This window comes from Bacillota bacterium (assembly GCA_012727955.1).
GTDB lineage: Bacteria > Bacillota > Limnochordia > DTU087 > JAAYGB01 > JAAYGB01.
On sequence record JAAYGB010000008.1, the window covers coordinates 1 to 57,671 of the forward strand.

The 57,671-nt window shown below is 53.3% G+C and carries 56 protein-coding genes and 1 pseudogene (1 of these 57 running past the window's edge); 4 read left to right on the top strand and 53 right to left on the bottom strand.

Annotated elements, in window-relative coordinates:
* From GX030_02000 to GX030_02025, 6 genes are all read right to left on the bottom strand, one after another.
* The coding region (locus GX030_02000; protein NLV91152.1) for a stage V sporulation protein D at positions 1 to 930 on the bottom strand (930 nt) is incomplete at its 3' end.
* Positions 931 to 954: 24 nt separating this feature from the next.
* Positions 955 to 1,425: a hypothetical protein gene (locus tag GX030_02005; GenBank protein NLV91153.1), complete on the bottom strand. Its 471-nt coding sequence runs from the start codon at positions 1,423 to 1,425 to the stop codon at positions 955 to 957.
* Positions 1,426 to 1,454: 29 nt separating this feature from the next.
* Entirely contained in the window at positions 1,455 to 2,393 is a 939-nt protein-coding gene (gene rsmH, locus GX030_02010) for a 16S rRNA (cytosine(1402)-N(4))-methyltransferase RsmH (protein ID NLV91154.1), read from the bottom strand.
* A 33-nt stretch (positions 2,394 to 2,426) separates the two neighbouring features.
* Positions 2,427 to 2,858, bottom strand: coding sequence for a division/cell wall cluster transcriptional repressor MraZ (mraZ, locus tag GX030_02015; protein ID NLV91155.1), 432 nt, complete (start codon positions 2,856 to 2,858; stop codon positions 2,427 to 2,429).
* Positions 2,859 to 3,061: 203 nt separating this feature from the next.
* Complete coding sequence (locus GX030_02020; protein NLV91156.1) at positions 3,062 to 3,931, bottom strand: Nif3-like dinuclear metal center hexameric protein; 870 nt, start codon at positions 3,929 to 3,931, stop codon at positions 3,062 to 3,064.
* A gap of 118 nt (positions 3,932 to 4,049) precedes the next feature.
* On the bottom strand, positions 4,050 to 5,927 hold the full coding sequence (locus GX030_02025) for an FAD-dependent oxidoreductase (protein ID NLV91157.1): 1,878 nt from the start codon (positions 5,925 to 5,927) through the stop codon (positions 4,050 to 4,052).
* A gap of 306 nt (positions 5,928 to 6,233) precedes the next feature.
* Here GX030_02025 and GX030_02030 point away from each other — a divergent pair, with 306 nt between their 5' ends.
* The 4 genes from GX030_02030 to GX030_02045 are packed head-to-tail and all read left to right on the top strand — an operon-like array spanning position 6,234 to position 9,318.
* The gene (locus GX030_02030; GenBank protein NLV91158.1) at positions 6,234 to 7,295 is read left to right on the top strand and encodes an FAD:protein FMN transferase; all 1,062 of its coding nucleotides are present in this window, start codon (positions 6,234 to 6,236) and stop codon (positions 7,293 to 7,295) included.
* A gap of 36 nt (positions 7,296 to 7,331) precedes the next feature.
* Positions 7,332 to 7,715: a NusG domain II-containing protein gene (locus GX030_02035; GenBank protein NLV91159.1), complete on the top strand. Its 384-nt coding sequence runs from the start codon at positions 7,332 to 7,334 to the stop codon at positions 7,713 to 7,715.
* A 19-nt stretch (positions 7,716 to 7,734) separates the two neighbouring features.
* A complete protein-coding gene (locus GX030_02040; protein NLV91160.1) occupies positions 7,735 to 8,286 on the top strand; it encodes a Gx transporter family protein in 552 nt (183 codons plus the stop codon).
* Positions 8,287 to 8,298: 12 nt separating this feature from the next.
* Positions 8,299 to 9,318 carry a polyprenyl synthetase family protein gene (locus GX030_02045; GenBank protein ID NLV91161.1) on the top strand — a complete coding sequence of 340 codons (1,020 nt, stop codon included), beginning with the start codon at positions 8,299 to 8,301 and terminating at the stop codon, positions 9,316 to 9,318.
* Between the two features lie 55 nt (positions 9,319 to 9,373).
* Here GX030_02045 and GX030_02050 read toward each other — a convergent pair whose 3' ends face one another.
* From GX030_02050 to fliG, 47 genes and pseudogenes are all read right to left on the bottom strand, one after another.
* Positions 9,374 to 10,471: a DUF3866 family protein gene (locus tag GX030_02050; protein NLV91162.1), complete on the bottom strand. Its 1,098-nt coding sequence runs from the start codon at positions 10,469 to 10,471 to the stop codon at positions 9,374 to 9,376.
* A gap of 119 nt (positions 10,472 to 10,590) precedes the next feature.
* On the bottom strand, positions 10,591 to 12,714 hold the full coding sequence (pnp, locus tag GX030_02055; protein NLV91163.1) for a polyribonucleotide nucleotidyltransferase: 2,124 nt from the start codon (positions 12,712 to 12,714) through the stop codon (positions 10,591 to 10,593).
* A 214-nt stretch (positions 12,715 to 12,928) separates the two neighbouring features.
* Positions 12,929 to 13,198 (bottom strand): 30S ribosomal protein S15, encoded by a 270-nt coding sequence (gene rpsO / locus GX030_02060; GenBank protein NLV91164.1) that lies wholly within the window; start codon positions 13,196 to 13,198, stop codon positions 12,929 to 12,931.
* Between the two features lie 149 nt (positions 13,199 to 13,347).
* Positions 13,348 to 14,337 carry a bifunctional riboflavin kinase/FAD synthetase gene (locus tag GX030_02065; protein ID NLV91165.1) on the bottom strand — a complete coding sequence of 330 codons (990 nt, stop codon included), beginning with the start codon at positions 14,335 to 14,337 and terminating at the stop codon, positions 13,348 to 13,350.
* 61 nt (positions 14,338 to 14,398) lie between these two features.
* The gene (gene truB / locus GX030_02070) at positions 14,399 to 15,403 is read right to left on the bottom strand and encodes a tRNA pseudouridine(55) synthase TruB (GenBank protein NLV91166.1); all 1,005 of its coding nucleotides are present in this window, start codon (positions 15,401 to 15,403) and stop codon (positions 14,399 to 14,401) included.
* Positions 15,404 to 15,419: 16 nt separating this feature from the next.
* Positions 15,420 to 16,430, bottom strand: coding sequence for a bifunctional oligoribonuclease/PAP phosphatase NrnA (locus GX030_02075; GenBank protein NLV91167.1), 1,011 nt, complete (start codon positions 16,428 to 16,430; stop codon positions 15,420 to 15,422).
* Positions 16,417 to 16,815 (bottom strand): 30S ribosome-binding factor RbfA, encoded by a 399-nt coding sequence (gene rbfA / locus GX030_02080; protein NLV91168.1) that lies wholly within the window; start codon positions 16,813 to 16,815, stop codon positions 16,417 to 16,419. The genes GX030_02075 and rbfA overlap by 14 nt, the downstream gene beginning before the upstream one ends.
* A gap of 158 nt (positions 16,816 to 16,973) precedes the next feature.
* A complete protein-coding gene (gene infB, locus GX030_02085; protein ID NLV91169.1) occupies positions 16,974 to 19,091 on the bottom strand; it encodes a translation initiation factor IF-2 in 2,118 nt (705 codons plus the stop codon).
* A 149-nt stretch (positions 19,092 to 19,240) separates the two neighbouring features.
* Entirely contained in the window at positions 19,241 to 19,537 is a 297-nt protein-coding gene (locus GX030_02090) for a 50S ribosomal protein L7ae (GenBank protein ID NLV91170.1), read from the bottom strand.
* Positions 19,534 to 19,803, bottom strand: coding sequence for a YlxR family protein (locus GX030_02095; GenBank protein ID NLV91171.1), 270 nt, complete (start codon positions 19,801 to 19,803; stop codon positions 19,534 to 19,536). The genes GX030_02090 and GX030_02095 overlap by 4 nt, the downstream gene beginning before the upstream one ends.
* 6 nt (positions 19,804 to 19,809) lie before the next feature.
* Positions 19,810 to 21,315: a transcription termination/antitermination protein NusA gene (gene nusA, locus GX030_02100; GenBank protein ID NLV91172.1), complete on the bottom strand. Its 1,506-nt coding sequence runs from the start codon at positions 21,313 to 21,315 to the stop codon at positions 19,810 to 19,812.
* Positions 21,316 to 21,355: 40 nt separating this feature from the next.
* Positions 21,356 to 21,820 (bottom strand): ribosome maturation factor RimP, encoded by a 465-nt coding sequence (gene rimP, locus GX030_02105; protein ID NLV91173.1) that lies wholly within the window; start codon positions 21,818 to 21,820, stop codon positions 21,356 to 21,358.
* Between the two features lie 209 nt (positions 21,821 to 22,029).
* Complete coding sequence (locus GX030_02110; protein ID NLV91174.1) at positions 22,030 to 25,569, bottom strand: PolC-type DNA polymerase III; 3,540 nt, start codon at positions 25,567 to 25,569, stop codon at positions 22,030 to 22,032.
* 37 nt (positions 25,570 to 25,606) lie between these two features.
* The gene (locus tag GX030_02115) at positions 25,607 to 26,236 is read right to left on the bottom strand and encodes a glycosyltransferase family 2 protein (GenBank protein NLV91175.1); all 630 of its coding nucleotides are present in this window, start codon (positions 26,234 to 26,236) and stop codon (positions 25,607 to 25,609) included.
* A gap of 19 nt (positions 26,237 to 26,255) precedes the next feature.
* On the bottom strand, positions 26,256 to 27,971 hold the full coding sequence (locus GX030_02120) for a proline--tRNA ligase (protein ID NLV91176.1): 1,716 nt from the start codon (positions 27,969 to 27,971) through the stop codon (positions 26,256 to 26,258).
* 58 nt (positions 27,972 to 28,029) lie between these two features.
* On the bottom strand, positions 28,030 to 29,094 hold the full coding sequence (gene ispG, locus GX030_02125) for a flavodoxin-dependent (E)-4-hydroxy-3-methylbut-2-enyl-diphosphate synthase (GenBank protein ID NLV91177.1): 1,065 nt from the start codon (positions 29,092 to 29,094) through the stop codon (positions 28,030 to 28,032).
* Positions 29,095 to 29,127: 33 nt separating this feature from the next.
* Entirely contained in the window at positions 29,128 to 30,153 is a 1,026-nt protein-coding gene (rseP, locus tag GX030_02130) for an RIP metalloprotease RseP (GenBank protein NLV91178.1), read from the bottom strand.
* Positions 30,150 to 31,301: a 1-deoxy-D-xylulose-5-phosphate reductoisomerase gene (locus GX030_02135; GenBank protein NLV91179.1), complete on the bottom strand. Its 1,152-nt coding sequence runs from the start codon at positions 31,299 to 31,301 to the stop codon at positions 30,150 to 30,152. Before GX030_02135 ends, rseP begins: the two co-directional genes overlap by 4 nt.
* A 47-nt stretch (positions 31,302 to 31,348) precedes the next feature.
* Positions 31,349 to 32,392: a sporulation integral membrane protein YtvI gene (ytvI, locus tag GX030_02140; protein ID NLV91180.1), complete on the bottom strand. Its 1,044-nt coding sequence runs from the start codon at positions 32,390 to 32,392 to the stop codon at positions 31,349 to 31,351.
* A 22-nt stretch (positions 32,393 to 32,414) separates the two neighbouring features.
* Positions 32,415 to 33,203: a phosphatidate cytidylyltransferase gene (locus GX030_02145; GenBank protein ID NLV91181.1), complete on the bottom strand. Its 789-nt coding sequence runs from the start codon at positions 33,201 to 33,203 to the stop codon at positions 32,415 to 32,417.
* A gap of 36 nt (positions 33,204 to 33,239) precedes the next feature.
* Positions 33,240 to 34,043, bottom strand: a complete 804-nt coding sequence (locus tag GX030_02150) for an isoprenyl transferase (protein NLV91182.1) — start codon at positions 34,041 to 34,043, stop codon at positions 33,240 to 33,242.
* Between the two features lie 84 nt (positions 34,044 to 34,127).
* Positions 34,128 to 34,358, bottom strand: coding sequence for a hypothetical protein (locus tag GX030_02155; protein ID NLV91183.1), 231 nt, complete (start codon positions 34,356 to 34,358; stop codon positions 34,128 to 34,130).
* A gap of 3 nt (positions 34,359 to 34,361) precedes the next feature.
* Positions 34,362 to 34,940: a ribosome recycling factor gene (gene frr / locus GX030_02160; GenBank protein NLV91184.1), complete on the bottom strand. Its 579-nt coding sequence runs from the start codon at positions 34,938 to 34,940 to the stop codon at positions 34,362 to 34,364.
* Positions 34,924 to 36,717: pseudogene (locus tag GX030_02165) on the bottom strand (UMP kinase). Before GX030_02165 ends, frr begins: the two are co-directional and overlap by 17 nt.
* Before the next feature lie 96 nt (positions 36,718 to 36,813).
* A complete protein-coding gene (gene rpsB, locus GX030_02170) occupies positions 36,814 to 37,590 on the bottom strand; it encodes a 30S ribosomal protein S2 (protein ID NLV91185.1) in 777 nt (258 codons plus the stop codon).
* A gap of 252 nt (positions 37,591 to 37,842) precedes the next feature.
* Complete coding sequence (locus GX030_02175; protein NLV91186.1) at positions 37,843 to 38,631, bottom strand: FliA/WhiG family RNA polymerase sigma factor; 789 nt, start codon at positions 38,629 to 38,631, stop codon at positions 37,843 to 37,845.
* Between the two features lie 69 nt (positions 38,632 to 38,700).
* A complete protein-coding gene (locus GX030_02180) occupies positions 38,701 to 39,600 on the bottom strand; it encodes a MinD/ParA family protein (protein NLV91187.1) in 900 nt (299 codons plus the stop codon).
* Positions 39,597 to 40,835, bottom strand: coding sequence for a flagellar biosynthesis protein FlhF (gene flhF / locus GX030_02185; GenBank protein ID NLV91188.1), 1,239 nt, complete (start codon positions 40,833 to 40,835; stop codon positions 39,597 to 39,599). The genes GX030_02180 and flhF overlap by 4 nt, the downstream gene beginning before the upstream one ends.
* On the bottom strand, positions 40,825 to 42,921 hold the full coding sequence (gene flhA / locus GX030_02190) for a flagellar biosynthesis protein FlhA (GenBank protein NLV91189.1): 2,097 nt from the start codon (positions 42,919 to 42,921) through the stop codon (positions 40,825 to 40,827). The genes flhF and flhA overlap by 11 nt, the downstream gene beginning before the upstream one ends.
* 44 nt (positions 42,922 to 42,965) lie before the next feature.
* Complete coding sequence (flhB, locus tag GX030_02195; GenBank protein NLV91190.1) at positions 42,966 to 44,111, bottom strand: flagellar biosynthesis protein FlhB; 1,146 nt, start codon at positions 44,109 to 44,111, stop codon at positions 42,966 to 42,968.
* On the bottom strand, positions 44,080 to 44,793 hold the full coding sequence (fliR, locus tag GX030_02200; protein ID NLV91191.1) for a flagellar biosynthetic protein FliR: 714 nt from the start codon (positions 44,791 to 44,793) through the stop codon (positions 44,080 to 44,082). Before fliR ends, flhB begins: the two co-directional genes overlap by 32 nt.
* Positions 44,794 to 44,907: 114 nt before the next feature.
* A complete protein-coding gene (gene fliQ / locus GX030_02205) occupies positions 44,908 to 45,177 on the bottom strand; it encodes a flagellar biosynthesis protein FliQ (GenBank protein NLV91192.1) in 270 nt (89 codons plus the stop codon).
* Between the two features lie 11 nt (positions 45,178 to 45,188).
* Positions 45,189 to 45,941, bottom strand: coding sequence for a flagellar type III secretion system pore protein FliP (gene fliP, locus GX030_02210; protein ID NLV91193.1), 753 nt, complete (start codon positions 45,939 to 45,941; stop codon positions 45,189 to 45,191).
* 7 nt (positions 45,942 to 45,948) lie between these two features.
* The gene (locus GX030_02215; GenBank protein ID NLV91194.1) at positions 45,949 to 46,353 is read right to left on the bottom strand and encodes a flagellar biosynthetic protein FliO; all 405 of its coding nucleotides are present in this window, start codon (positions 46,351 to 46,353) and stop codon (positions 45,949 to 45,951) included.
* Positions 46,343 to 47,338, bottom strand: coding sequence for a hypothetical protein (locus GX030_02220; protein NLV91195.1), 996 nt, complete (start codon positions 47,336 to 47,338; stop codon positions 46,343 to 46,345). The genes GX030_02215 and GX030_02220 overlap by 11 nt, the downstream gene beginning before the upstream one ends.
* 33 nt (positions 47,339 to 47,371) lie before the next feature.
* Positions 47,372 to 47,839 carry a hypothetical protein gene (locus GX030_02225; GenBank protein NLV91196.1) on the bottom strand — a complete coding sequence of 156 codons (468 nt, stop codon included), beginning with the start codon at positions 47,837 to 47,839 and terminating at the stop codon, positions 47,372 to 47,374.
* 56 nt (positions 47,840 to 47,895) lie between these two features.
* Entirely contained in the window at positions 47,896 to 48,675 is a 780-nt protein-coding gene (locus GX030_02230; GenBank protein ID NLV91197.1) for a flagellar motor protein MotB, read from the bottom strand.
* On the bottom strand, positions 48,668 to 49,468 hold the full coding sequence (locus tag GX030_02235; GenBank protein NLV91198.1) for a motility protein A: 801 nt from the start codon (positions 49,466 to 49,468) through the stop codon (positions 48,668 to 48,670). The genes GX030_02230 and GX030_02235 overlap by 8 nt, the downstream gene beginning before the upstream one ends.
* Before the next feature lie 69 nt (positions 49,469 to 49,537).
* Positions 49,538 to 51,106, bottom strand: a complete 1,569-nt coding sequence (locus GX030_02240) for a flagellar hook protein FlgE (GenBank protein NLV91199.1) — start codon at positions 51,104 to 51,106, stop codon at positions 49,538 to 49,540.
* Between the two features lie 93 nt (positions 51,107 to 51,199).
* On the bottom strand, positions 51,200 to 51,622 hold the full coding sequence (locus GX030_02245; GenBank protein NLV91200.1) for a flagellar protein: 423 nt from the start codon (positions 51,620 to 51,622) through the stop codon (positions 51,200 to 51,202).
* Positions 51,623 to 51,640: 18 nt separating this feature from the next.
* Positions 51,641 to 52,075, bottom strand: a complete 435-nt coding sequence (locus tag GX030_02250; GenBank protein NLV91201.1) for a hypothetical protein — start codon at positions 52,073 to 52,075, stop codon at positions 51,641 to 51,643.
* A 36-nt stretch (positions 52,076 to 52,111) separates the two neighbouring features.
* A complete protein-coding gene (locus GX030_02255; protein NLV91202.1) occupies positions 52,112 to 53,926 on the bottom strand; it encodes a hypothetical protein in 1,815 nt (604 codons plus the stop codon).
* A gap of 52 nt (positions 53,927 to 53,978) precedes the next feature.
* A complete protein-coding gene (locus tag GX030_02260; protein ID NLV91203.1) occupies positions 53,979 to 54,548 on the bottom strand; it encodes a hypothetical protein in 570 nt (189 codons plus the stop codon).
* Positions 54,545 to 54,994, bottom strand: a complete 450-nt coding sequence (gene fliJ, locus GX030_02265; protein NLV91204.1) for a flagellar export protein FliJ — start codon at positions 54,992 to 54,994, stop codon at positions 54,545 to 54,547. Before fliJ ends, GX030_02260 begins: the two co-directional genes overlap by 4 nt.
* A gap of 11 nt (positions 54,995 to 55,005) precedes the next feature.
* Positions 55,006 to 56,349, bottom strand: coding sequence for a flagellar protein export ATPase FliI (fliI, locus tag GX030_02270; protein ID NLV91205.1), 1,344 nt, complete (start codon positions 56,347 to 56,349; stop codon positions 55,006 to 55,008).
* Positions 56,339 to 57,154, bottom strand: coding sequence for a hypothetical protein (locus GX030_02275; protein ID NLV91206.1), 816 nt, complete (start codon positions 57,152 to 57,154; stop codon positions 56,339 to 56,341). Before GX030_02275 ends, fliI begins: the two co-directional genes overlap by 11 nt.
* Positions 57,138 to 57,671, bottom strand: the 3' portion of a protein-coding gene (gene fliG / locus GX030_02280; GenBank protein ID NLV91207.1) for a flagellar motor switch protein FliG. The gene runs 477 nt beyond the window's last position; the window shows 534 of its 1,011 coding nt (coding positions 478–1,011); its start codon lies off the right edge, out of view; the stop codon is at positions 57,138 to 57,140. Before fliG ends, GX030_02275 begins: the two co-directional genes overlap by 17 nt.

Sequence of the window (57,671 nt, forward strand, 5' to 3'; positions counted from 1 at the left end):
GTTTAAAGTGACCACGCCGGCGTCCAGGGCCGAGGATCCCGTCACTATCTTAAAGGTAGAGCCCGGCTCATACATGTCCGCGATGGCGAAGTTTCGCCTATTGGTGGCGGGATAATCCTGGTAATTGTTGGGGTCAAATTTAGGGTATAGGGCCCAAGCCAAAATCTCACCGGTCTTGGGATCCATGGCGATAAAGGCCCCCCGCTCGGAGCCGGTCCTTTGTACAGCCCTTTCAATCTCCCGCTCCGCTATGTATTGAATCACATGATCGATGGTCAATACCAGATCGTACCCGTCCTGGGGAGGGATGAACTGATGAATCCCATCGGGGATCTCTCGACCCCTGGCATCCCGCTCCGCTTGGACCCGGCCCGGTGTACCCCGCAGATATTCGTCATAGAAAAACTCCAAACCCTCTAGACCCTGATTGTCAATTCCTGCTATTCCCAGGACATGGGCCGCCAGCTCACCGTGAGGATAATACCGCTGCGGTCGCTCCACCAAACCAATACCCGGCAGTCGCAGGTTGCGGACCTGGCGAGCAGTCTGAGGATCCAGCTTCCGCTGGATCCAGACGGTAGCCTGCTTTCTCGTCAGCCTGGACAAGATCTCCTCCTGAGATAGATCCAATACTTGCGCTAGCTTGGCTGCCGTTCCCTCGGGATCCTTGATCTCTGAGGGAGTGGCATAGACCGCATCAGCGCTCACACTCACTGCCAGCTTCTGATAGTTCCGATCATAAATTACACCCCGTTTAGCATCAACTGGAACGGGGCGTAGGCGTTGTGACAGTGCTTTTTCTCGATACCAGGAATTACGAACGATTTGTAGATAGGCCAGGCGCAGTCCCAGTAATGTAAATCCTACCATCAAGATGAGAAAAAGGGCCGCAATGCGTCGGCGAATTTCAGTCATGGCAAACCTAGCCAACTACAATTCCCCCTTAGGTGACGGTTACTTACCCTCGATCCTACCGGCCTCCGCCTGGCCCAAAGCCGGAATCAGTCGGGCCAATACCCTTGTCGCCGCGGCTACATACCGATTTGGCTCTGTAACAGTGATATCGTGGGCCAAGAAGGAGTTACCACCAGAGACAGTCGGCAGCTCCGGAGCGAGGACGATTGTCTGGACCTCTGCCGGCTCGATCATGCCAAGATCCTTCTTCGCCAGGTGCTCAATCCGAGTTAAGGATTCCAACTGAGCCACCTGCAACTGCAGATGTTCATTGATCAGCAGTTCTTGATGCAGAACCTGCCTCGCTTCTTCTAGCTGATATTGTACTGCCGTATAGGAAATGGATTGACCAATTCCGGCAATAATCACCAACACGGCAACGCAGCCAAACAACAGTCCCGATAGCATCGGATAGGACCCTCGCGCCCTGGTTTTCCGTCCCAAATCACGCTGCTTTGTTGCCCCTACCATCCTATTCAACCCCTTCATATTGTAGAACGTTATAGCCTTTCTGCTACCCGAAGTTTTGCACTCCGAGCTCTGGGATTGGTCGCTAACTCCTCTTGGCCTGCGGTAATTGGCTTTCTGGTTATCAGTCGAACTTTTGGTACATTTCCGCAAGTACAGACCGGCAAATCCTTGGGACAGACACAGCCCTTAGCTGATTCCTGTAAACTCTGCTTGACGATTCGATCTTCAAGGGAATGGAAACTGATGACACAAATTCTCCCGCCGGGCTTGAGATGATCAATGGCGCTGATTATCGCAGGCTTAATTCCCTCTAGTTCACCATTGACCTCGATTCTAATGGCTTGAAAGGTGCGGCGAGCCGGATGAGGCCCCAGCCGCCTGGCAGATGCAGGAACCGCTGCCTTGATAATGTCCACCAGTTGCCCAGTCGTGGTGATGGGGCCGGTTTGTCGTCGAGCAACGATAAACTCAGCGATCCTCTTGGCCCAGCGCTCCTCGCCGTACTCCCCGATGATCCGGGCTAGCTCCCTTTCTGAATACCCATTCACCACATCGTAGGCCGACAAAGAGGCCTGAGGATTCATGCGCATGTCCAAAGCAGCATCTTGATGATAACTAAATCCCCGGTCTTTCATGTCCAGCTGATGGGAAGAGACTCCCAAATCAAAGAGAAATCCATCGACACCGTCAATTTGGTGGGCAGCAAGCACCTTGTCTAATTCGGTATAGTTGCTGTGAACCAAGACAAATCGTCCCGGCCCCTTCTGAAGTCGTCGCTGGGCCGCTTCCAGGGCCGCCGGATCTCGATCGATGCCAATCAGCAGTCCCCCATCGCCGGCCTTGGCAAGAATCCCTTGGGCGTGTCCACCACCGCCTACGGTGCAGTCAACGTAAGTCCCCCCGGGCTTGATCGCTAGACCTGTGATTACTTCATCGAATAGAACAGGTATGTGATGAAACTCTGACATCTAATCACCGCCGGTTGATATCCTTTTGCCGCCCTAGATCCCCAACTCCTCAATTGACTCAGCTATATCTTCGTAGGAATCTTCGGCTTCCTGTATATACCCTTCCCAAAGGGCACGACTCCATAGCTCGACCCGATTGGATACCCCGATGGCGACAACTTCCTTCTCCAGTCTTGCATACTCCCGTAGGTTTGGTGGTATGGTGATCCGTCCTTGTTTGTCCACGTCGCATTCCACGGCACCGGAAAACAAAAACCGGACGAAGCGGCGGGCTTCCTTCTTAGTTAGGGGCAGTTCCTTCAGTCTCGCCTCCAGGACTTCCCACTCCGAGCGTGGGTACATGAACAGACAATTATCAAGACCTCGGGTCACGACAAAGCCCTCCCCTAGACCCTCTCGAAACTTCGCGGGGACAATTAGCCGGCCCTTAGCATCCAATGTATGTTGGTATTCGCCCATAAACATAGAGGTCGGCTCCTTTGGTGACACCTAACAACCACTTCAGTGAAAAAGCTCCCCACTTTCCCCCACTTCCCACCACTATACTCGTGTATTTCGGGCCAAGCATCCCATTTCCTTCCTAATTAGACGAAATTTCTTACAATCCACATAAGAAAAAAGCACCCCGCAGGGTGCTTCTTGATCCTATCTAATCCCTTGTTAGAGTCTTACCCCTGTGCAAAGGGGTCCCCTTCGCTGGCAATGTCCACGGTCAGGGAAACTGCCGCCGCGGTTGCTGCCTGGCTGATTACCTCGGCCAGCCAGTTGGCAGCCAATTTCTCGGTGCCAAAGTGTCCCAGATCCCATACTTCAAGGCCGAGATCCTGAGCCAACAGAGCATCGTGATAGTCCACATCCCCAGTGATATACAAATCTGCTGTCTGGGCAGCTGCAATCAAACTGCCGCCACTTCCCCCACACACTGCCACCCTGCGGGGACCCCCGGATTGGCGCTGGCCCCGGATGATCCTAACTTCCCCGATATCCAAGGCCTCCTTCACGTAGGCTAAGTACTCATCCCAACTGAAATGTCCCACCAGTTCACCGAGCCGACCCAACCCCGGTTGCGGGCTCTGGCCCTCCACCACCAAACCAGGAACAGCTTCGGTGGGGACTAAGGGCCTTGCATCGGTTAATTTGAGCACCTGGGCCAAGCGATGATTCAATCCGTAGGGGGCTCGGTCATAGTTGGTGTGACAGCTGTATACTGCGATCTGCCTGTGGCAGAGCTTCTGGATCAGCCTACCTAAGGGCTGGGAAGCATCGATCCTGGTGAGTGGACGAAAAATCAAAGGATGATGCGCAACGATACAATCACTCCCTTGGGTTAGTGCCTGGTCCGCAACCTCCTCGGTCACCGTCAGGCAGGTCATTACCCTGTTCACCCGTTGCTGTGGATCTCCAATCTGTAAACCGACGTTGTCCCAGGATTCGGCCAGAGATACTGGAGCAACTACTTCAATCCACTCCATAATGTCCTTGAGAGTTACCATGTTTTCACCCCTCTTACAGATACCGTTGGTAATCCTATCTACCACTTGGCCCCCTTTACCCTTGGTCCTTCCTGCTTTCTTCGTCGATATCCTGTCTAGAAGAAAAAAATCGAGTGGAAGGATGGTAACATCCCCTCCACTCGATTAATTACAATTCCTTGAGCTAAGCGGCTATATTCCGATCCTTAAACAAGAACAGCTTAAACCACTTATTGCGTACAAAGTAGCGCCATTGCCGCATCAGATAGGGCATCAGATAGTAGTCAACACCCCAAACTCGCCCAGCACCAGCCATCGTGGCAAAGCTGGCCACAATATACCAATAATCCCACAGACCGGTACTCAACAGGAAGTTGATGTTCATTCCAATGCTCACAACGGAGGCCAAGAAGGTAAAGGTTCCCGTAATAAAGGCAATGCCGAGCCCAATTTCCGTCACAACCACCAGCCATTGAAAGACCATCGCATTGGGAACAATGAAATTCTCGATGATCCAAGCGTACCAATTTGGGGTGTGCTGACCAATCAGGTTCATCAACGTAGCTCCACCTTCCCCAACGATGGAGGCACTAGCTGCGGTGTCCACTGCCGCACTGGCGCTAGAGACTACGTTGGCGACTCCATTTGCTACTTCAGAAACGGTGGCTGAAGTGGAGCCCACGGCATCAACGGCTCGCTGCGCCGTCAACGCTACCCGCTCTAACCATCCGTCCTGAAACTTGCTGATCCCCGCTTCCAGCCACAGGTACCCCATATAGATCCGTAAGGGCACTAGGAAAAATACCGGCCGACGAATCTGTAAGTGCCCCTCGATGAAGTTGCGCCGGGGACGAGGCCGCATAAACTCATGCCGCAAGTAATCGATACAGGTTTCAAATCCACCGATTTCGAAGAGATAATGCAGATTGACCAAATGCTTGATGATAATCGCTAACAATCCCGTCAGTTTGATCCCCATCAAGTCGGCAACTCCGTACCATCGACCGATGGACACCATCACTCCATGGAGCTTAGGAGTACACTTACGCTTCTGCTGCTGCTTAAGCTCAGCGATAATGTTATCGGCGGCAGCCTGACCGGTTTGCATTGCTGCCTCAACTAAAGCCGGCAGCGTCATCCCATCGGCAGTGGTAAAGGCAGCATTATCACCGATGGCGTAGACATTGTCATAGCTGGTCTGCAGGTACTCGTTAACTTCAACCCGTCCCCGCTTGGCAACGGGCAGCCCACTTTCGGCCACCACCTGATTGGATTGAACTCCACCGGTCCAGATCATGCTCTCGGTAGGAATCAAATCGGTACCGTTTATTTCAACGGCTTCCGCTGTTACCTTAGTGATCCGGCACTCGGTAAGTACTTCAACGTTCAACTTCTCCGTCAAGTAGGCCTCAGCCTTGGTAATCAAGTCATCGGACAACACCGGCAGGATCTTAGGTAAAGCCTCAATGACCACCAAGCGGACATCGGAGCGGCGAATACCGTACTGGCTGCAAAGCTCGTCCTTCCACCGGGCCAGCTCCCCCACCATCTCAATTCCGGTGAAACCGCCTCCACCGATGACGAAGGTCAAGAGCTGACGCCGCTTGACGGGATCCTGCTCATCCCTAGCCTGCAAGAACTTTTGGTGAATGTGTTCCTTAATACGAACCGCGTCCTGATAGGACCAGAGAGTCAATCCGTACTCTTCCATACCCTCGATTCCAAAGTAGGCGGGTTCACTACCAAAACCTAGAATTAGATAATCATACTGATAAGTCCGATGTGCCGAAGACACTTCTTGCTTATCGTAATCAATATTAATGATGCGATCTCGCACCAACTTAACCCTGGTATACTGGAATATCCGTTCTAAGGGAATCAGAACAGCTTCTTCCTCAACCCGATTTCCTGCAACTTCGTGTAACTCTGTCAACAGGGTGTGATAATCGTTTTGATCGATGAGGGTGATCTCTACATCTTTGTGCCGCTTCAGCTTCTTGTGCAACCGTAACGCAGCAACGACACCCCCGTATCCAGCCCCCAAGACGAGAACTCTCTTCATGCTTGCCTGCCTCCTCGCAGAGTGTTCGCGCGGAAATCTGCCAAACTTAACCGGTGCTCCCAATAACGGTCCCTTCCAATAAGCACTAGTTATCCAGGGATAGATATTGAGAACACAGTCACAGTTGCTTTACCCATTATATCTCACAATTACTCTGTACCACAAGTATTTCTAGAAATTAGTCAGGAAAATTCTGGCTCCCCCTGATACCTCCAGCTACCTTTGATTTTGCTACATTCCGTGTTACAATGGCAATGTTGCGTACTCCTAGTTTTTCACCAAAGGACAGAGGTGAGGGGTTTGTCATTGTCGTATTTAGCAGTAGTCAACTTTTTCCGTTCCCACAAAAGACATTTGCTAATCTTAACAGTGCTCGTGGGATTGTTAGTAACGTCGGGGTGCAGGGAAAAACCCGCTCCTGAACCGGTAACCAGAACCCGAATATTGATGGATACTTTGGTGGAGGTCCGCTTATTCGAAGATAACGATAAAATCATGGATGCGGTCTTCGATCGAATCAGTGAAATTGAGTCTCTCATGAGCCGAACTTTGGCCTCCAGTGAGATTTCCCTCATTAATCATCGTGCTGGCGATCAACCGGTGTCCGTTAGCTCCGACACCTTCACTGTGGTTACCCAGGCCTTGGAATACGCCCGCCTCACAAAGGGCGCCTTTGATCCCACGGTGGGACCCTTGGTTGAGGCTTGGGGCATTTCCTCCGATCATCCCAGGGTGCCCTCCGAGGAAGAGTTGAGCCATTTGATCAGCCTAATAGATTACCAGCGCATCGAAACCGATGAACAGACACAATCGGTCTTTTTGCAAGAACGGGATATGGCGATAGACTTAGGTGGTATTGCTAAGGGATACGCGGCCGATGAGGCGGTGAAGGTACTGCGAGCCCAGGGTATCGATAGTGCTTATGTCAACCTCGGCGGCAATGTCTGGGTCGTGGGAGCCAAGCCCGATGGAAGCCCTTGGCGTATCGGAGTTCGTAATCCCTTCGATGAAAGCGGCGCCACCTTTGTAGGAGTCCTCTCACTCGTTGATACTTCAGTGGTAACTTCGGGAACCTATGAAAGGTACTTTATTTCCGATGGGGTGAAATATCATCACATCCTGGATCCAAAGACGGGATACCCCGCAGAGGGCAACCTAGCCAGTGTAACCATTGTTTCCCAGAACTCAATGGCTGCCGATGGACTCTCTACAAGTATTTTCATTCTTGGCAAGGAACAGGGACAAGCTTTAGTGGAGACGCTGCCGGGTATCGAGGCCGTATTAGTGGACAACGACAGTAAGGTTTGGGTGTCATCGGGACTACGGGATCGTTTTGAAGTTATGGAAGGCTTTACTTTGGAGCACTAATACAATTTGCAGTCCGCAAGTGAGGATTTGATCATCGTGAAAAAGGGAGACCTGTTTTTACTGGTGGCTCTATTGGGGGCAATTCTAGTCAGCGGATTGTACCTGCGGTATCGCCAAGCCCCACAGGGAGATATCATTGCCGTCATCAGCGTCGACAACCAACCGATACAACGGATCAATCTCTCTCGGGTACAAGAGCCCTATACCCTTCCCATTCGGCCGGATTCATCTCGCTACAATCTGCTGGCGATAGAACCAGGGCGAATTCGGGTGCTGGAGGCCAATTGTCCCAATCAGATCGACGTAAGGCAAGGCTGGATCTCCGATTCCACCCGAAGTATCGTCTGTGTTCCCAATCGTTTGGTCGTTAGAATCGAGTCCAGTGATAACTCCCTGGGGATTGACGGGGTAGTTCAATAGAACAGGAAGGTTTGTTTGCATCGTGAAGACGAAAAAACTTGTTACCATCAGCCTGTTAGTCGCTTTAGGCTTGGTTCTGCATCTTGTGGAACGACTACTTCCCATCCCCCAGTTAGCTCCGGGGGTAAAACTGGGTTTAGCAAATATCGTGACCTTATTCTCTATCTACACTCTGCCGCTACCGGATACGATTCTGGTGGTCTTGTTGCGAACGCTTCTCAGTTCATTACTAGGCGGTGGAGTTAGCTCAATGCTATTTAGTCTAGCCGGGGGGTTCTCCGCTTTAGCGGTAATGTGGATCACCTCAAGGGCTAGAAACTGGTTTAGCCTGCCGGCTGTCAGTGTGCTGGGAGCTCTCGCCCACAATATTGGCCAGTTATTTGTCGCCTCAATAATCGTCGGCAATTTCGCCTTTTATTCCTACCTGCCGGTCCTAATTGCTTCCGGCGCAGTAACGGGAGTGTTCGTTGGCTTAGTCACTAGACTGCTTCTAGATAGTTGGAAGCGTACGGGACTTGCCGCGGCTGCCAACTATGATTCGGCCGCTCACAAGTTACAAGGAAGTAAATGAGGAGGTGGGCAATTGAGCTTCTGGGACCACAACCCGAGCCTTGCAAAACATTTGGCAGCGGTGGATGAAAAACTGCAGTCTGCTGCCAACTGCAAAGAGAAGCTGATTCAGGAGGCCGTTACCGAACTGATCAACGCTCCGGGAAAAAGGATCCGTTCCGCGGTGACCCTGCTTTCCGCGTCCTTTGGAACCTTTGATGAGTCCACCATCTCCGTTGCTGCCGCCATTGAGTTGTTGCACATGGCTACCCTAGTTCACGACGATATTATCGATGAAGTAAAGTTGCGGCGAGGGGTACCAACCACCCAATCTCGCTTCGGCAAAGACTGCGCGGTCTACACTGGAGATTGGCTGTTTGTAAAATCCTTCCAACTCCTGTGTGAGGCCAAGGCAACGGAGCATCTGGAGCCGTTGGCCAGAGCAATGCAGCGGATCTGTGAAGGTGAGGTCAATCAGTATTCCAATCGGTATATTCCCCGTCCTTCCGTTCTGGCTTACCTACGTAGGATTCGAGGCAAGACAGCAATCCTGTTTGCCCTGGCTGCCGCGGTAGGAGCCAAACAGGCCCAGTGTCAGGAAAAGGAAGTCCGCCTGTTAGCCCGCTACGGCCTATATCTGGGCATGGCCTTTCAGATTCAAGATGATATCCTCGATCTGGTGTCTACCGAGGAGAAGATGGGCAAACCCGTAGGAAATGATATTAAGGAAGGTGTTTACACCCTTCCTATCATTTATACCTTGATGAATTCTCAGTACAGTGAAAAGCTGAAGGACCTCTTGGCCCAGGAAACCACCCAAGAAACCCTCGAAGGGATAACGGATTTAGTAATCAAAGCCAAGGGAATTGAGCAGGCCAGAAAACTGCTGCAAAAATACTTGACCAAGGCCATGGACATGTTACAGCAATTGCCGCCCAACTCCAATAGGGAAACGCTACAGCTTCTCTTGGAGGTTCCCTTTCAGTCCACTGATCCTCTTCAGGCCTGGCAGAAGTCACCGAAAAAGCGAAGGTTTTCCACCAGAACCGCCTAAGTTCTTGGCCACCCTTTCCGGTGGCTTTTCTTTTTCTAATCCTTCAGCAGTAAGCTCATACCGGTACCGATGCTTCACTTAGTACCTCCACCGCCACCACTGCCGCGGCAGCGGCACCGGCAAAAAATACCGGGTCCTCATCCAAGCCCCGCCCCATGGTACTGAAGGTAAGCTCGGACTGACGCAGCCGTACCATGGGCTCAGTAACGTCCACCCAGTGCAAGCGATGCAGTCGGTCTAGGTCAGCCTCCGCGACTTGGGCCTTTAGTTGGGTCAGCTGCGGTTCCGGCAGTTGTGGCAGGGCGAGCTCACACCGGTGGTGGGTAAGGCGACCGAGGGCGGTCAAAGTGTGATGACTCATCCCTCGATGTCGCTCTCGGGGATCGGCCCAACTCATCCGAGGGATGGCAATGGGACGCCCCTCCAGAAGAGAAACAGCATCGATAATTGCCGCCTGCTCCAAAGCCGTAGTCCCCAGCAATGTTCCTGTCCCTACGACACCCGGTCCCATCAAAACCACAGCAACATCGGCCTTTGCCACATATTTAGCCGCAATGAGAGCCGAGAAAACATTGATGGCCTCATAGTCTCCTCCCCAGGCATGCCCGTAGGTAATGGTTGCAGCCAAGTCTCCCCTTTCCTGTAGCTCCCTAACGGTCCGACTAAAGGCCAGGGGCAAAGCAGCACCATCGGTCATGATGTAGGCAATCCTTGTCTTTGGTGCGCCGCCCTTAATCACCGTTACCACCGGGGCCAGCATACTGTGCAGGGTTCCCACCACTACCGGCATATCCTCCAGGGTGCGCCAGGTGGTAAACTCGTGATGGTGGGGACTGTCCTCTTCCTCGACACTGAGCACCGGTAGCTGACAGGGAGTATATCGCAGTTTCATGATGTGGCCCGGCCGATCCGGCACCGGGTCCGGCGATGAATCAACTGCCATCACAAAATGATAGCCCCCGGTCCCCAGTCCCAGATCAACGGCCGTTGTATTGAGAATAACTTCCATCCCCGGTTGCCCATCGCCAACCAATTCCCGATACCCCAGGGCCTTCGCCTCTTCCCCTTGCCCCTCGATGCTGACCTGAGCTTCCCAAACCTCTGGCGAAATCCAGGTTACAGACTTAATTACTCCCCTGCGCCGATGGATCACAGACCGTCACCCCCGTCGATATTTACCTCAATCACCATTATTGTTAGCGGTTACAAACAGAAAAAACCCACTTAGGTAAACCTAGATACCTAGCGGGTCGTTTTCAGCTTTAGCTACTGCTATCTTTTTACGGGGCCTGGTCCATCATCGGGGCCCAGAGTATCCTTGTGGGACAAGTTAATTCGCCCCTGTCGATCGATCTCAATAACTTTGACCATCAATCGATCTCCTACGGAAACTACATCTTCAACTTTGCCGATACGCTTGCGGCTCAACTTGGAGATGTGCACCAGTCCCTCTTTACCGGGCAGAACCTCCACGAAGGCGCCGAAGTCCATAATCCGCTTGACTTCACCTAAGTAGGTCTCTCCCACCGCAACGTCCTTGACCAAGGTTTCAACTATCTCCCTTGCCCGATAACCCGATTCCATATCGGTGGAAGCGATGTAGACTCTGCCATCGTCCTCGATGTCGATGGAAACTCCGGTCTCATCGATAATCTTGCGGATGGTCTTGCCGCCGGAGCCAATCACATCCCGGATCTTCTCAACGGGAATCTCCAAGGTGATAATGCGAGGCGCCCAAGGCGACAGCTCACTGCGGGGCTTGTCGATGACCTCGGCCATCTTGTCGAGAATAAAGAGTCTTCCCGCTCGAGCCTGCTCTAAAGCTCGGCCTAGGATCTCTCGTCCCACTCCGCTGATCTTCATATCCATTTGCAGAGCGGTGATTCCATCCCGGGTGCCCGCGACCTTGAAGTCCATATCCCCAAGATGGTCCTCCATCCCTTGAATGTCGGTGAGGATGGTGATGTTGTCACCCTTTTTCACCAATCCCATGGCAATTCCCGCCACCGGTTTGCGAATCGGGACTCCGGCATCCATCAAAGCCAAGGTACTACCGCAGACACTGGCCTGAGAACTGGAGCCGTTGGATTCCAACACCTCAGAGACCAGGCGAATGGTATAGGGAAACTCCTCCGGCGGTGGAATAACCGGCAGTAAAGCCCGCTCAGCCAAAGCACCATGACCGATTTCCCGTCTGCCAGGGGACCGCATTGGGCGAGTTTCGCCGACACTGTAGGGTGGGAAATTGTAGTGGTGAATATAGCGTTTATGATCCTCATCACCAAGGTCATCCAGTACCTGGGCATCGGACTTGACTCCTAGGGCACAGGCCGTCAGAACCTGAGTCTGTCCCCGAGTAAAGAGTCCCGATCCATGGGCACGGGGCAACAGCCCAACTTCGCAGGTAATTGGTCTGATCTCATCAAGACCACGACCATCGGGACGCCTGTGGTCCACGGTAATCATCCGCCGGACTTCTTCCTTGACGATGTCATCGAGGATGGAAGCTAAGTCACCGGCCTTCTCAGCGGCAGTTTCTTCACCAAACTCTGCAACAAAACGAGCCGCTATCTCTTCCTTGGCTGCGTCAATGGCATCCTGCCGGGTCAGCTTGTCGGCCTCGTCGACAGCGGCGGCCAATTTGTCGGCGCCATTGCTTTGCACCCACTGGGCTACCGCGGGATCGGGCTGATGCAAGGTAACTTCCAGCTTCTCCTTGCCAACCTCCGCCATCATCTGTTCCTGCCAAGCTACAATCTCCTTGATCACCTCATGGCCATACATGATGGCATCAAGCATAACCTCTTCCGATACTTCATCGGCTCCTGCTTCCACCATCATGATCGCATCCTTGGTTCCGGCCACCACTAGGTTAAGGTCTGATTCTGCCAGTTCCTCGGAGGAGGGATTAATCACAAACTCACCCTTGAGGCGACCAATTCGCACACCACCGATGGGCCCCTCAAAGGGAATATCGGAAATACTCAGGGCCGCAGAGGCTCCGATCATTGCCGCAATATCCGCGGGATTCTCGTTATCCACGGACATGACGGTACAGACTACCTGAACATCATTACGAAAGCCCTCGGGAAATAGTGGACGCAACGGGCGATCGATCATGCGAGCCGCGAGAACGGCACCCTCACTGGGTCTTCCTTCTCTACGGGCCCAGCCACCGGGAATCCGCCCAATGGCATACATTCGCTCCTCATAGTCCACTAGGAGTGGGAAGAAGTCAATTCCCTCCCGAGGCTGACTGGACATGGTGGCGGTAACTAAAACCACCGTCTCACCATATCTCACCATGACCGCACCGTTGGCTTGTCCAGCCACTCGACCGGTTTCGACGGTGATTGGGCGCCCTCCTAACTCCATTGAAAACTCTTTCAACTCCATTTGTTAACCTCCCATGTTCTTGTCCTACCTGTTGGAATGACTCTCAAGTTAAACTGCTGGTCCCTTGATGGTCATCCTATCAGATCCTACATCCTTATTCTATCCCTAGATTGTAGAAAAAAGTTAGCTTTGGAAGACAGGATTCAGGGCTACATCGTGAAAAAGGCAGGGTTTACTTAGACCCTGCCTCACTCAAGCCATGATAGAATTTCCGTTATCGTCTAATGCCTAACTTGTCGCAAATAGCCCGATAGCGTTCGACATCCTTCTTCCGCAGATAGTTAAGTAACCCGCGGCGGCGTCCGATCATCTTAAGCATACCTCTTCTGGAGTGGTAGTCCTTCTTGTGAACCTTAAGATGCTCCGTCAAGTCAGCAATCCGACGAGTCAAAATCGCAATCTGCACTTCAGGCGATCCGGTATCGGATTCATGAATCTGATTTTCTACGATGATTTCCTGCTTGATATCCTTTTGTAGAGTCATTCCTGTCACCTCCAAGTCTAAATCGCCACTGGCCCAGATCCTCGTCGAGGCTACGCAAGACCGAGCCAGAGGTTCAGCGGGGAGTCGATAATACCTCCCTCGAAGAATATATCATGAACTGGAACAATGTGCAAGACTAAAGGCGCTCCTTACCGATATTCCTCCAGGAGCACTCTAGCTGTGGCCTTGTCCTGCTCCACCTGCTTCACCAGATCAGCTACGGCTTCGAAGCGGTAGATTGGCCTTAAGTACTGGATAAACTCCAGACGCAAGTTGCGGCCATAGAGGTCTCCGCTGAAATCCAATAGGTGTACTTCAACGGTCCGCTGTTTCTCATCAAAGGTGGGATTGTGGCTGATGGACAACACTCCCGTGAACCACTGATCCCTCCCGTTCAATCCTTGGACTTCAGCTCCGCCCCCGCCTAAATATCCCTCGGGTAGATACACCTTGACGGCGTAGACTCCATCGGCAGGCACAATTTTGTGAGCATCAACCTGGATGTTGGCAGTGGGAAAGCCTAGTTTTCTGCCCCGTTGTTTCCCGGGAACCACGATCCCCTGCAGGGAATACTCCCGCTGCAGCAACTTAGCAGCTGCTTCTACATTCCCCTCCTCCTGGAGGAGGCGACGGATCTTGGTACTGGACACGCGAGCCCCCTCCCGTTCCACGGGAGCCACTACCAAAACAGAAAAACCGAACTTCTTGCCCAGTTGCTTCATCAACGCCATATCACCGCTGGCCCGATGACCAAAGCGATAGTCGTGCCCGGCGACAACTTCTTTGACCTGCAATCGCTGGACTAGGATCTCCTCAACAAACTCTTCCGGAGACATCGAGGCAAATTCCTGATTGAATCCAACGGTCACTACTCGATTAACCCCCGAAGCCAACAACAAGTCGATCCTTTCCGGTAACGTGGTCAGCAATTGGGGCGGCTCCTCTTTGGATATCACCACCAGGGGATGTTGGTCCAAGGTCAGTACCATACTGGTACCACCGTGACTTTGCGCCCGTTCCTGCACCAGATCCAAGATCACCTGATGGCCCAAGTGAACACCATCAAAAAAACCTAAGGCCACTACTGGATAGGGCAAACCTTGTTCGATGGAATCTACCGTTCTGTAACCATTCTCCACAGTGCTCTCTCCCTGCCGCAGTGCTACTGGCGACTACTCAATCCCGAACCGGGCTCCTGGGTTAGATCAACACCTTTACAGGCTGAAGCCTAACCTTCTCCTCATCCCTTGTCGCAACTTGAGCAATACAGACTTCTCTTCCAGCTCCATTTTTCACAAACACCTTCGTCCCCAGGGCAAATTCCTGACTCTGTTCCACCTGTACATCGACAGCTCCCCCATGGCCCAGGCGCCGGGACTGCCGGTCATCGACAGTCAACAAGGGCATCCCTGGCAAGCCAAATTCAATGGGAAGAGCATACTCCAGAGCTCCTTCTGCGGATCCGGCCTTATCCACTATCTCTTCCCATTCCTCTAAGGTCTTGGCGTGATGCAGCAAGAAGGGGCCAGACCGAGTCCGCAGCAAGAAGGACATATAGGCGCCGCAACCCAAGGCCTTGCCCAGGTCATGGCACAGAGTCCGAACATAGGTTCCCCGGGAACACCAGACCTCAAACATGATCCTTCCGCCACTACCTTCGGGCACGGGATCGATTCTATTGGCGGGGGTAAACTCCCCCACTATATCGGCCAGAGGAACCTCCAGGAACATCATCTGTGGTCGCACTTCCACTAGCCTCAGGCAGTGGATGGTGGCCCGTCGGGGCCGACGGGGAACTTCCTGACCCTTTCGGGCTAACTCATACAATCGACGACCCTTGTATTTAACGGCGGATACCATCGGAGGAATCTGCTCGATGGGTCCCGTCATAGCAGCAAGAGCTTGCTCGATGACGGCTAGCGATGGGCAACCGGACTTCACCTCGAGGATCTTGCCTGCCTGATCCTGCGTATCGGTAACGATCCCTAAGGTACATTCTGCTTTATAGGCCTTGGTTTCCCCTTCCATGTACTCCAAGACCTTAGTCGCTGGGCCCACGGCCAGTACCAGCACCCCGGCGGCTCCAGGATCCAAGGTCCCGGTGTGACCGATCCTGCGAATCCCAAATAACCGTCGAGCCCAATTAACAACATCGTGGGACGACATTCCCGGAGGTTTGTTGACACATACAAACCCACCCCCCATGGGTCACCCACCTTTCCTAATCCATGAACTGGTCGATGGCAGCTAACACCCGATCTCTTGTCTCGTCTAGATTAGCCGTCACCGTACAGCCCGCGGCCTTCCGATGTCCTCCTCCTCCAAGGCTGGCTGCCACCTGACTGACATCAACCTCGGCCTTAGAACGCAAACTGACCTTGCACACTCCGGGGGCTATTTCCCGAATCAAAGCGGCCACTTCAACCCCCTGGATCATCCGGGCATAGCGTACGATCCGCTCCGACTCCATTTGAATCTCCTTCATCTTGGTGACCAGTTCCAAGGGAATTTCGATCCAGGCCACCCTCCCATCATCGGAGCGATGCAGTCGCTGCAGGACGCGACACAACATCCCGGGAAACTCAAAAGGAACGGTTTCAAAGAGTTGTTGATGAATTTCTTCGCTGTTGGCGCCAACCTCCAGCAATTGGGCAGCAAAGCGATGGGTCTCAGGGGTGGTGTTACCGTAGGCGAAGGATCCGGTGTCGCCAATCAGACCGGCCAGAAGACATTGAGCACTTTCTCCCGTCAGAGGAACCTGCAGCTGTGCCAACAGCTGTCCAATCAGCTCCGCGGTAGCCGCAGCTTGGGGAACAAGGACTTTGTGGTCCACCTGGGCTTCATTACTAACGTGATGATCAATGTTTACCACCACGATATCGCCCAATTCCTCCGGAAGAATCCCGCCGGTGCGTTCCGGCTCGCAATCCACCACGACTAGAGTATCGAACCGGCGATCATCGCCCAATAGATTCTTCTGACCCCGTCCCAGGGTTAGAATTTCGTCGGCCCCCGACAGAAACCTAAGGTAGTGGGGGACCTCATCGGCCATCACCACTACAGGTTGCTTGTCCAGGGACAGCAACCCATGCCACACAGCAAGGCAAGAGCCGATACTGTCGGGATCGGGGTCGATATGGGAGGTGATCGCTATCCGCTGCCCACGACGCAAGGCGGTAACTACGGCATCCCATTGGGCCCTTTGTTCGTGGTCCCCGCTATGCCTGTTCATCTTCAGCCTCATCCTCAGTGGTAGTCGTCCCATCGACCTCGTCCTCTGTCCGAATCGTCCGCAGCAACTCATTGATGCGAGCCCCATACTCTAGGGAACTATCAAAGACAAACATTATCTCCGGTGTATGATGCAAGCGGACTCTCTTACCGATCTCCGTTCGCACATGCCCCTTAGCATGGTTGAGAGCCTTCATGGTAGCCTCCTTGGCTTCATCGGTCCCATAGACGCTGACATAGGCCTTAACATGCCGAAGGTCACTGGAGACCTCTACATCGGTGACGGTGGTGAATCCAATGCGAGGATCCTTGAGTTTTTGGATGATATCCCCAAGTTCCCCCTTGATTGCCTCGCGTACTCGTTCAACTCGTTGTTGTCTGGCCATCTGACATCCTCCCTTGTGCGGTCATAGCAGCGAGAATCCCTTGACTTTACAGAGACTGAACCGGGCAGTAGCCCGGTTCCAGAGCCGAACTTCAATCCAATTGTCTAAAACCGCACTACAGCGGCGGGACCATGCCCGCAGCCCAGCTTCCTGTGGTCCTATAGTTTGCGAGCTACAGGCTCCATGACAAAGGCTTCAATGATGTCGCCTTCTTTAATGTCATTAAATCGCTCAATGCCAATACCACATTCGTAGTTGGTAGCTACTTCTCGCACGTCGTCCTTGAATCTGCGCAAGGAAGAAATCCGTCCCTCATGAATCACAATATTATCTCGCAATACCCTGACCTCGGCGTTGCGAGCGATTTTCCCGTCGATCACATAACTTCCCGCAACGGTTCCAACTCCAGGCACTCTAAAGGTCTGTCTCACCTCAGCCTGGCCTAGGATTACTTCCTTGTAGTCCGGCTCAAGCATGCCCTCCAAGGCGGCCTTGACGTCTTCGATAGCATCATAGATTACACGGTACAACCGAATATCCACTTCTTCCCGTTCTGCAGCCTTGCGGGCTGAAGCGTCGGGACGGACATTGAACCCGATAATCACCGCGTTGGAAGCAGCAGCAAAGTTAACGTCGGTTTCCGACACAGCTCCGACGCCACCGTGAATCACGTTGATCCTAACTTCTTCATTGGACAATTTCTGCAGCGACTGACTCATCGCCTCTACAGAGCCTTGAACGTCGGCCTTGATGATCACGTTTAGCTCCTTGATCTTACCTGCGCTGATCTGGCTAAACAGCTCATCCAAGGTTACAGGGCCGGTCTTCCTCAGTTCAACTTCTCGTATCTCTGCGGCCCGAGCTTCTGCTACCTGGCGGGCAGTCTTTTCGTCTTCGACGACCACCATCACATCGCCGGCCTGGGGAACATCATTAAAGCCAAGAATCTCTACCGGTGTAGAAGGACCAGCCTCTTCCACCCTCTGACCCAGATGGTTCATCATCGCCCTGACCCGACCATAGACTTCCCCGGACACGATGGAATCTCCCACACGTACGGTACCCTTTCTGACTAGTACTGTAGCCACAGGCCCCCGGCCCCGATCCAATTCCGCCTCGATGACATTTCCTCGTCCCGGCCGGTTAGGATTGGCCTTCAGCTCACGCATTTCGGCCACCAGGAGGATCATCTCCAGCAGTTCATCGAGATTCTCTCGCCGCAGAGCGGAAATATTGACACAAATAGTGTCGCCGCCCCACTCTTCGGGGATCAAGCCATGCTCTGTCAATTCCTGTTTCACCCGGTCGGGATTAGCATTTTCCCGATCACACTTATTGACAGCCACGATAATGGGAACGTCGGCTGCCTTGGCATGGTTAATGGCCTCCACCGTTTGCGGCATGACCCCATCATCCGCGGCTACAACTAAGACAGCAATATCCGTGACCTGCGCTCCCCGGGACCGCATAGCGGTAAAGGCCTCATGTCCCGGGGTATCCAAGAAGGTGATCTTGCGACCATCGATCTCGACCTGGTAAGCACCGATGTGCTGGGTAATCCCCCCGGCCTCCTGAGCCGCCACTTTGGTTTCTCGAATGGCATCTAGCAAAGTGGTTTTACCATGGTCAACGTGACCCATGATGGTAACCACGGGCGGCCGTTCCCGCAGATCCTCCTCGGCGTCTTCAATGTCCTCCATCGGATCAACCGCGGGCGGCGCAGACTCTTTCACAGAAATTCCAAACTTATCTGCCAGCAGCACAGCGGTGTCTCGATCCACATTCTGATTCACCGTAGCCATAATTCCCTCTTGCATCAAGGCTTTAATCAGCTGTGCTGCGGGAATACCAAATAGAGCCGACAGATCTCTGACCGTTGCCGGCATCGAGATCTCGACCTCTTTCTTAGTGTCGGATTGAGATCGCGAGTCTCGCCGCTGATCCTGAGCCCCGGACCTGCGATCCTGATGACGCTTGCTCCGGCCTTTGGTCTTCTTCGAACCGCGATGGTTACTGCGCTTGCTTTCATCATCGGGCCTTGAGCTGGCCTTAATCTTTTCTCGAGTCGGTATGGAATCCGCCAGCTCATCATCTAACATCGGATCCTCCGCTTCAACTGCGAAGTGATCCTTGATCATTTCTGCAATATCCTCTTCCACGGTGCTCATATGATTCTTAACATCGGCACCAAGCTCTTCCAAAAACTCTACTAGTTCTTTACTTTGAATCCCAATTTCCCGGGCTAGTTCATAGACTCTGACTTTCGACAAAAACATCACTCCTAGCTATTCTCCCCTAACCCATGACTAAACAACCTCTCCTCGAATTACGTAGTTTTTTTGATCTAACCCTCCAAAACCGTTATTCCCATCACCATCTAACTCCCAAAGGGTCAACGGGAAAGTTTCGTTATACGTATTGTTGGTTAGCTGGAAAGGGCTCGTTCCAACTGCTGAGCAAACTGCCGATCGGTCACTCCAACCACAGCCAAGGCAGACCTGCCTACCATCTGTCCCAGCTCATCCATGGTGGAAAACCGAACCAGGGGCAAAGTAAACTCGGTGGCCAAATACTCAAATTCCCCCACCGTCCCCTGAGCCGCATCCTCGGCCACAATCAACAGATGCACTCTGCCGGCAACAACTGCCTTCTTAACCGCTGTCCGGCCCATCACAATTCTCCCGGCAGCTCTAGCAAATCCCAACAGTGCCTGGGGCTTCATACCAATCCCCCAAACTCATCTCGCAGGATGCTTAGCTCCTCATCGCTTACGGAGCAGCGTAATGCCTTACCTAAGCCCTTCTTGGCGACGGCAGCATCGAAGCACTCCAGGTTACGGCACAGGTATGCCCCTCTGCCGTTTTTCTTTCCCGTGGTGTCCAGCTCAATGGACCCTTCGGTGGTCCTGACAATTCGAACTAGGTCCCTCTTATCCTGAACCGTGCGACATCCAATACAGGTTCGCTGTGGTTGCCTGCGAGGTCTCATCTACCACTACTCCTCCTCGTCATCTTCAAAGAAAGCCTTCAGCGATGACAAATCATGGAGCACCGTACCCTTGTTCTCCTCCTTGGCCGCCTTCCTATCCTTGTCGGCCTTTTCCTGCTGCTTGCGGGCAGCCTGTTCCTGTTGTGCTTTCAGCAATCTCAACTTGAAGGCTTCAATTCGATCTAAGCCGCTGTAATCGATCTCCTCAAGCCTTTGACTGACCGGAGGCTCCTCGTCTTCAGGCTCTTCGGTGTCTGGCTCTACAGTTTCTATCTCCTCTACGTCATCTATATCTTCAGTTTCCGGCTCCCGAACCTTCTCCCCAACCTCTTCCCAACTATCTTCCACGGCCGGGGATTCTGCCTCAACTGCCTCTTCTTCTGTCGCTTCCCACTGGGCATCGGAACCCGCTGCCACCGGCTCCTCGTCCTCTTCTTCGGGGACTGCCCTTTGGAAAGCCTCTTCCGCAATGATCTGCGCCATCTGCTCTTCGCTCTTAATGTCGATTCTCCATCCAGTCAGTCGAGCAGCCAAGCGGGCGTTTTGCCCCTCCTTACCGATAGAAAGCGATAGCTGATTGTCGGGAACCACCACTCGAGCGCTCTTGCCTTCTTCATCGACAATAACCCGATTTACCCGAGCGGGACTAAGGGCATTGGCAACGTATTCTTCAGGATTGTCGCTATAAGCAATAATATCTACCTTTTCGCCCTTGAGTTCTTTGACCACTGCCTGGACCCGAACGCCCCGGGGGCCAACACAAGCTCCCACGGGGTCAACGTTTTCCGAATGGGACATCACGGAGATCTTCGATCTGACTCCCGCTTCTCGGGCGACTCCCATAATCTCCACGACACCGGAGTAGATCTCCGGCACCTCCAACTCGAACAAGCGAGCCAGAAGCATGGGATGGGTTCGGGAGATAATCACCTGGGGTCCCTTAGTGTGTTCCTTGACATCCACAATGTACAGCTTCAGCCTAGTTCCTGGGGAATAATCATCACCGGGCATTTGATCACCGGGAGGAAGCACAGCCTCGACCTTGCCCAGTTCAACCATCACATTGCGATGCTCTCTGCGGGAGACCACGCCCGTTACGATATCTCCAACCCGATTGGAGTACTCCTCATACACCAAAGCTCTTTCCGCTTCGCGGATCCGCTGAATTACAACCTGCTTTGCAGTCTGTGCCGCGATCCGGCCAAAATCACGGGGGGTAACCTCCACCTCCACGGAGTCATCCAACTCAAGACTGGGATCTATATCCCTGGCATCCTCGAGACTAATCTCTTCAGCCCGGTTTTCCACGGTCTCGACCACTCGCTTATACGCATACACCTTAATGTTGCCAGTCCGCTCATCGATGCTGACACTGACATTCTGGCCATTGGCCCCATAATCTCTCTTATAAGCGGACACGATGGCAAACTCAATGGCCTCCAATAGGATGTCCTTGGATATACCCCTCTCTTTTTCTAACTCCTCGAGAGCACCCACCAACTCTAAGTTCATTTTTTTCAGCTGCCCCTCCCAAAGTGCCTTGGTGTTCTGATCAAAATTCCACGGCCAAACGTGCCGAAGCCACTTGTTCCTTTGGAACTTCAAGGATTCCCGTGTCTGTCTCAAGCTGAATCTTGCCGTCAACTAGCCTCAATAGCTTACCCTGCCATTGCTTGCGCCCCTGATAGGGAGCATAGGTAGCCACAGCAACCAGCTTCCCAGCGAATCGGACAAAATCCCCGTCGGACTTGAGCGGGCGCTCCAGTCCTGGAGAAGACACCTCTAACAGATAAGAACCAGGAATCGGATCCACTACATCCAGTTCCTCACCCAGCTTGCGGCTGACGGCCTCACAATCTTCGATGTCGATTCCTTCGGGTTTGTCGATAAACACCCGCAGTACCCAATCTTGTCCTTCCTTGACATATTCAACATCAACCAACTCTAGCGTTGGAAACTGTGATATCACAGCGCTGGCAATTTCTGTGACCTGTTCCTGTATCTCCCGTTTTCCCATTAGAAGTCTCCTCCCATTTTCCTGAATAGCTGTTAATACCAGTCTCTTGCTAGTGTTGGTCATCCCCAACCGCCTTATGCCCCAGAGGAAAACCGGCTGACAAGACGAAAGAGTGGGAAATACCCACTCTCCGCGGCAAAAACTGCAATTTCTTCAAGAACAGTATAACACTTTGACTGATTATTGGCAAGGATGCCAGCATGGGCTAGCTAGAAGAGAGAGATCTGCGCGCTTTCGGGCAAGCCATCCAGGGCGCCGCTATCCCGCAAAGCCTCAACCACCGGTTTGGTAACTCCGCTGCGAGCCTGCAGATCCTCCACCGAGGTGAACTCACCCTCTGCCGCTGCTTTGGCCAAGGCCGCCGCAGCGTTCACGCCTACTCCTGCCAGCCCACCCAAGGGCAGCAGCAGGCCGTCCCCCTTAATTAGGAAGCGATAGGGATCGGACTGATATAAATCCACAGGGAAAAACTTCACATTCCGCATCTTCGCCTCAACCAAAACCTCACAGACCGTCATCGTGTTCTTCTCCTTGGCCGTGGCATCATTTCCCTTGCTTTGAATCTTGTTGATCATCTGGCGCAGTTCTTCCACAGACCGCAAGGCTAAACTGGCATCAAAGTCAGCCCGGACGGTAAAGTAAGTGGCATAGTAGGCCAAGGGATGATGCACCTTAAAATAGGCAATCCGAAAGGCCATGATTACATAGGCCACCGCGTGGGCCTTGGGAAACAGGTAACTGATCTTTTCACAGGAATCAATATACCAACTTGGAGTATTCACCTGGCGCATCAGTACCTTGTCTTCTTCCTTCAACCCTCTACCCTTTCGCACCTGTTCCATAATCCGGAAGGCATGGCCTGGCTCCATCCCCAGCTGAATTAGGTAATTCATGATATCATCTCGGGTGGCGATGGCTTCCCGGGCTGTGCAAATCCCTGAGGCAATTAACTCCTGAGCGTTATTGGTCCACACATTGGTTCCATGGGAAAAACCACTGATCCGAACCAATTCACCAAAGGTGGTAGGCCGAATCTCCTCCAGCATCCGGCGAACAAACCCCGTACCGAATTCTGGAATGCCCAAGCTGCCTACGGAGGTACCGATGTCCTCTGGGCTCACCTGCAGACTCTCGGTGTTGGAGAATAAAGCCATCGTCTTGGGATCATCCAGGGGAATCTTTCTGACATCAACCCCCGTCAAATCCTGTAACATGCGCAAGGACGTGGGATCATCGTGCCCGAGAATGTCCAATTTTACCAGCTGATCCTGAATAGCATTGTAATCAAAGTGGGTGGTTATCACTCCACTGCTGGGGTCATTGGCCGGATACTGAATCGGTGTGAATTCAAAGATATCACGGTCACTGGGAACCACCATCATCCCTCCGGGATGCTGCCCGGTAGTCCGCCGCACTCCGGTGCATCCCTGAACTAGGCGCTCCACCTCCGCGGACCGAATCCTTTGGCCTTTGCTCTCAAAGTACTTGCGAACAAAGCCGTAGGCGGTCTTGTCAGCCAAGGTCCCGATGGTCCCTGCCCGATATACGTATTCCCGCCCAAACAACTCCTCGCAGTATTTGTGCACCGTCGGTTGATACTCACCGGAGAAGTTCAGGTCAATGTCGGGAACCTTGTCCCCGTGAAAGCCCAAGAATACTTCAAAGGGAATATTAAATCCATCCTTGTTCAGGGGCTGTCCACAGCGGGGACAATCCCTATCCGGCAGATCGGGGCCCGTCGCCCAGGAGCCATCGGTGATGAACTCCGAGAATTTACACTCAGGACATACATAGTGGGGTGGGAGGGGATTCACCTCGGTGATCTGACACATCGTTGCCACCAGCGAAGAACCCACGGAACCCCGAGACCCAACGAGATACCCATCGCTCAAGGATTTCTTCACTAACTTGTGGGCGATGTAATACAGAACCGCAAATCCATGGCCCAAGATCGATGAAAGCTCCTTGTCCAAGCGCTTAGCCACAATCTCCGGCAATTCCTCGCCGTAGATTTGCCGCGCCTGGCTATAGGTCATCTCCTTGACCTTTTCTTCAGCGCCCTCCAGCACCGGGGCATGCAGTCCGTCGGGGACCGGCTGCATTTCCTCAATCTGATCGGAAATCTGGCGGGGAGCATCGACCACTACCCACTTTGCCCTGTCTTCTCCAAGATAAGAAAACTCATCAAGCATCTCTTCGGTAGTACGGAAGTATAATTCCGGCTGGTTGTCCGCGTCGGAGTACCCTTGTCCTGCCATCAAGATGCGGCGATAAACTTCATCCTGGGGTTCCAGAAAGTGAACATCACCGGTGGCAACTACGGGTTTTCCCAGCTTTTGACCCAACTCCACGATGCGCCGATTCAGATTCTTTAGATCCTCTCGGCTCTCCACGGCAGTTCCGATGAGAAACTGGTTGTTGGACAGCGGCTGGATTTCTAGGTAATCATAGAAGGACGCAATCTGGGAAAGTTTGGTCTCATCAGCATTGTCCAGCAAGGCCCGAAACAATTCCCCAGACTCACAAGCCGAACCAATAATCAATCCTTCCCGATGCTTGATAATCTCTTCTCTTGGCAGCTTAGGACGACGATAGAAATACTGTAGATGAGACAGAGAAACCAACCGATAGAGGTTCTTCAGTCCCGTGTAATTCTTCGCCAAGATAACAATATGATAAGATCGCGCCTTAGGGTCATCGCCATCGATGAGATAACCCTCCAGACCGTAGATCACCTTGATCCCATGCTTCTTCCCCGCGGCCCAGGCATCGGGATAGGCCTGCACAACTCCATGATCGGTAATAGCAATGGCTGGATGCCCCCACGAGGCTGCGATCTTAATCGCTTCAGCTACGTTTACCGTGGCATCCATCGCACTCATCTTGGTGTGTAGATGTAACTCGACTCGCTTTTCCGGCGCCCCGTCAACCCGCACCGGCTTGTCAACCTCAACGATATCTCGAGCTAATACCGTCAGCTCTTGACTAAAGCGATCTAGCTGCACACCGCCCCTCACCTTCACCCACATCCCACTGCGAAGGGCATCGGCCAGCTGCGAATCCTCGGAAAAGACCTTAACCTCGATGGAATCCTGCCAATCCGAGACAATGAAGGAGATAATGTACCGGCCGGCTCTCGTCTCCCTGACATCGATTTTGATGACTTCGCCTTGAATAACGATGCTTCTTTCCTCATCATCAATGGTGGCGATGGAGACCGGGGTGTCGGCAATCCCTCGTCCCAGCAAGGCCGAACCTTTCCGAGGCTTGCCTTTACTGGCCTGGCCATTACTGGCGGTGGAAGCAGCCTGCCCATTTCGGAGGTGATCAGCATGGCTGACCACAAGATTCATGTAATCGTCCTCATCGACAGTTAGGTACGGGGATTGAGGCTCTGGGCTAATTGACTGCGATTGCGCCTGCTTCTGATCGGAGGTAGTGTCTTGATCTGAATCAATCACGACATCGACCTGAGGTGCCACTTCCGGGGCAAAACCCTCTCGCCGGCATATCTCTGCGACTCTTTCCCGGAACCAAACTACCAGTTGTCGGTGACCGGAATCTGCTATCGCCCTATCCCCCGATAAGTATACCCGCAGGGTCTGAGTCTTGGTACAGACCTCAACCCGTTCTACCGCCAGCTGAGCTAACTCTGCAGGGATAGCACCGGCGTCCTGGTTCTTCAAGGCCAAACTGCCGACGGTTCTGCACTCTGCAGAAGGCTCAATTGTGTATAGTGCCATTACCATCTAACTCCTGTACAATGCAATTCCTTATCACCGGTAGCTATGGCCTAAGGGAGCGCATGATTTCCCAATACATGCGGAGACGCTGGGCACTGCCCTGAACAAACCCCAGCTTCTCTTCCTTAATGACATGACTGACATCTAACAACCCAACACGTTTTTGCGGCAGGTTGTGCCGCTTCACATAACGTGAAATAGCTACTTCAACGCCGTATCCTGCATCTTCTAGATTCTCACAGTTGTCCATGATTTCCCGGATCATTGCCCTTTGTCCCGACAGAGACGGTGTCACCTTTTGGGCCAAATCCGTTAGCCAACGCCCATCGGTAAATACCCCATAGGTCATGGCAACTTCCTGCTTCAGAACGGGTTCCAATAGTGCAATTACATGCTCTGGCTTCAGGCCAATCAGGTCAGCATCGAAGTACACCAATACCTCTGCATCGGTACTACGTGCTCCCTTGAGCATCGCATAGGCCTTACCGCGATTTTCCGGGAGGTCGATCACTCTTACACCGGGAATCGAGGCTGCAATTTCCGAAGTCCGATCGGTGGATCCGTCATTCACCAAGATGACTTCATCGATCTCAGGAACAGTCACCAGCACTTCGAGAACCTTCGCAACGGTACTCTCTTCGTTATAGGCCGGTACAATAGCCGCAGCCCGCATCTAACCTCTCCCTCCTCACCTATCTCGCAGTATGTACTATTTCGGAAACCTTATCAATCACCGCCGAGAGCTCAACTAGCTCCGCCTTCTCCTCCCAACGCAGCTTGAATTCAACTTTTCCATCCTTAACACTCCGGCCAACTACAATTCTGATGGGAATGCCGATCAGGTCAGCATCCTTGAACTTGACGCCAGGCCGCTCATCGCGATCATCTAAAATCACTTCTATGCCCAGCTCTTGCATTCTTTGATACAATTCTTCCGCGGTGGTTTTCTGCTCAGCGTCCTTCCAGTTGACAGGAACCACAATCACATGATAGGGCGCAATGCTGACGGGCCAGATGATGCCATCATCATCGTGGTGTTTCTCGATCACCGCAGCCAGCGTTCGGCTGACCCCGATTCCGTAACAGCCCATCACCAGCGGCTGTTCCTTTCCAGATTCATCGAGATAGGTGGCATTCATCGCTTGACTGTACTTGGTTCCCAGCTTGAACACCTGGCCAACCTCTATTCCCGGAGCCACCGACAGCGGTGCATTACACTTGGGGCAGGGATCTCCGGCGGTAACCATCCGAATATCGGCAACTTCCACCTGAGGAAAATCTCTCCAGGGCTCAACACCAACATAGTGCTGGTCAAGGCTGTTGGCACCACAGACAGCATCCCGCAGCTCCATCACCTCGCGGTCCACGATTACCGGGATCTCCTCTGGGAGATTGATGGGGCCACCGAATCCTACTGGAGCACCGGTCACCTGTTCCACAACACTGCTATCGGCCAGCTCAACCTCTAACACTTCTAGGTGACGGGCTAGCTTCACCTCGTTAACCTCGTGATCCCCTCGGACAACAGCCATCACCGGCCGATCGCCAGCGATGTAAACCAGGGCCTTGATCAGGTGGGTGACAGGTACCGACAAGAAATCCGCTACCTCGGTGATAGTCCTTTTCTCGGGAGTATCCACCACCCGAGGACTGCCCTCCTCCACCACTACCTTAGGCCCAGGGGTAAAGGCACTGATCGCCTTCTCCACGTTGGCAGCATAGCCACAGTTGTCACAATGGGCGATATCGGCTTCACCGACATCGTCGCAGATTACCATAAACTCGTGGGTATCTGTTCCCCCAATGGCGCCGGAATCCGCCTCCACCGGTCGGGCATCCAAACCACAACGAGCAAAGATCCGCTGATACGCCTCATACATGGTCCGGTAGCTGCAATCTAAGCCGTCATAGTCCCGGTCGAAGGAATAGGCATCCTTCATGACAAATTCCCGCCCCCGCAGCAGGCCGAACCGAGGACGAATCTCATCACGGTACTTATTTTGAATTTGATACATCACCACCGGCAGTTGTCGGTAGGAGTTAATCTCGGAGCGGACCAGGTCCGTGATCACTTCCTCGTGGGTCGGACCCAAGGCAAAGTAACGACCATGGCGATCGACTACCTTCATCATTTCATCACCGTAATCAAACCAGCGTCCCGTCTCATGCCATAGCTCCGCAGGCTGAATCACCGGAAGCATCAACTCCTGGGCGCCAGTCTTGTCCATCTCCTCTCGGATGATGTCCATTATCTTGCGCAATGTCCGGTATCCCAAAGGTAAGTAGGTATAAATGCCGGCGGATATTCTGCGCACCAATCCCGCCCGCAATAGTAGTTGATGACTTACTATCTCCGCTTCTGCAGGAACCTCCCGCAGGGTCGGAGCATACAGCTGGCTCATTCTCATGTTATCACCCCAAAACCGGTCTCTCGAAAGCTTGTCCTTATTGCATTCAAACCTATAATTACTTGCCTGCCCTCTCTGCAGCAATTTGCTCGACCTCTGCCACCAGGGCCTCAACCAATTCTGCCTCGGGAACCTTGCGCACCACTTGCCCCTTCCTAAACAGAAGGGCAACTCCGTCACCGCCGGCAATGCCGACATCGGCCTCCCGGGCTTCACCAGGCCCGTTGACAACACAACCCATCACTGCTACTGTCATCGGCACCGACAAACCGCCAATCCTTTCCTGCACCTCTTCCGCCACCGCGGCCAGATCAATCTGGCACCGGGCGCAAGTGGGACAGGAAATCAGCTCGAGGCCTTGGTGGCGCAGCTGCAGTGCCCTCAGGATTTCCTCCGCCAGGATGACCTCCTGTACGGGATCACCGGTGAGGGAAACTCTAATGGTATCTCCCACCCCTGCGGCCAAGATGGCACCGATGCCCACTGCCGACTTCACAGTGCCTGATCGGACCGTTCCCGCCTCCGTCACCCCGATATGCAAGGGGTAGTTCACTTTGCTGGCCATCAGCTGGTAGGCAGCAATGGTCAGCGGGACACTGGAGGCCTTGAGCGAGATCACAATATCGGCGAAATTGAGATCTTCTAATATCTTCACATGGCGTAGGGCAGCCTCCACCATGCCTTCTGGGGTTCTGCCATATCTCTGCAGAATGTCCCTGGGCAGTGATCCGCCGTTGACGCCGATCCGGATAGGGATATTGCGCTCAGCAGCGGCTTTGACCACCGCTTCCACTCTGTCTCTGCTGCCAATATTGCCGGGGTTAATCCGCAGTTTGTGAACCCCGGCCTCTATCGCACCTAGAGCCAAGCGATAATCAAAATGAATATCGGCCACCACCGGAATCGGAGACTGGGCGACAATCGCCGGCAGGGCTTCCACTGCCGCTGCATGGGGAACAGCCAGCCGAATAATCTCACACCCCGCCTCAGCCAGAGCCTTGATTTGCTGCAGGGTGGCGGCGATGTCCTCGGTCCTGGTATTGGTCATCGACTGAATTGACACCGGCGCGCCGCCACCGATAGGCACATCCTTCACCTTAACCTGTCTTGTCTGTTGCCTCAACCACACCAGCAAAACCCCTCACCAAGTATAGTTCTAAAACAAACGGCGCAGATCCTGGGCCGTTGCAAATAAAACCAAGGCTAACAACAACACCAAGCCAATCATCTGAGCGGTGCCCTTATGCTCAGCGGGTATGGGTTTACCCCGCAGGGCCTCCCAGATAAAGAGCGTAATCCAACCCCCGTCGAGGACGGGAATCGGCAACAGATTGAACAGCCCGAGATTAATGCTGAGGACCGCGGTCAAGAAAAGGACATAGGCGCCTCCCATCTGGGCCGACTGACCGACGACCTGGACAATGCCGATGGGCCCGGAAAGTTCTGCCTCTACTCGTCCGGTAATCATACCAACGAGGGCCATCACCAGATCCCGAGTCATCTGCCAGGTGCGCAGGGTTCCCACCCTGACTGAGTCCCACAGTCCCAACCGAGGCTTCTCCCATACCGAGATACCTAAGCGCACGACATCATCGCCGGGGTCTCGCTGAGGAGTCACCTGTAGTGTCTGCCGTTGGCCCTGCCGTTCGATGAGCAGATCCAAAGGAACACCTTCCTTACTTCTCACCACCTGATTTAGCTCGGTGATGCTGGTGATTTCTGTTCCGTCTACTTGGAGGATGACATCTCCGGGCAGTAATCCCCCCTGATGGGCCGGAGAGTTGGGAACCACTCCTTGGACTGTAGGAGGGATGACGACAAAGGCAAAGTAGCCGCTGAGCAGCAGAATTGCCAAGAGAAAATTCATCGCGGGGCCGGCGGCGATCATTGCCACCCGCTGCCATAGGGGTCGGTTGAGGAAACTTCGGTCATCGGTCTCGCTGACCTCGTCCTCGGGATCATCCGGTTCATCTAGGCCCGCCACCCTGTTAAATCCCCCTAAGGGCAGTATTCGTAGGGAATACACCGTCTCACCCCAACGGCGTTTGAACAAAGCAGGACCAATTCCCAAGGCAAACTCATGTACCTTGACCCCCACAGCCTTTGTGACAAGGAAATGACCCAACTCATGGAAAAATATCAACGGTCCCAGCACTAAGACAAAGGTCAGAATTAGACTCATCTACACCATCCTTTGACAATCTGATGAGCATGACTTCGAGCCCAGGCATCGCAAGCAAGGACTCCCTCCAATTCAGTCAAGGGCTGCACCTCATGGGACTGCATTACTTCCTCGACGACGCTAGCGATTGCCGTAAAGGGGAGCATCCCCTGCAGGAAAGCCTCGACGGCTACCTCGTTGGCGGCATTTAGCACTGCCGGCAGGCTGCCACCCACCTCAATGGCTTGGTAGGCGAGGGCCAAACAGGGAAAACGCTCAAAATCCGGAGGAAGGAATTCTAACCTGCTGGCTGAAAAGAGGTCTAACCCTTCCGTCGGAGCAGGCATCCGCTCTGGATAAGTTAGTGCATATTGTATCGGAATTTTCATGTCAGTGGGTCCCAGTTGGGCAATAACCGATCCATCAACATATTCTACCATAGAATGAACGATACTTTGGGGATGAACAACTACCTGGATCCGATCACTGCCTACTTGGAACAGGTGCACTGCTTCAATTACTTCTAGCCCCTTGTTCATCATGGTAGCTGAATCGATGGTAATTTTCCCCCCCATCTGCCAAGTAGGATGGGCTAACGCCATCTGGGGGGTTACCTGCTCCATCTCCTGCAGGGAAAATCCGCGAAAGGGTCCTCCAGAAGCAGTCAGATAAATGCGCTTGAGATTCTCGGACTTTTCTCCGTTGAGACACTGGAAAATGGCACTGTGCTCACTGTCTACAGGTAAGATCCTTACTCCCTGCTGCTCTGCCATCTTCATCACCAAGGGACCGGCAGCAACCAAGGTCTCCTTGTTTGATAGGGCAATATCCTTCCCTGCCTTAATAGCCCTGACCGTGGGGCTCACTCCCGCTGCCCCAACAATAGCCACGGCCACCAGATCACAATCTACCCTTTCCACCAGCTCTTCAATTCCCCGTTGTCCCGCCAACACCTGAAGGTCCCGCTGCCTTTGAGCCAGCTCCTTAGCCCGCTCTTCGTCAGCCACCGCAACGGTTTTCACCCCGAATTTGACTGCCTGCTCTGCTAACAGCTCAATATTGCTCCCAGCGGCCAACCCCGTTACCTGCCAGTCGGGCAATTGGGATATGACCTCCAGGGTCTGACGTCCAATGGAACCAGTCGAACCCAGCAACACTAGTTTCCGCAAATTTTACCACTCCATTCAGGGGATCTATTCCACCGAATCCTTGCTGATTACTGCTCCAGTCGCGGCTGAATCAAGACCACGAAAAAGGCCTTGAGAACCACCATTGTCAAGGGTCCGAGGATAAACCCGGTAACCCCCAGGAATTGGGTTCCAAGGTAAATAGCAACCAGGGATGTCAAGGGATGGAGCCCGACATTTGAGGCGACAATATGTGGCTCCGACAGCTGCCGCACCAACAAAATAATTGCCAACACCGCCAATACCGCCAGCCCCTGCTCTGCTCGACCGATTCCGGTGTAATAAAGAGCTAAAGGCAAAAAGACTGCTCCGGGACCAATCATCGGCATCACATCAAAGAGTCCCGACAAGAACCCTAGAATCCATGGATAGGGCACCTTCAACACTAACAATCCGGTTATGGCCAGGGTAGATGTTATGGTAACTAAGATTATCTGCGAACGGAGAAATCCCAAGATGCCGGTAGAGATCTCTGACTTGACTCGATTGGCATCGGATTTCCATTGATTGGGAAGGAGACTTAAGAAGAATTGAAAAAAGCCCAACTTGTCTCGACTAATAAAAAACGTAGCCACACTGGCAATCGTCAACGTCAAGAAAAAGCGAGGCACGGCCTTTACTATATCCAAGAACACAAGGGCAGCATCCTCAACGATACTGGCCAGACGGCTAAGGGTGTTCTGTCCGATTTTAGCCAAGGGCTCCGGTAAAGCATCAAGGCTGTGGTAGATGGACCGGACTCGATCCCACCACTTGGTCCAGTAATAACTCAAGTTTTCGCTATAGCTCGGTAATCTTTGGAGTAAGTCGGTCAGCTCAGCGGAAATGTTAATCACCAGCAGAGAGAAAAAGCACACCACTATGACCAGGACGACGAGCAGGACAATAATAACGGCACTACCTCGGGAAATAGGTAAATGCTGGTCCAAGTAATCAACCGCGGGATCGATGAGAGAGGCCAGCAATAACGCAACAACAAAGGGTGTCAGGTAAGGAAGTAAGTACTTAACTAGGAGGGCGGTTACCAGGATTAACCCCAACATCACTAAACCTAGTCGCTGTACCTGTGCCAATCGGTCACCCCCAGGACCCGACCTATCCTTGCATCATAGAAACTATGTAAAACATCACCGGGACCACAAAGACTAAGCTATCGAAGCGATCCAAAACGCCTCCATGGCCAGGAAAGATCCGCCCGGAATCCTTAACCTTGGCTTGCCGCTTCATCGCCGATTCCGTCAGATCCCCCACTTGGCCAACCACGGAGATCACAATCCCTAACCACCAAACATGACCCAATGCCAACCCTAACGCCGACCCCAGAAGGACAGCCAACAGGGCGCTGAACACAATACCACCGACGGCACCCTCAATGCTCTTGTTAGGGCTAATCTTTGGCGCCAGTTTTGTCCGACCCCAAAGGGAGCCAACTACATAGGCTCCAATATCCGACGCCCAGGTACAACCCACGGAAAGCAGCAGCCAACCTAAGCCCTGTTCCAGATTGCGCAGCAAAATTACGTGGGAGGGCAGCACTCCCCAATACATCCAAGCCAATAGCAAAAAAGCCACTGGCTGTACTCCTTGCCCCCGGGGCTGCAGACAGAAGTATACCAAGGCCAGAAGGGTCAAGACCGTCAGGGCTAGTGCCCGAGCCTCCCCTCCAATATATGCAGCGGCGATAATTAGTAGCCCTCCCAGGGCAAACCACAGGGTACCGGGAACCTCGCCGTCAAAGACACCGCCTAACATTCGTCGCAGCTCCAACAACCCCAAGACAACGATGGCAGACACTCCCAGGGCTAAGGGCCAGGAGCCCTGTAGGATTACCCACACACCTAAGGGAATTCCGATAACCACAGTCAGTAAACGCTGCCAGAACATCGACTCATCCTCCCCACAACCTAGCCCTGCTGGCTATCAACCTAATCCACCGAAACGCCGCTCTCGCCTCACGTAACAATCAATAGCCTGCCGCAGGGCTGCCCCGTCAAAATCTGGCCAAAACAGATCGGTAACAACGAGTTCAGAGTAGGCCGATTGCCACAATAGAAAATTGCTCAATCGCATTTCACCACCGGTGCGAATCACCAGGTCTGGATCGGGTATCTCAGCGGTATACAAGAAACTAGCAAACCCTTCCTCGGTCAACTCATCGGGGTTTAGCTCACCAGCTAGAACCTTCTGGCAGACCCTACGGCAGGCCTCGACGATTTCACTCCGCCCGCCATAATTGAGAGCAATCTGCAACCGCAAACCGTCGTTGCCCTCCGTCCGCTTAACGGCCTGGGCCACTGCTTCCTGCAGGGACTCTGGCAAGGGAGTCAGATCCCCGAGGACCCGAATCTTCACGTCATTTCCCACCAATTCGTCAATCTCAGTTCGCAGACCCTCAGATAATAAATAGAATAGAAAGTCTATTTCCGACTGCGGTCGACGCCAGTTCTCTGTGGAAAAGGCATACACCGTCAAATAGGCAATGCCCAAATTGTGAGCCTCCCGCACCGTCTTCTTTAGAGCCTCTACCCCTGCCCTGTGTCCATTGGATCTAACCAATCCCCTAGCCGTCGCCCACCTGCCATTTCCGTCCATAATGATGGCGACATGCTGTGGCAGTTGCTTCTTATCCCACTGTCTGCATGCCGGAGCATCGCCGGTGGAAGCCGTCAACTGCACAGTGTTAGCTTTAGACGAAATACCAGTCAATTTCTTCCACCAAGCCATCCCTCTAGCCTTCCTTCCCTAACTTAATTGCCCCCTCATGTGGCATGCAAGCCTCACCAACATGAGGGGGCAGAAACTCCCCATTCAAATGAACTCACGAGCCCACGTCAACTTGAGGATGTCTCCTGAGCTTTGCTCCACTCTGATCACGCGCTTACCGGCTGCAGTTCCCCTTCGAGTCGTGGGACATGATTCCGTTGTCGTCCACCGATATCCCCGGGCCTGCAAATAGGCCTCAACAACCTCCAGAGGTTGTCCAAGGAACCGGTCGTCTTCTCGACTTTGTTCATTCCTGTGCTGATCTCCAGGAGTCAAACCCTAAACCTCCATGATTTCAGCTTCTTTGCTGGCTAAGAGCTCGTCAATCTGCGCGATATACTTGTCCGTTAACTCCTGAACTTCCTTTTCCCAACGGCGTTCATCGTCTTCCGACAACTCAGAGTCCTTAGCCAGTTTCTTTAGCTGCTCGTTGGCATCTCGTCGGACGTTACGAACGGCAATGCGCTTTTCTTCAGCGTTCTTACGGACCACCCGCACCAAGTCCTTGCGGCGCTCTTCTGTCAATGTCGGAATCGCAATTCGAATCACATTGCCGTCGTTGTTGGGAGTTAAACCGAGGTCTGAGGCCAAAATCGCCTTCTCAATCGCCTTGATGGAACTCTTGTCATAGGGCTGAATCACAAGCAGCCGTGGCTCCGGCGTCGAAATGTTAGCCAGCTGATTCAACGGGGTGTCAGTCCCGTAATATTCTACAGTCACCCGGTCCAGGAGTGCAGGGCTGGCGCGCCCAGTTCGAATCGATGCGAAGTCTCTCCTCGTGGCAGAAATCACCGCCTGCATCTTTCCTTCTGCTTCTTTGTAAACACTTTCGGCTGGCAACTTATCTCCCTCCCACATAGCTCCCTATTTTCTGACCCATGACGGCCTTAACAATATTCTGTGGCTTACCAAAATCGAAAACGATAATAGGGATGCGATTGTCCATACATAGGGATGTAGCCGTAGAATCCATAACCCCCAGACCCTGGGAAATTACATCGAGGTAATCTAGGTGGTCATACTTCACCGCATTGGGATTGACATTGGGATCCATGTCGTAAATCCCATCGACGCCCCGCTTGGCCATCAAAATCACATCAGCCTCGATTTCAGCAGCCCGCAGAGCAGCAGTCGTATCGGTGGAGAAATATGGATTCCCCGTTCCGGAGGCAAAAATCACGACCCGACCCTTTTCCAAGTGTCGCATGGCTCGACGGCGAATATAGGGTTCAGCGATCTGACGCATCTCAATCGCGGTCATCACTCGAGTCTCCAGACCCATGGATTCCAAGGCATCTTGAAAGGCCAGAGAATTGATCACGGTAGCTAACATTCCCATGTAGTCCGCTGTGGTCCGATCCATGCCCTTAGCGCTACCGGTGGCTCCTCGCCAGATGTTCCCACCGCCGACGACAATAGCCACTTCAACTCCTAGTTCCACTACAGCCATAATCTCTTTACAAATCGAGTTGACTACCGGCAGATCAATTCCAAATCCCTGTTCGCCAGCCAGAGCCTCACCACTTAGCTTCAGTACGATTCGGCGATATCTCGGCTTTTCCATCCCCATCTCCCCTATTAGTTTCTTCGTCGGAATTCCACTTCCTGCTAATTGTCCCCTCAGAGACTTTCGCAAAAAAAGAGAACACCGAAGTGTTCTCTACTTATTCAGTTCGGCCATCACTTCAGCAGCAAAATCATCGCTTCTCTTCTCGAGACCGGCACCCTTTTCGTAGCGGACAAACTGGGTTACCTGCAAGTTGACGCCAACTTCCTTCGATACTTTCTCAACATATTGGCCAACGGTCAGATCAGAATCCTTGACAAACTCTTGCTCCACCAAACAGGCTTCGGAGAAGAACTTGCCCAATCGCCCCTCAACGATGCGATCGATGATTTGCTCCGGCTTGCCTTCATTGAGGGCAGCGTTTCTGTAGATCTCCCGCTCTCTAGCGAGAACATCTTCAGTAACATCCTCGCGGCTGACAAACTCCGGACGCATCGCAGCTACCTGCATTCCCAGATCCCGAGCCAATGCTACCACCGGCTCAACATCGGTTAACGCCTGCTCGGCACGAACCTCCACCAATACTCCCACGCGGCCACCTAGGTGGATGTAGGACCCGACTACGCCGTTGTCACCCTCTGGAATCTCAAAACGAGAGAAACGACGAATCGACATGTTCTCTCCAATTGCAGCAATTTTCTCCTTCAGTACATGACCCACGGTCTTCTCGGGATCATCGATGTAGGGCTGCTCCAGGAGCGCTGCGGACGCATCAGCACCTTCAGGCAGCTCATCGGTGGTGACACAAAGGGGATTCTTCTCTACCACTTGACGAGCCACAGACTTAACGAAGTCCTGGAACTCTTGGGTCTTGGCAACGAAGTCAGTTTCACAGTTGACCTCAACCAAGGAGCCGGCCCGATGCTCAGCATCCACATATGTATCGACTAAGCCCTCAGCTGCAATCCTATGAGCCTTCTTGGCAGCAGCGGCCAAACCCTTCTCCCGCAACAGAGCAACAGCAGCCTCCATATCTCCGTTAGTCTCTGCCAATGCCCTCTTGCAGTCCATAATTCCGGCGCCGGTCTGCTCCCGCAAATCTTTAACCATCTTAGCCGTAACAGCCATCGGCATTACCTCCCTGCTCAAATAAAGGGAGAGAAAGGCTCCCCTTCCCTCCCTTTCCCATTCAACTACCCAATGTTACATCGCCTATGCCTTTACTTACTCCTCTTCGCCTTCGTCCTGGGCGTCGGTCTCGACCTCCAAGGCCACTTCCTCGACATCGGACCTGTCTTGATCAGCCGGAACATCCTGCTGACCTTCCTTACCCTCCAGCACGGCATCGGCGATGATACCGGTCAGAAGGCGAATAGCGCGAATTGCATCGTCGTTGCCAGGGATAACGTAATCCACTTCATCGGGATCACAGTTGGTATCCACGATAGCTACAACAGGAATACCCAACTTGCGAGCTTCAGCAATGGCGATCCGCTCTTTGCGAGGATCGATGATGAACACCGCTCCCGGCAATCTATCCATCTCGCGAATTCCACCCAAGAACCGCTGCAACTTATCCATCTCCTTGCGCAGGATAGCAGCTTCCTTCTTGGGTAGAAGCTCCATTGCACCCTCTTCTTCCATCCTCTCGAGCTCCTTCAAACGAGCAACCCGACTGCGGATGGTTGTGAAGTTGGTGAGCATTCCACCGAGCCATCTCTCGTTGACGTAGAACTCACCGCACCGCTGAGCTTCCTCGAAGACAGTGTCATGGGCCTGCTTCTTGGTCCCAACAAAGAGGATCCTCTCCCCATTTGCCACCGTCTCCCGGATAAAATTGTATGCCCGCTCCACTAGGCGCACGGTTTTCTGCAGGTCGATAATGTAAATGCCATTTCGCTCGGTGAAAATATACTCCTTCATTTTTGGGTTCCACCGTCTCGTCTGGTGGCCAAAGTGAACGCCGGCTTCGAGCAATTGCTTCATTGACACGAGTGCCATTCGTCCACCTCCTCTCTTGGTTTTTTCCTCCGGTCAACTCATCCTCCGAGCCCTTCGACAGCAGAACTGCCATCGACACCGAGACTCAAAGTCCTTGACCGTGTGTATTCACACCTTGGATAGTATACCATAACCTACTTGTCCAAGCAATGTTAGATTAGGAGTCTTTTTCATAAATCCCACTAACCTGGCTTACTTAGTATACCCATAATTCCAACTCTGTGTGCAACAGGTCGGGTATCAATGAGAAAGTCAAACTACTGCATGACGAATCCGCTCTAAGCGGCTCCGCAGTTTGGCCACCGCTTGGGTATGGATTTGAGACACTCGAGATTCAGTGACGGATAACACCTCACCAATTTCCCGCAAGGTCAACTTCTCGTAGTAATATAGGGTGATCACTTGCCGCTCTCTCTCTGACAGCGCCTCTATCGCCTGGGCCAAAGTAGCCTTGACTGCCTCTACCTCTAGGTCATGCCCCGGTTCCGGCAGTTTGGTATCCTCAACCATGTCACCCAGTCGCAGGAAATCGTCTTCGCCGCCTTCTCCCCAGAGCTCATCGAGGGAGGTGATGGTGGTGGACTTGACCTCATCAAGCATTTCGTAATACTCTTCCTTGCTGAGGTTCAGGGCCTTGGCAATCTCATCCTCCGAAGCACTTCTCCCTAGACGAAACTCTAACTCCGCCACAGTTCTCTCTAGTCTTCTCGCCTTAGCTCGTACCGATCGCGGTACCCAGTCGGCAGCTCGCAACCCATCGATAATTGCTCCCCGGATACGAACTGTAGCATAGGATTCGAACTTGATGCCTCGGTTAGGATCGAACTTATCCACTGCATCCAAGAGACCAAAGATACCGTAGCTGATCAAGTCTTCCATATCGACGGAATTAGGCATCCCGATTGCCACACGGCCCGCGGTGTACTTGACTAATCCTGTATACCGAAGAATCAGTTGATCTCGGGCGCTGTAATCACCATAGTCCTTATATCTCTCCCAAAGGGACGCTTCACTTGGTGGTTGTTGTTTCAACTCAATCATTATCCCCGCCCCTTTTCATGAGAATTACTAGACAGACCCTGAATCGGCCGTCCCTGCTGCCTCCGAAAACTACCTCGTCCTTCCGATACTAAGCCCCACGATCCGCTGCAAAAGCAGCTTCATACCGCCGACCCCTTCCTGTTGTTGCTCCTCATCGACGATACGATGGGCCAGGTCATTAATTGCCCGAGACGCTGCACACCTTGGGTAACGGAGCAAAAAGGGCTGCTGCTGCCTAATGGCGTTACGAACCATAGGATCTTCTGGGATTGCCCCACGATACTTGATCTCCATGCCCAAGAACCTATTTACCGTAACGCTAATTCTGTCGTAAACCCCCTGAGCCTGTTTCTTGCTGCTAACCATATTGACCACCAAGCCAATGTTGGCAGCCTTATTCCGGTTGGCGATTACCTTGATAAGGCCGTAGGCATCGGTAATTGCCGTAGGATCCACGGTGGTAACCACCAGTATCTCCTGGGCCGCCAGAACGAAGGTCATTACCGCATGGGCAATTCCCGCCCCGGAATCGATGATAATCACATCAAACTCGGCATCTAAGATCTGAAGGGAATCCACCAACCGCTTTAGGCGCCACCGGCTTAGATTAGCCAAATCTTCGAGTCCCGTCCCGCCGGCCAGTAACATCAAACCCTCGGGTCCTTCCGTCAGGGCCTCCATCAGGGATTTCTGTCCCGACAAGACATGGGTGAGGTTATACCGTGGGATCCGGTTGAGAACTATGTCCACATTTGCTAACCCCATATCGGCATCGAGAATCACCACTCGCTTGCCCAGTCTAACCAAACTCAAGCCGAGATTCACCGCTAGATTAGTCTTGCCGACTCCACCCTTTCCCGAGGCCACCGCCAGGATCTTAGCCCCACCCTCCCGCTGACCCTTGGAAGTGGCGGTTTGCAGTAACCTCTGTAGACCCTCGGCTTGTCCAGTTGGAATACTATCCCTCATAGGCTAACCCTTCCCATAATCAGATCAGAGATGCGGGTACCGGTGGCAACCTCGATGTGCTCAGGAACTTCCTGACCATCGGTGATAAAGGACAGGGGCTTCTTGGCCAAGGCATAGCCGTTGAGCAGGCTGCCGTAGGCCGACGTCTCATCAAGCTTGGTGTAAATCAGGTGGGTCGGGGACAGCACAGAAAATCTCCGAATAATATCGGCCAAGTCCCGATAGCGAGTAGCTGCACTGAGTACTAAGTGGACCTGGGTTAAGGGACTGCCGTCAAAGATGCGGCTCAGTTCCCGCAATTCCTCGGTATTTTTCTGGCTGCGCCCGGCGGTGTCCACCAGGACCAGATCACAGTGCTGCAGCTGCTGCTCGACGGCCTCCTGCAAATCCTTTGCAGCAACAGCCACGACAATGGGAATGTCAATCATGTCGGCATAGGTCTGCAGTTGTTCCACCGCCGCTACCCGGTACGTATCCATGGTAATCAGACCCACCTTCTTGTCCGATAGCAGCGCGTAATTAGCGGCGATCTTGGCAATGGTGGTGGTCTTGCCCACACCGGTGGGGCCCACCAAAGCCACGATCTCAGGCTCATCGGTCAACTGCCATGGTTCCTCCACCCTGACAATACTAGCGATCTTGTTGCGCAAGGCCTCGGCAGCTAACCCTGGGTCCTCAGCCTGGGGGCCCAATTCCGCGGCAACGCAGCGCACCAGCGACACAGCCAGTCTTTCCTCAACATCGGCATCCCGAAGCAAGTTTACCAATGGCTGCAGCTGCGAAGGAATCTCAGCTGCGTTGGTCTTCGAGGACGCCCCGTTGATCGGTTCCGAAATCTCTCCCAAGGACGCCGGGAACGGCCCCGCATCGCCGCCAGGCTTGTGCTGGGCCCGATAAAGCTCCGTCACCTTACGAGACGGTACGGTAATACCGGGGGTTTCCCCTGGTGCCGCGGTCTCCTGTTGCCAGCGATGCCCACTGCGTTTCAATTCCTGCTCAAAGGTCGATGGCCTCCCCCGCCGGCCAGAGACTGGACCGGTGTCCTTGGATCCACGGGAAGACAGTGATTTATCCAGGACGGCGACGACCTCGGCCGGGGCTGGGAAAAAGAATCGGCGCAACCCTCGGTTCCTGGCCTCTTTGGTCTGCAGAATAACCGCATCGGAACCAAACTCGGCTCGCATCTTCGCTACGGCCTCTTGCATCGTTTGGCCAACAAAGCGCTTAATCCGCATTGCTGATGTTCACCATCCCTACTGACTGAATTTCTATCTCCGGTGAAATCTCATTAAAGGACAGTACCGGCAGCAGCGGCAGTGACCGTTCCGTTAACCGCCTAAAGGGCAACCTCGTCTGGGGCGAACAAAGCACCACCGGCTCTAACCCCGTTTCTGCCGCCTGCTGCCAGACCATGGCCACTTCATTGAGCAAAGAACCGGCGACTCGGGGATCGAGATTGATAAAGGTTCCCCGATCGGTGTGCTCCAAAGCGGCAGCGATTTCCCGCTCTACTATTGGATCGATGGTGATGGCATATAGCACCCCAGACTCGTCGGCAAACTGCTGGGAAATCTCCCGTCCCAAGGCTTCCCTGACCAACTCCGTTAAGTCATCGGGATCCTTGGTCATTTCGCCGTAGTCTGCTAAGGTTTCTAAGATCGTCACCAGATTACGGATGGACACTCCCTCTCGCAGCAGGTTCTGCAACACCCGTTGGACATCGCCCAGAGAAAGCATTCCGGGAACCAACTCCTCCACCACCGCTTGGTAATCGGTTCTCATATGATCCAGTAAGGCCTTGGTCTCCTGCCGGCCCAACAACTCTGCAGCATTGGCCTTGATTATTTCCGTTAGATGGGTAGCCAGGACCGAGGGCGCATCCACCACGGTATATCCCGCCAGTTCTGCTTGCTCACGTTTCTCTTCGGTAATCCACAAAGCGGGTAAGCCAAAGGCAGGTTCGCGGGTCTGGACCCCTTCAATTTCCCGGGTGACCGCGCCGGAATCCATGGCCAGGTAATGATTGAGCAACAGCTCACCCTTAGCCATCTGCACACCCTTGATTTTGATCACGTATTCACCGGGTTTCAATTGCATGTTGTCCCTAATCCGCACCGGTGGCACAACCAGACCCAGTTCCAGGACCAGCTGCCGGCGAATCATCGTCACCCGATCCAAGAGATCCCCGCCCTGTTCCTGATCCACCAGGGCAATTAGGCTGTAGCCAATCTCCAGTTCGATGCGATCCACCTGAAGATAGGCCAAAACATTCTCCGGTGCCTTACTGGCCTCAATTTCCTGGGCCTCCCTTTCCTGCTCCTGCAATTCGGCACTTTGCTCCTTGACCCCCGACAGGGCATAGCCAATAGCACCGAAGATAGCTCCCACGACCATGAAGGGAAGGGTCGGCAGGCCCGGCACCACTCCCAAAAGCCCCAGCACCGCTGCTGTGGTCAACAACACTTTGGAATCGGCAAAGAGCTGTTCGTTAAGTTCCGTGCCCAGGCTGGCATCGGCACCAGCCCGGGTGACGATAATTCCCGTTCCCGCAGAAATCAGCAGCGCGGGAATCTGCGAGACTAGACCGTCACCCACTGTCAGCAAAGTATAAGTCTGGAGAGCATCGGCAAAGGAAAAGCCCTGTTGGGCAACACCAACGATGATTCCACCGATAAAGTCAATAAAGACAATAATAATACCCGCGATAGCATCTCCCTTGATAAACTTGGTGGCACCGTCCATAGCGCCGTAAAAATCCGCCTCTTGCTCGATCTTCCTACGTCGTTGGCGGGCCTGGTTCTCATCGATTAATCCAGCGTTCAGATCAGCATCGATACTCATCTGCTTACCGGGCATTGCATCCAAGGTAAACCTTGCCGCAACTTCTGCCACCCGTTCCGCGCCCTTGGTAATCACCACGAACTGGATCACGACCAGAATAAGGAAAATCACAAATCCAACCACGTAGTTACCGCCGACAACGAAATCGCCAAAGGCTCGAACAATGTTACCGGCATCAGCGTGCAGCAGAATCAAGCGGGTGCTAGAAACACTCAAGGCCAAACGAAACAAGGTAGCAAGCAGCAGCAATGAAGGGAAGATCGACAGCTCCAAGGCATCATGGATATTCATCGTCAACAGCAGGAGCAAGAGGGAGAGGCTGATGTTGACCGCCAATAAAACGTCCAAAAGGGCCGGGGGAATCGGCAGGACCATCATAAGCACGATCATTACAACAACTACAACTACTCCCAGATCCGAAAGCCCGGTAATTTTCTGAATGAGACCGCCGCCCTTTGATGGGGCAAAAACCGACGCCATCTCAGCACCCCTCCTTGCCTAGTGATACAAGAGTGATAAAAAAGCTAGATTCGCCTATTCCTCATTAGATAGATCACCGATAAGACCTCAGCTACCGCTTGATACAGTTCCACGGGAATCATGTCACCCACTTGGGCCGTCGTAAACAGAGCCCGAGCCAGAGGTTTGTTCTCCACAACGGGAACATTGTTCGCCCTGGCGATTTCCCTAATTCGCTGGGCCACGAACCCCGCCCCCATGGCAACAATAGTGGGAGCATCCATCGTCATCTCATCGTAACGCAGGGCAACGGCAATTTCCGTCGGGTTGGTAATCACCACATCGGCCGTTGGTACCTGCTGCATCATGCGGCTGGCGGCAATCTGCCGCTGACGCTGCCGAATCCGAGAGCGAATTTGCGGGTCGCCTTCGGTCTGCTTTAATTCCTCTTTGACCTCTTCCTTACTCATCCGCAGGTTTAATTCATACTCATACCGCTGATACAGATAGTCCAGCAAGGCAATTGCCAGCATACTGCCCCCTACCATCATGCCAATGGTACAGATTAGATTCCAGGTAGCAGCGGCAGCCTCCGTGGGATGGGCATACAACAGACCAACAAAATCACCGATTCGGGAACTGACGGCCCAGTAGACCAGATACCCGATGATTACGATCTTAAGTACTGCCTTGGCCAACTCTGCCAGAGCCCGTTTCGAAAAGATCCTTTTCACGCCTTCCACGGGGTTAATGCGGCTGAATTTCGGCTTCAAGCCCTCACCGATGAACATGAAGCCCACCTGCACCAACTGACTCCCCGCCCCCAGTAACATCGCCAGTCCCATAATGGGAGCCACCACCTGCAGAAACACTGACCCAGAAACCAGGCTAATTCCCTGGAGGAACTTCTCTTCGGTAAAGGGCGTTGGCAGCCACTGGGAGAAGGATATCTGCATCAACTGAGCCAAGGGTTGTACCAGCAACCGGTCTGCGTTCCTTAACAGAAAAGAGCCGCCTAGCAAAACTAAACCGGTACCCAGTTCCATAGTCCTGGGCACGTGTCCCCGTTTCCTGGCATCCTCCCGTTTCTTCGGAGTAGCTGGCTCCGTCTTGTCGCTATCGGCGAATAACTGCAGGTTAAACTGCCACGTTGATCCTCCCAATTCGTCCCAGGATGGCTTACAGGAAACTCCGTAAGAATCTTTCCACATAGGTCCAAATCACTCCATCACTGGCAAAAAGCCCTGCCAAGGCCCAGATATACACCGGCATGCCAAGGGCTAGGATCAACAGCCCAACCCCAATCTTCAGGGGAAATCCAACGATGAAAACATTAATCTGGGGTACCACTCGAGCCAAGATTCCCAGAGCGATGTCGGTAAGAAGCAAAGCGGCAACCGCCGGCAAGCTCAAGGTGACGCCAATGAGAAACATCTTGATGAAGGCCTCTAAACCAACACTGGCTATCGCGGAACTAACGGGGCCAGGGCCAAGGGGAACTAGCTGAAAACTTTTGCCCAATACCAGGATCACAATCCTGGGTCCACCGATGGCGAAAAACATCAGGGTGGCAAAGATGTTGAGAAATTGGGCGACGATGGGGACTTGGATGCCAATATTCGGGTCCAAGACACTGACCATTCCAAAGCCCATGGGCACATCAATCAGCTGCCCAGCTACGTAAATGGCATTGAACACGATACTGACAACAAAGCCCATCCCTAAACCGATCACCAACTCCCGCATAACCGCAATACCCAATGCTGTGATCTCCTGAATCGGTGTCGGATAGTAGGTCAACGTGGGAACCAAAAGAAGCGTGATCGCCAGAGCCACTCCGATTCGAATGGGCATCGGAACTCCCCGAGCGTTGAAGGGTGGGACCATAATCATCAGACCGATTATTCGACTAAAGCACAGGACTCCCCAATAAAGATAGGGCCACAGCTGTTCAAAACCCAGTTCCGCCGCCTCCCTCCCCGAAACACCTGATCACCCTACGCCGCATTACTGAACAAAGCTAGGCAGGGCCAGAAACAATCGCTGGGCAAAGTCCACCAGGATCCGAAGCATCCAGGGCCCGAACCAAACGATGGCCCCCATGATCGCCAGGATTTTCGGAATAAAGGCTAGAGTTTGTTCCTGGATTTGAGTAGTCGCTTGAAAGACACTGACTAACAATCCTACCAACAGGCCCAGGCCTAACATCGGGCCGGCTACCTTGAGGACCACCAATAACGCTTCTCGGGCCAACTCAATGATTAGACTTTCTGACACTTTGCTCTCTCCTAATTGAAGCTAACTAATAAAGACCTTGCGATCAGATTCCACCCGTCGACCATCACAAATAGCAGTATCTTAAAGGGTAACGAGATCATCACCGGAGGTAACATCAACATCCCCATGGCCATTAACGTCGATGCCACCACCATATCGATGACGATAAAGGGAACAAAAATGACAAAGCCCAGCTGAAAGGCCGACTTTAGCTCGCTGAGAACAAAGGCCGGAATCAAAATCTGCATCGGTACCTGTTCCGGCGTTTCGGGGCGCTCGTGATTAGAAATCTCGTAAAATACCGCCAAGTCCTTCTCACGGGTATGCTTCATCATAAACTGGCGAATCGGTCTGCTGCCCTGTTCCAACGCCTCTGCCTGACTCATCTCCCCCGACAGATAAGGTGCCAATGCCCCTTCATACACCTGGGTAAAGGTGGGAGCCATCACAAAAAAGGTCAAAAACATCGCCAAGCCAATAATCACTTGACTGGGCGGTGTCTGGTTTGTAGCCAAGGCATTGCGAATCAAAGACAACACAATGACGATCCGAGTAAAGGAGGTCATCAACAAAAGAATCGCCGGAGCTACGGCGAGGATGGTAATCACCGCTAAGATCTGCAGCGATACCGCGGTATCTTGGGGTGAATCCGATGCCTCTACACCAAGGTGGATCTGCGGCAGTGGGACCATGGTCTGCGCCGAAGCTAAGCCGGCAAGACTAAAGAGAGCGGCCAGAACCAACCCCGAGAGCAAAATCCGCAACCATAACCTATTCCCCACGATCGGTCCCTCCTCTTTGCCGAAGGACCCTGCTCAGTACGTTGGCAAAACCTCCAGCTTCTTCCTGGAAAGCAGAGTCAGCAGCTTGCCACTTAACTTCCTCCCGGTCCCACTGAGCAATGGTAGAAATCCCATCGTTGGCAACCCCCAGGAGAAAAATCTTGTCTTGAACGCCAACGAGTATCAGGCTATTGTTAGGCCCGAGAGAGACCTGTCCCAGGATCTGAATAAGACCCTGTCTGCCTCCCCCCAGCCGTCTTCCATACAGCCGCGTGACAAAAACAGCACAGGGAATAAGCAAAATAAGAGCAAACAACACTCGCACTGCTTCCCATACCAGGCTGGGACTTGTCTCACTTACCGTTGTAGCCAGGCCCAATACACTACTGTCCACCGGACAACACTCCACTCCAATACTGCGACGGATCAACTAGCTCAGTGACTCGCAGGGAAAGAACTCCGTCGAGTACCATTACTTCTCCTCGAGCAATAGTGCTGCCATTGATAAAAACTTCCACCGACTCCCCAGCCAGCTTATTCAGGGTGATGACCGTCCCTTCTTCCCACTCGAGAATATCCCCGATTGTGCGGGTCGTCCGTCCAATTTCCACCACCACTTCCAGGGATACATCCTCCAACACTTCAATTTCCCTTGCCTCAGCGTCAGTTGCCGTGGAAGAAAAGGACTTGAGCCGAAAGGGATAGACCTGCACCGGCCGACGGGGGCTACTTGCCAGGGATTCTCTGGCATCTATGGCAGCCAAGCTTCGACCCGTCTGTAATGCATGGACACATTTGTCCACTAATCCTGCCGCCAACCCACCCTCCAGCCAAAGATGCATCAGCACCGACTGAGTATCAGAGAAAGACCACTCCATCGGGACCAAGACCGCTCCTTTCCCGGAGGCACAGGGAAAAGCCCGCCCCAGGTCAGAATAGGAGTGAATCGATAGCAACGTAAGCTCAACTTCCTCTTCCAAGAAATTAGCTATCCCCTTGGTTACAGGACGCAACCATCGCAATAACAGTTCACCAACAGCCTCAACTGCTGGAACACTGGATGCCATCCCCACCTGCGAGGACATTAGTACAGTTCTATCCAACAAAGCGTGGATATCAGGCTCGTCTATGGTCACGGCACATTCTCCAGCAATGGCACCAGTCATTTGATAGCACAGGACCACACCTTCCAAGCCCTCTGGCTTTCCTAGAGCCTGTACCATATCTTCAACTTCACCATGGGAAGCTTTGCCTAGATTGACCATAGTATTGACGGCAAAGAGTTGCCTGATTGTGTCTTCCCCCCGAAGAGCAAAGCGTTTCAACAAGGAAGAAAGCATTGATAGGTTAATCCTTTCCTTGTAGGCTCGACTAGTCATGAGTTACCCCCACTTACAACCCAACTTTCCTTGCTACTGAACTACGAAATCGGTGAAATACACATCGGAAATCGCTCTAGCGCCGAGAATCTCATTCAAGACCGAAATGACTTCCTGCTTTAGTTGCGTCATCCCCCGCTGGGATAGGACTTCCTCCGCTGTGCGACCCCGTAGCACCGAAATCAAGCAATCCCTAACTTGGGGAGCCCTGATTTCCAGCTCCTTCACCGTATCAGGGTCCTGGGAAGCAATCACGATCCCCGTTCTGATAAACCTGTTGGACAATCCACGGCCAGGGGCCAGGTTAACAGTCAGAGTACCGGCATCATAGGTGTGACCAAAGGGCTCTCGGACTTGACCGTTAACGGCATCGGCTCGCCCACTGCTTTCACCCCGGGAGAAGAAGACAAACGTCATATAAGCGCTTCCCATAGTCGCGATAACAATCAACGAAATGACAATAACGAGAAACCTCAAATCCAGTTGCGTCTTTCCAGGCATCGATGGTTGACCTCCTTGTGCCAGTTATCCGGTACTTCGCCGGAAGGGCTTGACGACTAATCTCCAACAGAATCGACGGTCAGGTCCTCTTCACCCACGGGTTCAGCCTCGCTAAGGCCCAGACGCAGGATCACAATATCCACCCGACGATTCCTGGCTCTGCCGGAATCCGTGGAGTTATCCGCCACCGGCCGATACTCACCATAGCCAGACGCCGACAACTGCGTGGGAGAAAAACCATGCTCCTCGATGAGAAACCGAATCACCGATGTCGCACGAGCGGTGGATAGCTCCCAATTGGAGGGAAATATCTGATTCCTGATGGGCAGGTTGTCGGTATGACCCTCAACTCTGATGGGATTGGGTAATTCCCGGAGAACGGGAACAAGTTCATTGAGTACCGCACGAGCCTGCTCCGTCAGATTCGCCCTTCCCAGATCAAAAAAGACTTGGTCGGCAAAGCGAATGATTAAACCTCTACTTTCAACGGTAAGCTCCACCTCTGCAGGCAGCTGTCCCGCCTCACGCATTGCCATCAGAAGATCATATAAGTCCTGAAGCTGAGCAATTTCCTCAAGGCTAATTTGCAGACTATGATCGAGGACCGAAGGAGGGCTACCTACCGCTGACTCCGGTGAAAGCGACAGTCCACCATCGAGAACACCCAAGGCACCTTGCAAGGAAGCAACAAAAGCCTGAAACTTCTGTACGTCTAAGACTGAAAAGGAGTACAGCAGAACAAAAAAGCAGAGCAGCAAGGTAACCATATCAGCATAGGTAGTCATCCATGAGGGGCTACCGCCACCAGAGGAGCGCTTCTTACCCAGGTTACGCACTGATAGTCTCCTCTCTTCCCGTCCGAGAATCCAATTCTTGATCTTCTCGCTGCTTGGGAGCCAAGAAGGCTTTTAGCTTCTCCTCTACCAAACGGGGATTCTCCCCAGCCTGAATCGACAGAACACCCTCGACGATGATCTGGCGCATTAGTACCTCCTTATCACTGCGCATCCGCAGTTTACCCGCCATCGGCAAGAACATCAGGTTTGCGGCCACTACTCCGTAGAAGGTGGTAATCAAGGCCGTTGCCATACCCGGCCCGACGGACTCAGGACTGTCCAGACCCGTTAACATCTGAATCAGGCCGATTAAGGTACCGATCATTCCGAAGGCCGGGGCATAGTTACCCATGGACTCGAGAATTTGCTGCCCAGCGTAATGTCTCTCCTGCAAGAAGGCATTCTCGATTTCCAGGACATTACGGACCAGTTCTGGATCGGTACCATCGACTACCAGTTGAATCCCCTTTTGCAAGAAGGCATTGTCAACCTCTAGGACCTCTGCTTCCAGGGATAACAACCCTTCTCGTCTCGCCTTTTCCGCCATGCCCACCAGGATCCGAATAATGGCCTGCGGTGAGTGTCTCGTTTCAACGAACGCGACACGAATCACCTGAAACAGTCCCATAATTTCCTCTCTGGAATGCTGCACCATCGCGGCGCCAAAGGTACCACCGAAGACAATCATAATCGAGGCAGCATCATAGAAGGCGAGTAGTGATCCCTGACCGAAAATTGCCAAGGCAAGTAAGGCAAAACCCACAATTAAGCCAAGAATCGTTGACAAATCCATCTGCACACACCATCCCTACTCAGGCGGGGCCCCGGAGGGCCCCTGATACCGGAACGACAATCCCCTCATCTACCTCTTCAGATTCACCAATTCCTGCAGCATCTCATCGGAGGCTGTAATCACCCGAGAGTTCGCCTGGAATCCCCTTTGGGTAATAATCATCTCGGTGAACTCTTGGGACAAGTCAACATTCGACATCTCCAAAGCTCCAGGAGTAATTGAGCCACGGCCACCAATCCCGGCAACTTTGATATCGGCCTTACCGGAGTTATTAGACTCTGCAAAGGCATTTTCACCGGCCTTGAGCAAACCGGCGGGATTGGTGAAGCGAGCCACTGCCACCTGCCCTAGAGCCTTGGTCAATCCATTGGAATACTCCCCGGTCAGAATGCCCTGCCCATCGATGCTAAAGCCCTCTAGAACACCGGTGGGATAGCCATCTTGGTAAAGCAAATAGGCATCGCTCTCACCGGCATACTTCGTCATCGCAGAGTAATCAAGGGCAATGGTAACTGGATCAGCACCGGGTGGAGTAAAAGTCAACGCATCGTCCACTGCCACGCTGGATATGGTTCCGCCATTGGTAAAAACAAGCGTACCCCTGCCGGGATTCGCGCCACCAGGTACATTGGCCTCATACTTCCACTCGGTGTCACTGATCTTAGTAAAGACAGTAGTCACGATGTGGGAGTTTCCATTGGAATCAAACACCTGAGACTGCTGGGTCACCTGGGGTGCTGCGTAATCCATGGTGGGTTGGAATACTTCCATATCTGTGACAGTGATGTCAAATAGGTCTTTGCCATCGGTAGCATTATTGAGTCCTATGGTAGCAATGTTAATCCCGTCGACATAGAACTTGATTTCCTCGCTCGGATTAGAGGGTTTCAGTTCGCCATCCTCTACAGTAAAACTAATGCTCACGCTATTGGTCGAAGGATTATCACCTATGGTCAGCTCACCAGTAATAACACTAATCTCCATCTCAAACTTATTGAACTCACCGGTGGGTTTCACCGTAACGTTGAGCTCATACTCAGTGTCGGTATCCTTAAGGGTAATCTTACTGGTACCGCCCAACCGGAACTGCCCATTTACATTGGCATCCAGGTTACCGCCGATTTGCAGCTGACTGGTGGCATTGGGTTGAATCATGTCGCCAATGGGGATCTTGAGAGCATCCACTGGCTTGTTAATATCGATGTTCCCTTTGGCATCGGCATTCCAGCCAACCACTAGCATCCCATTGGGCTCATTCACCAGGTTACCTTGCTCATCCATGCTGAAGGTACCGGCTCGGGTGTAATATTGTCTCGCTCCGTCTCTTAGGACAAAGAAGCCGTCACCCTCCAAAGCCAAGTCCGTAGGTTTTCCCGTCGGCTGTGTGCTGCCTTGGGTATGGTTGATTGAAACGGAACCAATGGTCATCCCCAACCCCACTTGATGGGGATTGGTACCTCCCCTTCCCTTAGCGGCGGCAGAAGCACCCCGCAGGGTCTGGCTCAAAGCATCCTGAAAGGTAACTTGGCTAGACTTAAAACCCACGGTATTCACATTTGCAATATTGTTGCCGATGACGTCCATGCGGGTTTGGTGATTACGCAAACCCGAAACACCGGCAAACAAAGACCTCATCATCGGGTACTTCCTCCTAACATCCTAGGCTAACCGCCTCTGTCAGTCGGCGGTCGCGCAGGGCTTCCTCGAGTGAGGTCCAGCCCTTGACTTTTCTTACCTATCAACGCTTGTTTTCATCAGGACGGCGGAGTCAATGTTAGTAAACACGTTCTCCTGCATCCCTTCCTGATCCATCACCGTGATCACCGTCCGATTCTTGACGCTGACCACCAATGCCATATCATCCATCAGAACCAGCGAGTCACGAGACCCCTTAGCTGCAGCTTTATCAACGGCTCGATTCAAGGCCTCCACCTGGGAAGCACTGAGCTGAAGGTTCCGGGACTTGAGGCGAGCAGTGGCGTGAGCAGAGAACTTCACCGCCTTAGCATCGGTCCGCAGCTGCTTGTCCAAAACCTCAGCAAAGGACCTATGCCCCTGAGCCTGCTGAGTTCGTCCCTTGGTTACGTCTGTTGTTACCCTTTGCGGGCGAGGACCGCCAATTCTGTAGTTATATCCGCCTATCCGATCTACCATAGGCCCTTCCTCTCTTCCTTACACTACCGATGTGATGTCCCGCATGGAGATCACATGCTTTTCCAGATGCAGTTGCGGCTCCCCATCGATGAAGGTTACCCTAGTAACGGTACCAGTAATTGTGGAGCCTGTCTCAGGGTCCACAGCCTGGACCTCCCGCCCCAACAGACTGCTTGCCTGACTAACAGCGCTGATTCGCATGTACGAGTCGGTAAACCGATTCATCGCTTCCGCAAGATTTTGCGTCTGTTCCAGGGAACTAAACTGCGCCATCTGGGCTATGAAGTCCTGATCCGACATTGGACTCATGGGATCCTGATACCGCAGCTGTACCGTCAACAGTTCCAAGAAGGCGTTCTTATCCAACTCTTTGACTGGCTCCCGGTCCTGCTTCTGCACGGTGGTGGTGACGTCAGTCATCGCACTGGCCGTCCTACTGCCGCTGATGATCACTCTCTTCACCTCCTTGCATATCGCTCATCCTGAAGTCTAAGCTAGGTAGTCCACGGTGGAATCCCATCGAGCTCGGGATACAACAACGGGCTCGCTATCCTCATCATTCCTGGCCAAGGGGGCCATCGACGACATTACTCGGCCCTGTTGTTCTTGGGCAAAGCCGGCACCCAGATCAGCATCGGATTGGGAATGTCCCCACTGACCAGCAAAGTTGGTGTCAAAGGTAGAAACCTCGACTTCAAGCTCAGCTAGTTGTAGGCCCTGTTCCTGGAGTTGATCGCTGAGTGCGGAAAATCCCGATTCAATGGCGGCTTTTACCTGGTGACTCTCCACGGCAAATCTGGCCACCACACCTCGTTGTTCCACCTCGATGCGAATCTTCATCTCCCCCAGCCATTCTGGCTGTAATTCGATTTGCATCTCATGGACATCTTCCACCCTCGATAACTCCATCCGCCTGATGGCCAAGCCAACCTGATCGACAAGGGCTTTGGGATCGGAAAGGGCAGAGCTCTCAGCTCCTGATTGCACCGTCCCATCAAACCGAGTCTCAGGTTGCTGGAATAGCTCCGATGCCGCCACGACACCGTCTCCATCGCGGCGGACTACGGCCTCGGACTCAAAATCCGATTTGTCCGCTGCCCAATTGGTTTTTCCCGCAAAGTCCTCCTGCTTGTCCACCGAGGCAGCAAGCCCTGGCGCTGTTCTTTGCGGAGCCGTGTTAGCATCAAGGAATCCGTCGTCTTCAGTCACTGTGTACTGTTGCCAGGTGTAGTCTCTGATTGCCCTCTGCGCTGCCACCGGGCTATTGGGGCGATAGCGACTCAAGGGTCCAATCACCGGGTCGGATTCCTCGGACTGCCTTAAGTTGGACTCCACGGGCTCCATTTGTTCTTGCTCACCCATCGACACCTGCTTCCCAACCAGTCCCTGAAGACCAACAGGGAAGAAAGCGTCACCTTCTGCCTGCGCGGGGTTATGATCGCTGGGATTGGCAGGCGGGACTGCCACAGGATCCAACTCACCAATCTGGCCTTCTACCACTGGGCTTTCCCCAGTCCCTTGAACAGGAAGTCTGGAGGCTGGAGTCTGAGCTGTGGATCCTCCAAGGGACCCTGTAGCCTGCTCCTTGGCAGCAACCGGGACTCGGACTGATCTTAAGGGCCCCAGTCGGGTTCCTTGGTGGTTCCTTTTGCCCAAGGCTTCACCCATTACTCCACCAACAGGCCGCCTGACACCGACAAAGCTGCCTGACAACCCTGCCGGTAACCCTGGTGATACCAGCCCGCTATCCTGGCCAATGAAACCACCGGCCAGCTCACCGGGTTTGGCTGGAAACTCGCCCTTGTCTGTCGCCAGGTGATGGGGATCAGACCCTTGGATTGACATCGGCAAGGCAATGTCTTCCCTCACATCTAGGGACGGACTGGCAGTCACCGTTGCCAAGCCAGCCCCTGCATCCGGTGCCGGACCCACCCCTAGCAACTCACTACCGGACAAGGATACATCGGCGGGAGAGTCTTCCAGGGAGTCCATTGGAGCGGAGCTGAAATTAGAAATCAGCAGCGACCAGGTCACCGCATCGAGCTCCTGGCTGGAACCAGACTCAGTTTCGCCATCAGTCGGTACCCCTCGAGGCCGCTCTGGTTGGCCTGCCACATTCCTTTCCCGGTGGGCCTCGTTCCTTGGACCATCACCTTTGACAGATGTCTCGCCCTGGCCAGCAGCATTGCCCAAAATCTCTTGGAAATTGCCAGCTTCCTGCGATTTCCCCAATGCGCCGGAACTGGGTAAGGCAATCTGCTGTTCCGTTTTGAGTGCAATGGGCACGTTAACTACAATTCCCATAGTTCACCTCCTTTGCCATCATCTTTCCTTTATATACCTAAACTGGCTCACCCTATTCACTGCTCAGCAGCTGTAGGATTTGGGCAGCCAGTTGAGGTTCCATCGCTTGTAAGTGTTCGGCAGCCAGCTTCGGCTTCATTCCGCTGAGAATTGTTACTACCACTGACTTGTCCATCTCAGAGAAAATTGAGGCGGCCCGTTTCGGATCCATCTCTTCATAAATCTTCCGTACCCGCTCAAGGTCTTGGACAACCTCCTGTTGGGCCTTCAGTTCCTGCTCCCACTCTTGGAGCCTTTGAGCTTCAGTCTTTAGCTGCGCGTACTGTAGCGCTAACTCCCTCCGCTCTACCTCCAACTCTTCCCGAGATGATGCGATTTCCTCCTGCAAGGCCAGCAAGCTCTGCTCCTGCTCGACCAGGCTTTGCCGTTGGCGGGCTAGCTCTTCACTTTCCTCCTGACCCAACCGATAGGTGGTAATATGGGGGGCTAGTGCCGGTATCTTCTCACTTTGGTTCATCGCCAACGAAACAAAATCCACCACTCCCGCTGCCTGGAGAGTTATCACGCTAACCACAATGGCCAAGAACAACGAAAACACTGCTAGTAGAAATTTGCGCATCATCCACCGCCCTCTTGCTGCCAATACATCTTTCCAGCTATTTCATCAAGCTCTTTCTGCTCTTGGTAAAGCTGCTCCTGTTGGTACTCACTGAGCCGTCGTTCCCGTAGTCGCTCAAGAACCTTCCGGTCTTTGGCCAGGGAGCTGAGGATCTGCCTTTCTTTCGCCACCTCTTGCCGGCGAGAGACAAGTTCTCGCTCCGTTGCGTCAATCCGCTCACCCAGGGCGGCCAAATGCCTGGAATAAGCAAGTAGCATGTCTGGTCTGGGGCTAGTCTGCTGGAATCGTCGCAGCTCAATTTCAATCCCTTCGCGGCGATGGTTTAGGGCCTGCAACCGGTTTTCAGTGTCACGCTCTCTTCGCCGGGCTTCAGCTAACCGCAGCATTTGCTGCCGCTCCCTTTGGCGCCGCAACTGCAAGACCCGCTCCAGGGAAAAAACGAATCCCATTTTCCTCTTCCCTACCTATCCTGCCGAACTACAGCCTGCAGTGCATTGATGGTGTCCTCCAGCCTAGCCACCTCATTGACGGACTGAACCAGGAAATTATTAATCGACTCGTGATACTCGATGGCTTCGTCCACCCGAGGATTGGTGCCGGACTGATAGGCCCCAATGTTGATTAGGTCTTCATGTTCAAAATAGGTAGCCAAAAGCTCCTTCACTCGAGCTGCGTCCTGAAGGTGCTTCGCCGATACAACCTCCGGCATCACCCGACTGACACTAGCTAAGACATCTATGGCGGGATAGTGTCCCTGATCTGCCAGCTTCCGGGACAAAACTATGTGCCCGTCAAGAATTCCCCGCACAGCGTCGGCGATAGGTTCATTCATGTCATCGCCTTCGACCAATACTGTATAAAAGGCGGTAATGGTACCCTCTGGTCCCGGACCAGTGCGCTCCAACAGCTTTGGTAACATCGCAAAGACCGACGGCGGATACCCTCGAGTAGCCGGGGGCTCGCCAGTAGCTAGTCCAATTTCCCGCTGCGCCGCGGCGAACCGCGTCACAGAATCCATCATAAACAAGACAGTGTGTCCTTGATCTCGAAAATATTCGGCGATCGCAGTGGCTGCATAGGCTGCCTTGAGACGGATCAAGGCCGGTTCATTGGATGTAGCCACTACGACAACGGAGCGTCTCAGGCCCTCTTCTCCCAGATCCCTCTCCAGAAACTCCCTTACCTCCCGGCCCCGCTCTCCGATTAGCGCGATTACATTAATCTCCGCCGTGGTGTTTCTCGCCATCATCCCCAACAGGGTACTTTTCCCCACTCCGCTCCCGGCGAAGATCCCCACCCGTTGCCCGCTACCGCAGGTGAGCAACCCGTCGATGGCTCTGACTCCTACGGACAATGGACTTTGAATGCGCTGCCTGGTCAAGGGATTCGGCGGTTGCCTTTGCAGGGGATACCACTGGCAGGTGTGAATTGCTCCCTTGCCGTCGATGGGCTCTCCCAGTCCATCAATCACCCGACCCAAGAGTTCGGGCCCCACCTTGATCCGCAAGCTAGTGCGGGCCGCGGTCACCACATTGCCGGGACCGATACCATCGAGTTCACCCAAGGGCATGAGTAGTAATTTCTTGTCGCTAAAACCAACTACTTCCGCAGGCAATGGTTCTTGATCGGCTCGGTCGATATAACAGAGTTCACCTAAATTGGCTCGAGGCCCGTCGGCCACCAAAGTCAGCCCCACCACTTGGGTCACCACTCCATAGTGGCGAAATTCATCAACGGCCGCAACAGCCTCGAGATATCGGGATAGTCGCTTAGGTGAGGCCTTTGGGCCCGCTTCACGACCCATCGCGCATCACGTCCATAACTGCCTGGGCAATTTGACTCATCCTGGTGTCCAGTCGGCCATCAACACTGCCAAACTCCGTCTCCACCACGCAACCACCGGGCTCGATAGAGACATCTTCCACAAATTCAATCCCCTCAAACCCCTGTACCCCTTGCAAAAGGTCGGAATTATCCTGCAACAATGCCGCCACCGTAGGATGCACCTTGACTCGCACCCGCTCTGCTCCCGGCAGGGAAGCCAGGGCAGCTTCGATGACATTCACCGTCACCTGAGGAGCTTGCTTAATGCGCTCACGGATCACCTTTTCTGCTACGGCTAGGGCCAGTTGCACAATATCCCCTTCACTTTGCGCCAAGGCCTGTTGCCTGATCCCGGCCGTTTGGTGGATAAGCTCTGTTAGCTGTTGTATTTTATCTACCCAGGCTTGCTGCCCTTCAGCCTGACCTGTCGCTTGGCCGTGACTATACCCGGCTTCATAGCCTTCCTTCTGGCCCTGGGCAAACCCCTGTTCATAGGCCTGTTTCTGCTGCTTCCGGGCTTTTTTTTCGCCTTCCTGGCGGGCCTGCTCTAGGATCTCTTGGGCCTGTTCCTTGGCACGGGCGATAATAGCTCTAGCCTTTTCCTCGGCCTGAGCTTGCAGCTTCGCTGCCTCCACCGCTACAGTATCCACCGCTGTGGTATCCACCGGCCAGCTGACGCTTGCACCGTTGCTGATCCTGGCCAAGGAACGGGACCAGGCTCCATCATTTTCCTGGATAGCCTCAAGCTCAGCCGCTTTGATAATCCTACTAGACCACAACTTCATCTTCTCCACCTCGATAGATGACGATCTCTCCGGCATCCTCTAGCCGGCGAATAGCCGCCACGATGGTTTGCTGAGCTTCCTCTACATCCCGCAGACGTACCGGACCCATGTACTCAATCTCTTCTCGCAACATCTCACCGGCTCGCTTGGAGATGTTACGGTAGATTCGCTCGCTAACCTCTTCCCCGGCAGTCTTTAAGGCGAGAGCCCAGACTCGGCTTTCCACCTCTCTAAAGACCTGCTGGATAGAACGGTCATCGAGCCGAACAATGTCTTCAAAGACAAACATCCGCTTCCTGATTTCATCGACTAGGTCAGGGTCACTTTCTTCTAACGCATCTAGAATCGTCTTCTCAGTGCCTCGGTCAACATTATTTAATACATTCACTGCAGCCTCCAGACCCCCGGCAACACTGAAGTCCTCGGTAACAAAGGATGACAATCGCTTTTCTAGCTGAGCCTCAATTTCCCGCAATACCTCCGGGGAGGTCCGATCCAGCACCGATAACCGGCGGGC

Bases quoted from the DNA above. Each gene is read 5' to 3' on its own strand.
- GX030_02005 (NLV91153.1), bottom strand. From the start codon at position 1,425: ATGGTAGGGGCAACAAAGCAGCGTGATTTGGGACGGAAAACCAGGGCG.
- rsmH (NLV91154.1), bottom strand. From the start codon at position 2,393: ATGTCAGAGTTTCATCACATACCTGTTCTATTCGATGAAGTAATCACA.
- mraZ (NLV91155.1), bottom strand. From the start codon at position 2,858: ATGTTTATGGGCGAATACCAACATACATTGGATGCTAAGGGCCGGCTA.
- GX030_02025 (NLV91157.1), bottom strand. From the start codon at position 5,927: ATGAAGAGAGTTCTCGTCTTGGGGGCTGGATACGGGGGTGTCGTTGCT.
- pnp (NLV91163.1), bottom strand. From the start codon at position 12,714: ATGGAGTTGAAAGAGTTTTCAATGGAGTTAGGAGGGCGCCCAATCACC.
- rpsO (NLV91164.1), bottom strand. From the start codon at position 13,198: ATGACTCTACAAAAGGATATCAAGCAGGAAATCATCGTAGAAAATCAG.
- truB (NLV91166.1), bottom strand. From the start codon at position 15,403: ATGGGGGGTGGGTTTGTATGTGTCAACAAACCTCCGGGAATGTCGTCC.
- GX030_02075 (NLV91167.1), bottom strand. From the start codon at position 16,430: ATGAACAGGCATAGCGGGGACCACGAACAAAGGGCCCAATGGGATGCC.
- rbfA (NLV91168.1), bottom strand. From the start codon at position 16,815: ATGGCCAGACAACAACGAGTTGAACGAGTACGCGAGGCAATCAAGGGG.
- infB (NLV91169.1), bottom strand. From the start codon at position 19,091: ATGTTTTTGTCGAAAGTCAGAGTCTATGAACTAGCCCGGGAAATTGGG.
- GX030_02090 (NLV91170.1), bottom strand. From the start codon at position 19,537: ATGAAGCCCCAGGCACTGTTGGGATTTGCTAGAGCTGCCGGGAGAATT.
- GX030_02095 (NLV91171.1), bottom strand. From the start codon at position 19,803: ATGAGACCTCGCAGGCAACCACAGCGAACCTGTATTGGATGTCGCACG.
- nusA (NLV91172.1), bottom strand. From the start codon at position 21,315: ATGAACTTAGAGTTGGTGGGTGCTCTCGAGGAGTTAGAAAAAGAGAGG.
- rimP (NLV91173.1), bottom strand. From the start codon at position 21,820: ATGGGAAAACGGGAGATACAGGAACAGGTCACAGAAATTGCCAGCGCT.
- GX030_02110 (NLV91174.1), bottom strand. From the start codon at position 25,569: ATGGTAATGGCACTATACACAATTGAGCCTTCTGCAGAGTGCAGAACC.
- GX030_02115 (NLV91175.1), bottom strand. From the start codon at position 26,236: ATGCGGGCTGCGGCTATTGTACCGGCCTATAACGAAGAGAGTACCGTT.
- GX030_02120 (NLV91176.1), bottom strand. From the start codon at position 27,971: ATGAGAATGAGCCAGCTGTATGCTCCGACCCTGCGGGAGGTTCCTGCA.
- rseP (NLV91178.1), bottom strand. From the start codon at position 30,153: ATGAGTCTAATTCTGACCTTTGTCTTAGTGCTGGGACCGTTGATATTT.
- GX030_02145 (NLV91181.1), bottom strand. From the start codon at position 33,203: ATGTTCTGGCAGCGTTTACTGACTGTGGTTATCGGAATTCCCTTAGGT.
- GX030_02150 (NLV91182.1), bottom strand. From the start codon at position 34,043: ATGGCTTGGTGGAAGAAATTGACTGGTATTTCGTCTAAAGCTAACACT.
- frr (NLV91184.1), bottom strand. From the start codon at position 34,940: ATGTGGGAGGGAGATAAGTTGCCAGCCGAAAGTGTTTACAAAGAAGCA.
- rpsB (NLV91185.1), bottom strand. From the start codon at position 37,590: ATGGCACTCGTGTCAATGAAGCAATTGCTCGAAGCCGGCGTTCACTTT.
- GX030_02175 (NLV91186.1), bottom strand. From the start codon at position 38,631: ATGATTGAGTTGAAACAACAACCACCAAGTGAAGCGTCCCTTTGGGAG.
- GX030_02180 (NLV91187.1), bottom strand. From the start codon at position 39,600: ATGAGGGATAGTATTCCAACTGGACAAGCCGAGGGTCTACAGAGGTTA.
- flhF (NLV91188.1), bottom strand. From the start codon at position 40,835: ATGCGGATTAAGCGCTTTGTTGGCCAAACGATGCAAGAGGCCGTAGCG.
- flhA (NLV91189.1), bottom strand. From the start codon at position 42,921: ATGGCGTCGGTTTTTGCCCCATCAAAGGGCGGCGGTCTCATTCAGAAA.
- flhB (NLV91190.1), bottom strand. From the start codon at position 44,111: ATGTGGAAAGATTCTTACGGAGTTTCCTGTAAGCCATCCTGGGACGAA.
- fliR (NLV91191.1), bottom strand. From the start codon at position 44,793: ATGATTATGGTCCCACCCTTCAACGCTCGGGGAGTTCCGATGCCCATT.
- GX030_02220 (NLV91195.1), bottom strand. From the start codon at position 47,338: ATGACTAGTCGAGCCTACAAGGAAAGGATTAACCTATCAATGCTTTCT.
- GX030_02225 (NLV91196.1), bottom strand. From the start codon at position 47,839: ATGCCTGGAAAGACGCAACTGGATTTGAGGTTTCTCGTTATTGTCATT.
- GX030_02235 (NLV91198.1), bottom strand. From the start codon at position 49,468: ATGGATTTGTCAACGATTCTTGGCTTAATTGTGGGTTTTGCCTTACTT.
- GX030_02240 (NLV91199.1), bottom strand. From the start codon at position 51,106: ATGATGAGGTCTTTGTTTGCCGGTGTTTCGGGTTTGCGTAATCACCAA.
- GX030_02245 (NLV91200.1), bottom strand. From the start codon at position 51,622: ATGGTAGATCGGATAGGCGGATATAACTACAGAATTGGCGGTCCTCGC.
- GX030_02255 (NLV91202.1), bottom strand. From the start codon at position 53,926: ATGGGAATTGTAGTTAACGTGCCCATTGCACTCAAAACGGAACAGCAG.
- GX030_02260 (NLV91203.1), bottom strand. From the start codon at position 54,548: ATGATGCGCAAATTTCTACTAGCAGTGTTTTCGTTGTTCTTGGCCATT.
- fliJ (NLV91204.1), bottom strand. From the start codon at position 54,994: ATGGGATTCGTTTTTTCCCTGGAGCGGGTCTTGCAGTTGCGGCGCCAA.
- fliI (NLV91205.1), bottom strand. From the start codon at position 56,349: ATGGGTCGTGAAGCGGGCCCAAAGGCCTCACCTAAGCGACTATCCCGA.
- GX030_02275 (NLV91206.1), bottom strand. From the start codon at position 57,154: ATGAAGTTGTGGTCTAGTAGGATTATCAAAGCGGCTGAGCTTGAGGCT.